The organism is Corynebacterium sp., from assembly GCF_022712275.1.
Taxonomy (GTDB): Bacteria; Actinomycetota; Actinomycetes; order Mycobacteriales; family Mycobacteriaceae; genus Corynebacterium.
Map to the genome: position 1 here is coordinate 1 of NZ_JALAGU010000045.1, position 53,599 is coordinate 53,599.

47 protein-coding genes, 3 tRNA genes and 1 pseudogene are annotated in these 53,599 nt (G+C 65.7%); 16 read left to right on the forward strand and 35 right to left on the reverse strand.

Translation table 11 applies throughout. The features are described from left to right. Positions 1–48: 48 nt before the first annotated feature. The gene (locus tag Q0A27_RS10280; protein ID WP_291475167.1) at positions 49–252 is read right to left on the reverse strand and encodes a DNA-binding protein; all 204 of its coding nucleotides are present in this window, start codon (positions 250–252) and stop codon (positions 49–51) included. Between the two features lie 120 nt (positions 253–372). On the opposite strand from Q0A27_RS10280, the gene Q0A27_RS10285 reads away from it, so the two are divergent. Together Q0A27_RS10285 and Q0A27_RS10290 are read left to right on the forward strand one after the other, a co-directional pair. Next, positions 373–957: a helix-turn-helix transcriptional regulator gene (locus tag Q0A27_RS10285; protein WP_291475170.1), complete on the forward strand. Its 585-nt coding sequence runs from the start codon at positions 373–375 to the stop codon at positions 955–957. Beyond that, positions 950–2,074, forward strand: coding sequence for a site-specific integrase (locus Q0A27_RS10290; protein WP_291475172.1), 1,125 nt, complete (start codon positions 950–952; stop codon positions 2,072–2,074). Before Q0A27_RS10285 ends, Q0A27_RS10290 begins: the two co-directional genes overlap by 8 nt. 24 nt (positions 2,075–2,098) lie before the next feature. On the opposite strand, the gene Q0A27_RS10295 is transcribed toward Q0A27_RS10290, so the two are convergent. Together Q0A27_RS10295 and Q0A27_RS10300 are read right to left on the reverse strand one after the other, a co-directional pair. Then, positions 2,099–2,174 (reverse strand) — tRNA-Val (locus Q0A27_RS10295). Between the two features lie 36 nt (positions 2,175–2,210). Continuing rightward, on the reverse strand, positions 2,211–2,639 hold the full coding sequence (locus Q0A27_RS10300) for a DUF3052 domain-containing protein (RefSeq protein WP_291475258.1): 429 nt from the start codon (positions 2,637–2,639) through the stop codon (positions 2,211–2,213). Between the two features lie 251 nt (positions 2,640–2,890). On the opposite strand from Q0A27_RS10300, the gene aceE reads away from it, so the two are divergent. The 3 genes from aceE to Q0A27_RS10315 all read left to right on the forward strand — a co-directional run bounded on the left by aceE (position 2,891) and on the right by Q0A27_RS10315 (position 7,000). Continuing rightward, positions 2,891–5,674, forward strand: a complete 2,784-nt coding sequence (gene aceE, locus Q0A27_RS10305) for a pyruvate dehydrogenase (acetyl-transferring), homodimeric type (protein ID WP_291475175.1) — start codon at positions 2,891–2,893, stop codon at positions 5,672–5,674. 100 nt (positions 5,675–5,774) lie between these two features. Then, positions 5,775–6,119, forward strand: a complete 345-nt coding sequence (locus tag Q0A27_RS10310) for an acyl carrier protein (protein WP_291475177.1) — start codon at positions 5,775–5,777, stop codon at positions 6,117–6,119. Next, positions 6,116–7,000, forward strand: a complete 885-nt coding sequence (locus Q0A27_RS10315; RefSeq protein ID WP_291475180.1) for a serine hydrolase — start codon at positions 6,116–6,118, stop codon at positions 6,998–7,000. Before Q0A27_RS10310 ends, Q0A27_RS10315 begins: the two co-directional genes overlap by 4 nt. Here Q0A27_RS10315 and Q0A27_RS10320 read toward each other — a convergent pair. Next, entirely contained in the window at positions 6,997–8,265 is a 1,269-nt protein-coding gene (locus tag Q0A27_RS10320) for an alpha-hydroxy acid oxidase (protein ID WP_291475182.1), read from the reverse strand. The two genes, Q0A27_RS10315 and Q0A27_RS10320, sit on opposite strands and share 4 nt — an antisense overlap. Positions 8,266–9,691: 1,426 nt before the next feature. Beyond that, a tRNA-Asn gene (locus Q0A27_RS10325) sits at positions 9,692–9,763 on the reverse strand. Between the two features lie 198 nt (positions 9,764–9,961). Between Q0A27_RS10325 and Q0A27_RS10330 the strand changes: the two genes are divergently transcribed. Next, positions 9,962–10,038, forward strand: a tRNA-Ile gene (locus Q0A27_RS10330). Between the two features lie 29 nt (positions 10,039–10,067). On the opposite strand, the gene Q0A27_RS10335 is transcribed toward Q0A27_RS10330, so the two are convergent. From Q0A27_RS10335 to Q0A27_RS10360, 6 genes are all read right to left on the reverse strand, one after another. Next, a complete protein-coding gene (locus Q0A27_RS10335) occupies positions 10,068–11,375 on the reverse strand; it encodes a site-specific integrase (RefSeq protein ID WP_291475183.1) in 1,308 nt (435 codons plus the stop codon). A 490-nt stretch (positions 11,376–11,865) separates the two neighbouring features. Further along, complete coding sequence (locus Q0A27_RS10340) at positions 11,866–12,984, reverse strand: FtsK/SpoIIIE domain-containing protein (RefSeq protein ID WP_291475185.1); 1,119 nt, start codon at positions 12,982–12,984, stop codon at positions 11,866–11,868. 467 nt (positions 12,985–13,451) lie between these two features. Continuing rightward, positions 13,452–14,183: a hypothetical protein gene (locus Q0A27_RS10345; RefSeq protein ID WP_291475187.1), complete on the reverse strand. Its 732-nt coding sequence runs from the start codon at positions 14,181–14,183 to the stop codon at positions 13,452–13,454. Between the two features lie 276 nt (positions 14,184–14,459). After that, positions 14,460–14,888 carry a hypothetical protein gene (locus tag Q0A27_RS10350; RefSeq protein WP_291475189.1) on the reverse strand — a complete coding sequence of 143 codons (429 nt, stop codon included), beginning with the start codon at positions 14,886–14,888 and terminating at the stop codon, positions 14,460–14,462. Between the two features lie 104 nt (positions 14,889–14,992). Next, positions 14,993–15,367, reverse strand: coding sequence for a hypothetical protein (locus Q0A27_RS10355; RefSeq protein WP_291475191.1), 375 nt, complete (start codon positions 15,365–15,367; stop codon positions 14,993–14,995). A gap of 434 nt (positions 15,368–15,801) precedes the next feature. Next, a complete protein-coding gene (locus Q0A27_RS10360; RefSeq protein ID WP_291475193.1) occupies positions 15,802–16,926 on the reverse strand; it encodes a hypothetical protein in 1,125 nt (374 codons plus the stop codon). 928 nt (positions 16,927–17,854) lie between these two features. On the opposite strand from Q0A27_RS10360, the gene Q0A27_RS15055 reads away from it, so the two are divergent. From Q0A27_RS15055 to Q0A27_RS10380, 4 genes are all read left to right on the forward strand, one after another. Further along, a complete protein-coding gene (locus Q0A27_RS15055; protein WP_367273319.1) occupies positions 17,855–18,166 on the forward strand; it encodes a hypothetical protein in 312 nt (103 codons plus the stop codon). 60 nt (positions 18,167–18,226) lie between these two features. Continuing rightward, on the forward strand, positions 18,227–18,442 hold the full coding sequence (locus Q0A27_RS10370) for a hypothetical protein (RefSeq protein WP_291475200.1): 216 nt from the start codon (positions 18,227–18,229) through the stop codon (positions 18,440–18,442). A 129-nt stretch (positions 18,443–18,571) separates the two neighbouring features. After that, the gene (locus tag Q0A27_RS10375; RefSeq protein WP_291475202.1) at positions 18,572–20,620 is read left to right on the forward strand and encodes a neutral/alkaline non-lysosomal ceramidase N-terminal domain-containing protein; all 2,049 of its coding nucleotides are present in this window, start codon (positions 18,572–18,574) and stop codon (positions 20,618–20,620) included. A gap of 112 nt (positions 20,621–20,732) precedes the next feature. Beyond that, a complete protein-coding gene (locus Q0A27_RS10380) occupies positions 20,733–21,608 on the forward strand; it encodes a hypothetical protein (RefSeq protein ID WP_291475204.1) in 876 nt (291 codons plus the stop codon). Positions 21,609–21,617: 9 nt separating this feature from the next. Here the strand turns inward: Q0A27_RS10380 and Q0A27_RS10385 are convergent, their stop codons facing one another. The 3 genes from Q0A27_RS10385 to Q0A27_RS10395 are packed head-to-tail and all read right to left on the reverse strand — an operon-like array spanning position 21,618 to position 23,806. Continuing rightward, a complete protein-coding gene (locus Q0A27_RS10385) occupies positions 21,618–22,001 on the reverse strand; it encodes a metal-sensitive transcriptional regulator (protein WP_291475207.1) in 384 nt (127 codons plus the stop codon). Between the two features lie 45 nt (positions 22,002–22,046). Continuing rightward, positions 22,047–22,691 (reverse strand): MBL fold metallo-hydrolase, encoded by a 645-nt coding sequence (locus Q0A27_RS10390; protein WP_291475209.1) that lies wholly within the window; start codon positions 22,689–22,691, stop codon positions 22,047–22,049. Further along, positions 22,688–23,806, reverse strand: coding sequence for an S-(hydroxymethyl)mycothiol dehydrogenase (locus Q0A27_RS10395; protein WP_291475211.1), 1,119 nt, complete (start codon positions 23,804–23,806; stop codon positions 22,688–22,690). The genes Q0A27_RS10390 and Q0A27_RS10395 overlap by 4 nt, the downstream gene beginning before the upstream one ends. 151 nt (positions 23,807–23,957) lie before the next feature. On the opposite strand from Q0A27_RS10395, the pseudogene Q0A27_RS10400 reads away from it, so the two are divergent. After that, positions 23,958–24,158 (forward strand): annotated as a pseudogene (locus Q0A27_RS10400) (hypothetical protein); the annotation flags it as partial. 169 nt (positions 24,159–24,327) lie between these two features. Here Q0A27_RS10400 and dnaG read toward each other — a convergent pair. Next, a complete protein-coding gene (gene dnaG, locus Q0A27_RS10405; RefSeq protein ID WP_291475212.1) occupies positions 24,328–26,295 on the reverse strand; it encodes a DNA primase in 1,968 nt (655 codons plus the stop codon). Between the two features lie 183 nt (positions 26,296–26,478). Here dnaG and Q0A27_RS10410 point away from each other — a divergent pair, with 183 nt between their 5' ends. Beyond that, on the forward strand, positions 26,479–28,236 hold the full coding sequence (locus tag Q0A27_RS10410) for a GMC oxidoreductase (RefSeq protein WP_291475214.1): 1,758 nt from the start codon (positions 26,479–26,481) through the stop codon (positions 28,234–28,236). A gap of 13 nt (positions 28,237–28,249) precedes the next feature. Next, the gene (locus Q0A27_RS10415) at positions 28,250–28,702 is read left to right on the forward strand and encodes a ribonuclease domain-containing protein (protein WP_291475216.1); all 453 of its coding nucleotides are present in this window, start codon (positions 28,250–28,252) and stop codon (positions 28,700–28,702) included. Between the two features lie 6 nt (positions 28,703–28,708). Here Q0A27_RS10415 and Q0A27_RS10420 read toward each other — a convergent pair whose 3' ends face one another. After that, positions 28,709–29,992, reverse strand: coding sequence for a deoxyguanosinetriphosphate triphosphohydrolase (locus Q0A27_RS10420; protein WP_291475219.1), 1,284 nt, complete (start codon positions 29,990–29,992; stop codon positions 28,709–28,711). An 11-nt stretch (positions 29,993–30,003) separates the two neighbouring features. Beyond that, a complete protein-coding gene (locus Q0A27_RS10425) occupies positions 30,004–30,660 on the reverse strand; it encodes a YdcF family protein (protein WP_291475220.1) in 657 nt (218 codons plus the stop codon). Positions 30,661–30,770: 110 nt separating this feature from the next. Between Q0A27_RS10425 and Q0A27_RS10430 the strand changes: the two genes are divergently transcribed. Then, positions 30,771–32,741, forward strand: coding sequence for a TPM domain-containing protein (locus Q0A27_RS10430; protein WP_291475222.1), 1,971 nt, complete (start codon positions 30,771–30,773; stop codon positions 32,739–32,741). 116 nt (positions 32,742–32,857) lie between these two features. On the opposite strand, the gene Q0A27_RS10435 is transcribed toward Q0A27_RS10430, so the two are convergent. Together Q0A27_RS10435 and Q0A27_RS10440 are read right to left on the reverse strand one after the other, a co-directional pair. Next, on the reverse strand, positions 32,858–33,460 hold the full coding sequence (locus Q0A27_RS10435; protein ID WP_291475224.1) for a hypothetical protein: 603 nt from the start codon (positions 33,458–33,460) through the stop codon (positions 32,858–32,860). Positions 33,461–33,472: 12 nt separating this feature from the next. After that, entirely contained in the window at positions 33,473–34,855 is a 1,383-nt protein-coding gene (locus Q0A27_RS10440) for a glycine--tRNA ligase (RefSeq protein WP_291475226.1), read from the reverse strand. A 304-nt stretch (positions 34,856–35,159) separates the two neighbouring features. Between Q0A27_RS10440 and Q0A27_RS10445 the strand changes: the two genes are divergently transcribed. After that, entirely contained in the window at positions 35,160–35,588 is a 429-nt protein-coding gene (locus tag Q0A27_RS10445) for a Fur family transcriptional regulator (protein ID WP_291475230.1), read from the forward strand. Here the strand turns inward: Q0A27_RS10445 and Q0A27_RS10450 are convergent. From Q0A27_RS10450 to Q0A27_RS10525, 16 genes are all read right to left on the reverse strand, one after another. Continuing rightward, positions 35,578–36,693 (reverse strand): VIT1/CCC1 transporter family protein, encoded by a 1,116-nt coding sequence (locus Q0A27_RS10450; protein WP_291475232.1) that lies wholly within the window; start codon positions 36,691–36,693, stop codon positions 35,578–35,580. The genes Q0A27_RS10445 and Q0A27_RS10450 overlap by 11 nt on opposite strands. Next, positions 36,690–37,427: an isoprenyl transferase gene (locus Q0A27_RS10455; RefSeq protein WP_291475234.1), complete on the reverse strand. Its 738-nt coding sequence runs from the start codon at positions 37,425–37,427 to the stop codon at positions 36,690–36,692. The genes Q0A27_RS10450 and Q0A27_RS10455 overlap by 4 nt, the downstream gene beginning before the upstream one ends. A gap of 11 nt (positions 37,428–37,438) precedes the next feature. After that, positions 37,439–38,221 carry a DNA repair protein RecO gene (gene recO / locus Q0A27_RS10460; protein ID WP_291475236.1) on the reverse strand — a complete coding sequence of 261 codons (783 nt, stop codon included), beginning with the start codon at positions 38,219–38,221 and terminating at the stop codon, positions 37,439–37,441. Positions 38,222–38,231: 10 nt separating this feature from the next. Then, positions 38,232–38,729 carry a DUF4282 domain-containing protein gene (locus Q0A27_RS10465; protein WP_291475237.1) on the reverse strand — a complete coding sequence of 166 codons (498 nt, stop codon included), beginning with the start codon at positions 38,727–38,729 and terminating at the stop codon, positions 38,232–38,234. 99 nt (positions 38,730–38,828) lie between these two features. Then, positions 38,829–39,806: a GTPase Era gene (gene era / locus Q0A27_RS10470; protein ID WP_291475238.1), complete on the reverse strand. Its 978-nt coding sequence runs from the start codon at positions 39,804–39,806 to the stop codon at positions 38,829–38,831. Next, positions 39,796–41,163 carry a hemolysin family protein gene (locus Q0A27_RS10475; protein WP_291475240.1) on the reverse strand — a complete coding sequence of 456 codons (1,368 nt, stop codon included), beginning with the start codon at positions 41,161–41,163 and terminating at the stop codon, positions 39,796–39,798. The genes era and Q0A27_RS10475 overlap by 11 nt, the downstream gene beginning before the upstream one ends. Further along, positions 41,160–41,711: an rRNA maturation RNase YbeY gene (gene ybeY / locus Q0A27_RS10480; RefSeq protein ID WP_291475242.1), complete on the reverse strand. Its 552-nt coding sequence runs from the start codon at positions 41,709–41,711 to the stop codon at positions 41,160–41,162. The genes Q0A27_RS10475 and ybeY overlap by 4 nt, the downstream gene beginning before the upstream one ends. Next, the gene (locus Q0A27_RS10485) at positions 41,708–42,718 is read right to left on the reverse strand and encodes a PhoH family protein (protein WP_291475244.1); all 1,011 of its coding nucleotides are present in this window, start codon (positions 42,716–42,718) and stop codon (positions 41,708–41,710) included. Before Q0A27_RS10485 ends, ybeY begins: the two co-directional genes overlap by 4 nt. Positions 42,719–42,752: 34 nt before the next feature. After that, a complete protein-coding gene (locus Q0A27_RS10490) occupies positions 42,753–43,508 on the reverse strand; it encodes a 16S rRNA (uracil(1498)-N(3))-methyltransferase (protein ID WP_291475246.1) in 756 nt (251 codons plus the stop codon). A gap of 2 nt (positions 43,509–43,510) precedes the next feature. After that, positions 43,511–44,650, reverse strand: coding sequence for a molecular chaperone DnaJ (dnaJ, locus tag Q0A27_RS10495; protein ID WP_291475248.1), 1,140 nt, complete (start codon positions 44,648–44,650; stop codon positions 43,511–43,513). A gap of 49 nt (positions 44,651–44,699) precedes the next feature. Continuing rightward, positions 44,700–45,737 (reverse strand): heat-inducible transcriptional repressor HrcA, encoded by a 1,038-nt coding sequence (gene hrcA / locus Q0A27_RS10500; protein WP_291475249.1) that lies wholly within the window; start codon positions 45,735–45,737, stop codon positions 44,700–44,702. Between the two features lie 19 nt (positions 45,738–45,756). Beyond that, positions 45,757–46,905 carry a radical SAM family heme chaperone HemW gene (gene hemW, locus Q0A27_RS10505; protein WP_291475251.1) on the reverse strand — a complete coding sequence of 383 codons (1,149 nt, stop codon included), beginning with the start codon at positions 46,903–46,905 and terminating at the stop codon, positions 45,757–45,759. A 15-nt stretch (positions 46,906–46,920) separates the two neighbouring features. Beyond that, positions 46,921–47,613 carry a hypothetical protein gene (locus tag Q0A27_RS10510; protein WP_291475252.1) on the reverse strand — a complete coding sequence of 231 codons (693 nt, stop codon included), beginning with the start codon at positions 47,611–47,613 and terminating at the stop codon, positions 46,921–46,923. Between the two features lie 112 nt (positions 47,614–47,725). Further along, positions 47,726–49,549 carry a long-chain fatty acid--CoA ligase gene (locus Q0A27_RS10515; protein WP_291475253.1) on the reverse strand — a complete coding sequence of 608 codons (1,824 nt, stop codon included), beginning with the start codon at positions 49,547–49,549 and terminating at the stop codon, positions 47,726–47,728. Between the two features lie 194 nt (positions 49,550–49,743). Beyond that, positions 49,744–49,938 (reverse strand): hypothetical protein, encoded by a 195-nt coding sequence (locus Q0A27_RS10520; protein ID WP_291475254.1) that lies wholly within the window; start codon positions 49,936–49,938, stop codon positions 49,744–49,746. A gap of 18 nt (positions 49,939–49,956) precedes the next feature. Beyond that, on the reverse strand, positions 49,957–52,011 hold the full coding sequence (locus Q0A27_RS10525) for a M3 family metallopeptidase (RefSeq protein WP_291475256.1): 2,055 nt from the start codon (positions 52,009–52,011) through the stop codon (positions 49,957–49,959). A gap of 37 nt (positions 52,012–52,048) precedes the next feature. On the opposite strand from Q0A27_RS10525, the gene Q0A27_RS10530 reads away from it, so the two are divergent. After that, a complete protein-coding gene (locus Q0A27_RS10530; protein WP_291475257.1) occupies positions 52,049–53,428 on the forward strand; it encodes a carboxylesterase family protein in 1,380 nt (459 codons plus the stop codon). Positions 53,429–53,599: the final 171 nt, after the last annotated feature.

Consider the following 53,599-nt stretch of genomic DNA (forward strand, 5'->3'; position numbering starts at 1 on the left):
GGCTTGGGGCGGGGCAGTAGAAGGTCTCGTCGAGCGGGAAACCCATCATCAGGCGACCTCCTGGGGGTGGTCGTCGGTACGAGTGCGGATCTGGGACTCCTCGTAAGCCGTGACGTCCTCGATGCGGTAGAAGACAGATTTGCCGATCTTCAGGTACTTCGGCCCGTCGCCGCGGAATCGCATGCTGGCGAGGGACTGGCGGGACTTTCCCCACCGCTCCCCCAACTGGTCGGGATTAAGCAGGTCCGACAAAGCTACCTCCTGGTGCTCTAATGACGCTTGCGCGGTCGTGTTTTCAAACCATGTGGTTTGATGACGGCGAGTTTAGATCACACCTCTTTGGTTGGCAAGTGACCCTGGTACGGTTCGGTTATGGCACCAGAGAGCAGCAAGACGAAGAACCAGGCCCCCTTACCCACCGCCCGGATGGTCGGTCAGAACATCGCCTTCTACCGCAAGAAGGCTGGACACACACTGCGAAGCCTCGCGGAAGACATGACCCGAAACGGCCACCCCATGTCCCACAGCGTCATCTCACAGATGGAAAAAGGGGCCCGGAGGATTGATGTCGACGAGCTGGTCGTACTCGCAACCTTCACCGACACATCGGCGGCAGCGCTCCTAACTCCTCGGATCTTCGACGAAGATGGCACCTTCCGTGACGTCGCACCGCAAGACATCATCGGCGACTCTTTCCACCCGAATGCGACTGCAATCGAGGTCATCGCACGGAACTTCCGACTCCCCCCGAACCTTCCGGAGTGGATCGAGGATGCCATCGGTACCCACTCCGGCCTCCGGTGGCGGTACCAGTATCGGGCTCTGCAGACGGTCGACAAGCTGAGGACCCCAATGGGCACGGAAGACATTGACATGTTGCTGACCATTGCAAACGGGCTAATCACCCGAGAGCAGCAGCAACACGAGACCGAGGACCCAGAAGACAACGATGGCTGAGCCGATCCCCTATGAGACGAAGGCCGGCACCCGCTTCAAGATCAAGTACCGGGACCCTGCCCGCGAGTCGAGGACAAAGGGAGGGTTCAAGACGAAGCGGGACGCCCGCGACTGGGAGGCGCACAACCGCGTCGCCATGGGCCGCGGCGAGTACCGGCCCGTCGACGCCGGCCGCGTCACCGTCAATGACGCCGGCAAGGCGTGGCTGAAGACGAAGCTGAACATCGCCCCGAAGACCCACCGCGCCTATGACCAAGCGCTGGCGAGGATCGAGAAGACCGGGAAGATCGGTAAGACCTACGTCCGGGACGTGACGAAGGCGACGGTCCGCGCCTGGGTCGCTTCGGCGATCGAGGAGTACGCGCCGAAGACCGTCACCAACGACCACGCGGTGCTCCACGCGGTTTTCGTCCGGGCAGTCGATGACGGGTGGATCGTGAAGAACCCCGCGGCCGGGGTGGATCTCCCCCGGGTGGAGGTCGAGGACATCACGCCGATGATGCCGAAGCAGCTGCAGGCGATGGCGGATGCAGCAGGGCACTACCGGCCGGCGGTCATGGCGATGGGTCTCGCGGGCCTCCGGTGGGGCGAGGTCGTCGGTCTCCAGGTCCGGGACGTCGTCAGTGAGAAGAAACACATCTACGTGTGTCGGCAGAAGCAGGAGACGGAGCGGGGATGGTACGACTCCCTGCCGAAGTATGGGAAGAAGCGGTTTGTCCCCCTCGCTGACGAGCTCGCGGACGAGCTGAGGGACTCTCTCGTCGGTAAGTCACCGGACGCCCTGGTCTTCACTACCCCGTCAGGCACTCTCCTGCGCTACAGGAACGCCCGAAGGGACTGGTTTGATACTGCGGCTACCTCGGCGGGTTTCGAGGGCTACACGCCCCACCAGATGCGGCACACGTTCGCTTCGCTGGCGATCCGGTCAGGGGCGAACCCGAAAACGCTGCAGCAGGCGATGGGGCATAGCAGCGCGAAGATGACGTTGGACACATACGGCGAGTGGTTCCCCGATGATGTGCAGTCGTTGGGTGTCGCCATGACCCGTCTACTCACGGAGGAATGGGGCACAGATGGGGCATCAAACGAGAAAGACCAGCCGCCACAGACTCAGTGAGGGCCTGTATTGGCTGGTCAATCCTGGTGCGCACTGACGGGTTCGAACCGCCGACCTGCTGGGTGTAAACCAGCTGCTCTTCCAGCTGAGCTAAGTGCGCGAACCGGTATTCCCCGGGAACCGGACCCCCGAGACTCTAGCGCTTCGCGCCGCGGGCCACCAGACAGGCCCCCTGCCAGGAGCCGAGACGGGTGGAGGTCGTCTGCACCAGGCCGGCGACCTGCGCGGACTCGGCGATCTCGCCGGGCTCGACCGTACCGTCGGTGCCGGCGGCGGGGGTCAGCAGCCAGATCCGCCCGGTGTCCCCCAGACTGCGGGTGGCGTCCACCAGGCCGTCGACCAGGTCGCCGTCCTCACTACGCCACCACAGCAGAACCACGTCGACCATCTCGTCGGTCTCTTCGTCAAGCAGCTGACCGCCGATGACGTCCTCGAGCGATTCACTGATTCCGCTGTCGGCGTCCTCGTCCCAACCGAGTTCCTGGATGATCTGACCTGCGGTGACATCCATGAGCTCAGCCCAGTCGTTGTCACTGCCCACCGTCGCCCCTGCGGCGTCTCCCACTGCTATGTCCCTGACCTTTCCTCGTTTCCCGGCGTCACCGGGGGTGTAATGCAACATGCTCTGGCACTGAATAGTAGGGGATCAGACGGTGCCGCACCAGAGCAGCACGAATACAGACCGCACCACCCCCGAGTTTTCTCCCCCGAACCGAACGTCCCCGGCGGGGTTAGTATCGGGAGGAGTGCATCCCCACGGCCACCACCGCTGTGCCCCGGGGACGCCCACAGATTCCGCAAACCAGGAGGAACGCCATGAGTCCCGCCCACGACAGCCACTTCGGCAATATCCGCGACGGTGTCGCGTCCTACCTCAAGGACGCCGACCCCGATGAGACCCAGGAGTGGATGGACTCCCTCGACGGTCTGCTCTCCGAGGCAGGCCCCGACCGCGCCCGCTACCTGATGCTGAGGATGCTGGAGCGGGCGTCTGCCCAGCGCGTGTCGCTGCCGCCGCTGCTGTCAACCGACTACGTCAACACCATCCCCACCTCGATGGAGCCGGAGTTCCCCGGTGATGAGGCGATGGAGAAGCGCTACCGGCGCTGGATGCGGTGGAACTCCGCGATCATGGTGCACCGCGCCCAGCGACCCGGCATCGGTGTCGGTGGCCACATCTCCACCTATGCCTCCGCCGCCGCGCTCTACGAGGTCGGCTTCAACCACTTCTTCCGCGGCAAGGACCACCCGGGCGGCGGCGACCACATCTTCTTCCAGGGCCACGCCTCCCCCGGCATGTACGCCCGCGCTTTCCTCGAGGGACGTCTCTCCGAGGAGGACATGGACGGCTTCCGCCAGGAGAAGTCCAACCCGGAGCACGGGATGCCCTCCTACCCGCACCCGCACGACATGCCGGAGTTCTGGGAGTTCCCGACCGTGTCGATGGGCCTGGGCCCGATGGACGCGATCTACCAGGCACGGTTCAACAAATACCTCAACGACCGGGGCATCAAGGACACCTCCGACCAGCATGTCTGGGCGTTCCTCGGCGACGGTGAGATGGATGAGCCGGAGGCCCGTGGCCTCATCCAGCAGGCTGCGGTGAACAACCTGGACAACCTGACCTTCGTGGTGAACTGCAACCTGCAGCGCCTCGACGGCCCGGTCCGCGGCAACACGAAGATCATCCAGGAGCTGGAGAGCTTCTTCCGCGGTGCCGGCTGGAACGTCATCAAGGTCGTCTGGGCCCGAGAGTGGGACCGACTGCTGGAGAAGGACCAGGACGGTCACCTGGTCAACGTCATGAACACCACCACTGACGGTGACTACCAGACCTTCAAGGGCAAGGACGGCGCCTACGTCCGCGAGTTCTTCTTCAACAAGGACCCCGAGACCGCCAAGCTCGTCGAGGACATGACCGACGAGGAGATCTTCGCCCTGCGCCGCGGCGGTCACGACTACCGCAAGATCTACGCCGCCTACCAGCGCGCCATGGAGACGAAGGATCAGCCGACCGTCATCCTGGCCCACACCATCAAGGGCTACGGCCTGGGCCACAACTTCGAGGGACGCAATGCGACCCACCAGATGAAGAAGCTGACCCTCGACGACCTCAAGCTTTTCCGCGACAAGCAGGAGATCCCGATCTCCGACGAGGAACTCGAGGCGAACCCGAAGCTCCCGCCGTACTACAACCCGGGTCCGGATTCCCCCGAGATCCAGTACATGCTGGAGCGCCGGAAGGCCCTCGGCGGATTCCTCCCTGAGCGCCGCACGACCTACACCCCGCTGACTGTCCCGGACGTCTCCGTGATGCAGCCGGTCCTCAAGGGTTCCGGTAAGCAGAAGGTCGCCACGACCATGGCCCTGGTGCGCACGCTCAAGGAGCTCATGGAGGACCCGGAGATCCAGAAGCGGCTCGTGCCGATCATCCCGGACGAGGCCCGTACCTTCGGCATGGACTCCTGGTTCCCGACGCTGAAGATCTACAACCCGCACGGCCAGAACTACACGCCGGTGGATGCCGACCTCATGCTCTCCTACAAGGAGGCCACGGACGGCCACATCATGCACGAGGGCATCAACGAGGCGGGTTCGGTCGCCGAGTTCATCGCCGCCGGCACCTCCTACGCCACCCACGGCGAGGTCATGATCCCGCTGTACATCTTCTACGCGATGTTCGGCTTCCAGCGCACGGGTGACTCGATCTGGGCCGCCGCCGACCAGATGGCCCGCGGTTTCCTCATCGGCGCGACCTCGGGTGCCACCACCCTGTCGGGTGAGGGTCTGCAGCACATGGACGGCCACTCTCCTGTGCTCTCCTCCACCAACCCCTCGGTGGTCTCCTGGGACCCGGCGTTCGGCTACGAGGTCGCCCACATCGTCCGCGACGGTATCCGCCGCATGTACGGCGAGGGGTCCGGCCCGGACGGCAAGGGTGAGAACGTCATCTACTACCTCACCGTCTACAACGAGCCGGTCGAGCAGCCTGCCGCACCGGCGGACCTCGATGTCGAGGGACTGCTCAAGGGCATCTACCTCTACTCCCCTGCCGACAAGCTGGTCGGTACCGGTGCGAACTCCACCGGAGACGCCGGCGACGCCCCCACGTCCGACCTGCAGGCCACGATCCTCGCCTCGGGTGTGGGGATGACCGAGGCGATCCGGGCGAAGACGATCCTGCGCGAGCAGTTCGACGTCAACGCCGCCCTGTACTCCGTGCCGGCGTGGGCCGAACTCGCCCGCGAGGGCCGCGACCTGGACCTCGACGAGCTGCGGCACCCGGACGGTGTGATCCCGAAGCCCTATGTCACCCAGGTCCTGGAGGACGCGAAGGGGCCGTTCATCGGTGTCACCGACTTCACCCGGTCAGTGCCGGAGATGATCCGCCCCTACGTCCCGGGTGAGTACACCACTCTGGGCTGCGACGGTTTCGGGTTCTCCGACACCCGTGCCGCCGCCCGCCGCTTCTTCAACTCGGACGCCGAGTCCGTGGTCGTCGCGGTGCTGTCCGCGCTGGCCCGTGACCACCAGCTCTCCTGGGAGACGGTGAAGAAGGCCGCGGAGGATTTCAACCTCAACGATCCGACGAAGGCCTGACCCCCGCCGTCGCCGTACGACGGTGTTGCTAGTATCGGCGGGTATGTTCCCCGCCGGTGGCGGGGCAGTTCCCCACCCCCGACAGGAAGGTCCGTGACCCGTGGAGATCTCGCGTGAGGCCCAGGAGAAACTCGCCAGGGCGCTCGGCGGTGGCAGTTCCGACGATCAGTCGGAGCGTGCCGCAGACGCCGTCGAGGACGTGACCACGCTGGGCCGGATCGCCCGGATCATCGAGGATGTCTCGGGGGTCGACAAGGAGGTCGTGACCGCGGAGTCCGATCTCACTGCGGATCTCGACCTGAGTTCGGTCTCGCTCATAGAGATCTCGGTGAAGATGGAGGACGCCCTGCGGGTGCGCATCGAGGATGAGGACATATGGTCCGCAAAGACCGTCAGTGACCTGGTCGACCTTGCCGAGAATCCGAAGGGCCCCTCCCCGGCATGACACAGCCGAGCGACGTCCTCGCGGAGACCGGCGACTGGCCGGTCGGGACCGTCGCCGCAGCGGTGCTGCGTTCCGGGGGCAGCGCAGTAGACCCTGTCGCGACGACCGGTGACCAGCACCATGTGTTCGATCTCGCCAGTGTGAGCAAGCTGATCAGTGCCTATGCGGTCCTGGTCGCTGTCTCGGAGGGCTGCTTCAGTCTCGAGGACATGGTCGGCGATGTCGCGGTCACCACCGGCCATGACGTCGACGGCCCGCAGGACGCCACAGTCCGCGAGCTGCTGTCCCACGCCTCCGGGGTGGGTTTCCATGGCCGTGACCGGGAAAAGGACGCCCGGACGCGGCGGATCTACTCCTCGGCCGGTTTCGAGATTCTCGCCGACCTGGTGACGGCGTCCGTCACGGAGGTCGGGATGGACTTCGCATCCTATGTCCGTGACGCGGTGTGTGAGCCGTTGGGGATCGCTGAGGCGGAGTTGGTCATCGAGGGTTCGGCGGGCCACGGGTTCCGTGGGTCGGTGGACGCCCTGTCGCGGTTGGCCTCGGAGTTCCTCTTTCCCACCCTGGTGCCGGAGGCACTGTGGGCGGAGGCCCTGACCAGTCAGTTCCCGGAATTGGACGGCGTGGTGCCGGGCTACGGCCGGCAGCGTCCGTGCCCCTGGGGGCTGGGATTCGAGCTGCACGGGCAGAAGTCACCCCACTGGTTGCCCGCGGAGATGCCGGCGGATGTCGCCGGGCACTTCGGCCAGGCCGGCACGTTTCTCTGGTTCCACCGGCCGTCCGGCACGGCGGCGGTGGTGCTCACCGACCGCGACTTCGGTGACTGGGCGAAGCAGCGGTGGGACGGGTTCAATGCCCGTCTGTGGGAGTCGCTGACCTAGACCCAGTATCCGGAGGCTGCCTGGCTGGTCGTCTGCGTGACGTGCTCGGGGGTGAGGTCGCCGATGCTGTTCACGCCGCACAGTCGCATAGTGCGTCGGGCCTGGTCTTCGAGGATGTCGAGCATGCGGGCCACGCCGCGCTGACCGCCGGCCATGAGGCCGTACATGTAGGCCCGGCCGACGAGGGTGAAGTCCGCGCCGAGGGCGACGGCGGCGATGATGTCGGCGCCGTCCATGATGCCGGTGTCCACGCCGATGGTGACGTCGTCGCCGAGGGCCTTGCGGACCTTGGGCAGCAGGTGGAGCGGGACGGGGGCGCGGTCGAGCTGGCGTCCGCCGTGATTGGACAGGATAATGCCGTCTGCGCCGTGGTCGAGGACGCGACGGGAGTCGTCGACGGTCTGCAGACCCTTGGCGATGAGGTTGCCGGGCCACATGTCGCGGATCCAGTCGATGTCCTCGAAGGTGAGGGAGGGGTCGAACATGCGGTTCACGAGTTCGGCGACGGTTCCTGAGCTGCGGGACAGCGACGCAAAGGACAGCTGTTCGGTCGTGAGGAAGTTGAACCACCAGGCGGGACGGTAGGAGGCGTCGAGGACGGTCTTCCAGGTGAGCTGGGGTGGGATGGAGAAGCCGTTGCGGGTGTCCCGGAGTCGTGCACCGGCAATGGCGGTGTCCACGGTGACGATGAGGTTCCGGTAGCCGGCGGCCCAGGCGCGCTGTACCAGGTCCTTGGAAGCCTCGCGGTCCTTCCAGAGGTAGAGTTGGAACCAGTTGTCGCCGTCGGGGGTGTGGGTGGCGACATCTTCGAGGGATGCTGTGCCCATGGTCGACAGGCAGAAGGGGATACCCTTGTCCGCGGCAGCGGCCGAGCCGGCGTACTCGCCCTCGGTCTGCATCATACGGGTGAAGCCGGTGGGTGCCAGGCCCACAGGCATGGTGATCTTCTTCCCGAACACCTCGGTGGAGAGGTCGGCGGCGGTGACGTCGCGCAGGACACCGGGATTGAATTCGAGGTCCCGGTAGGCCATGCGGGCCCGGTGGAGGGAGATCTCGTTCTCTGCGGCACCGTCGACGTAGTCGAAGGGGGCTTTCGGGGTGCGACGCTTGGCGATCTGGCGGAGTTCCCAGACGCTGGTGGCTTTGGAGATCTTCCGTCCGGTGATGTCGAGAGTGGGCTTCTCGAACTGCATGAGTTCCATGAGGTCCTTGACCGGTGGGAACCTGCGCTTGAGTGCGGACGGGGTGGGGCGTTGGGACGCCATGAGCTGACTCCTGCGTGACGGGTGTGTGTTGACGCGTTCCACGCTACGCCGGTGGTCAGGCCACAAGAGTCACGAGGGTCAGACATGGAAACACCCCCTTCTGCCGCTGCAGAAGGGGGTCGATCTCGCGCTGGTCAGCGAGAGCTGTGGGGCTCTGCAGACTAGAGAATGGAGCCGAGAGCAGTCAGGAAGACCGTGCTGATGGTGTTGGCAACGACGGAGATGATGGTAATGAGAGCGGAAAGCATGTTGTACTCCTCATGAGTGAGTGTGGGTGAAAGTCGTGCATAAGACCGGAAATGGTCTTCGAAGCTGCTCGGTGTGGCTCTGGAAATGAATACAGGTCAGGACTTTCCGACCCCACAAGTCCCGAACAGCCGATCTTTCGCGCCCGGGACCAGCGGAAATAACGTAATACCAGTCAGCAAACATCCCGTAAGTAGTGTCACAATATGGCAGCACTCCAGCGTTTCCGCATTCTACCTGCATTCACCATTCATTAATTCCCGGGCCGTGATTACAGCGTGTTTGACACTACCGGAATAGCCACTACAGTAAAGATGGTTTTCTGACACCCCATACACGGGGGCAACTTCACCCGCCCCGGATCACCCCACGCCAATAGCACTTCTGAAGCTGATCCGGGCCGCCAACTGCAACTTCGTAGCGACCACGACATTTACTGTCGCCGGCAGCAGACATAGAAGAATCCCCCACCGCCGAAGCGGAAGGGGACTGCCATCGAGAGAGGCTCAACCTCTCCCCCCGAGGCTCTTAACCCAGGGAACCGACGACGGTCTCGAAGACCGAAACGATGGCGGCGGCGACGGTGGAAAGGATTTCCTGAAGGGCGGTAAGCATGTTGAGCTCCTCTTGATTCGTGGTATTAAGTCGTGCACAGGACCGCTTTTCGGACCCGCAAACGAAACTACCGGTTACTAATCCCCTTGTCCAGAATCCCGCAGTGCCCCAGCATGAGATAATTATCCCAACTGCATTATATGTTCACAACAGTCTTGCGATAGTTACCCTACACTAACCATCCACTTACAAACCACATGCTCTGCGACCTGCGTATTTGTAAATAGGTGAAACTATCACTGTTGTGGAATTATCTGTTTCTCCCAGTCGCAGATCTGATACTTTCAAGTACCTCACTACCCCCGATCATGGGGAGGCAAATCCGCTGCAAGACACCTGTCGGGCTTCCCGTCCCGGCCGCCATGAGACACCGAAAGCCAGTCGCCCGTCGTCCCCGAAAGGATCCGCGAGTCACAGAGACTCATATAGGCCCCATGCACCTCACCCGTCACTGGGGTTCTATGGCCGGACGGTCGTCCCCCTCACCAGTACAGAGTCCGTCCGACAATGCCCCACGCACGACAAAACCCCGTCGCCTGAAGTGCAGGTGACGGGGATCAATATGCTCCCCCTACTGGACTCGAACCAGTAACCCTTCGATTAACAGTCGAATGCTCTGCCATTGAGCTAAGGGGGAAGGCGTTTTGCGGGGCCCGGCTTGGCCCGTTCAACGAGAATGTACTCTACACAGACCCCTCGTAGCCCCACAAGTCAGCACGTCACAGCACATTTCCAGCCACGTCCACCATCGCCGCGTCCTTCCCGCACCGTCCCCGCGCCCACCTTGTCCCACCACAGTGCCCCCCCGCCCGGACAGCCCGCTACACTGTGCCGCGGGGCTATAGCTCAGTCGGTTAGAGCCGCGGACTCATAATCCGTTGGTCCCGGGTTCGAGCCCCGGTGGCCCCACCAAACTTGCCATACCTGATCAGCATCGGTTTTCAGTTGGAATCTTGCTGGTGTTCTGCGGTCAACTTGCTACTTCCGCCCGAGTCCTCGGGTAGTGGTAGGGAAGCAGGGCCCCGCAGCGCCGCATCCGCGGCCAATGCATTCAAGGATACCGCCACCTGTTCCCTCTCGGCAGGAAGAGCGTCCACGTAGTGCCTCAGCGTGGTCGTCGGGGTACTGTGCCCCAGGTTGGCGGACAGTGCCGCAATGGACACACCGGACGCGACAGACAGGGAAGCGTAGGAGTCCCGGAGTTGGTGCGGGGTGACCGGCGGGATGATGCCTGCCCGCTTGCAGGCCGGGGTGAGCACTCTGTTGCGGAAGTTCTGGTTGCTCAGTCCGGTACCGGTCGAGGTCACGAATACCTTGCGCTGACCGTGCTTGCCGACTGCCGGCCATTCGGTGACCGGTGATCCGCTCTCGAACCGAGTGGACCAGAGGTCCAGGAGCCGTTGACGCACGAACGCAGGGACGGGGACCAGACGATGCTGGTGGGTCTTCGTCGGCCCTAGTTCCACCGAGGTCTGCTCCCCCAGGCGGAACGCCTTGTCGATCCTGACAACGAACCCGTCCTTGCCGAAGTCGGACCAGACCACTGCGGTGGCCTCACCCCAGCGCAAACCCAAGTACGCGAGAACGAGGACCAGTGCCTCGTCCTGGGCGGTTCCCACCTCCGAGACCAGCGAGGCGATCTGCTGAGGAGTCAAAACCCTGGGCTTGCCCGGCCTCACACCGTGAACAATGATGTTCTCGACAGGGTTCACCGCGAGCGCATGGTCATTGACCGCGACATTCAGGACACTGCGCAGAACACCGAGAGCCAACCGAGCGGTACTCGGTGAGCGTCTGGTCGACAGATCGTTGACCCACCCCTGAACCTTGGACCGAACGATCATCCGGACCGGGAGGTTCCCGAACTCGGGTAGGACATGAGTCCGCAGCAGAGAGTCCTCACGCTTCGACGTGGACGGTGCTACATCACCCCGCAAGTCGGTGAAGCGGTCAGCCCACCACGCGACCGTCTTCTTCGACCCCGCAAGATCAAGAAGACCCTCTCCACGTTCCAATCGGCGCTTCTGGTCCCGCTCGAACTCCTGTGCATCCTTGTACCGATGGAAGGTCTGCGACAGTGCCGGCTTCCCGCCGACCCAGATGATGACACGCCACGACACCTTGCTGGTCAGTTCCGACACGCGCTTCTCGATACTCACCGAATCACCAGGTCTGATCTGCATAACGGGTTCGAGAAGGGCGTGGCGAATGCTTCGACGTAGCCTCATCCAGCCTGTGCTCAGGAGCAACCTGCTCCTCCACCCAGCGAACGATGTCCTCCATGCGCCAGCGCAGGCGTGCCCTCGTCCCCGTCGAGAGCTTCACCGGACGGGGCGCATCGTCGAACTGTCGATCGGTATCGAACATGCGCCTCACTGTCTCAGGACTGCACCCCATGTACTCCGCCACTGTGCTGGTCGACACCAACGGGCCACTGACATTCATCCGATCACTCATCATCCATCAGTCCTCTCCTTGCCCCCGAAGGGGCTGCCGCCCGGACTTCGTCCGGTTGCCTTCAAATACATCGATCCCTAGCCCTGTCACTCTGTGCGCCACTGACGGCCAGCCGGGAGGTACAGACCCTGCCCCATCGGGTGAAAACACCTTGGAGGGGAGAGCCGGGACTCCTCCCACTCACGTCCGCCTCCCACTACGCTCCCGGCGGCCGCTCGCAGTCGTCGCCCCGGCGGCACCCTCGCAAGCTCGGGAGCCGAGCGGCACACCAGTCAACCGGGGTTACAAACCAGGTCCACCCTCAAACTCCCCAGGCACGTCCTCATCTGCACCGACCTCCGGGAGAGACTGCTTCCTCGTGCCATGAGCTGCCAAATACGCCTCCAGCGATCGCTCCGGGAAGTACAACGTCCTAGCCTGAACCAGTTGGCCTGAGTCCGAACCGATCACGCAGCCGCCGATCCGGTCCGCCGGGATCATCGTCGGCGACGCGGCATCCTCCGGCACCGCCCCCAGGATCATCGTTTGCATCTCCGGCGTAGTCACCCTGAAGCAGACTCGACGGCCACACAAGTCTCGAATTCCCGTATTGATTGTCGAAGCATCTGGCTTCTGCGTGGACAACATCACGTGCATGCCAGCGGAGCGCCCGCGCTTGACCAGGTCACGGATCAGCGCTTCGATACGCTCCATCTTCTCCTTCTCCGCCTTCGGACGCCCCGTCTTCTCTGTCCAGGTCTGGACCTCGTCGATAACGATCAGTTCGACAGGACGTTGCGGGGTGATCGGCGAGTTCCAGAAGTTCGACTCACCGGTCAGCGCCTTGTTCGTCTTGATCCGCTCACGCATGACCGCCTGCTTCGACTCCAACAGGCTGATCATCCCGTCGAAGTCCTCGTCATCAGCCCAGTAACAGTCCAGGTAGTCCCGCACACTGTCGAAGTCTGCGCCGGCCTTCCCGTCTGCGACGGTGACCCTCACACGGTTATCGACCAGCAGTGGTGCCAGGAACTCAGTGATGAACGCGGTTTTACCCCCACCGGGGAGACCGCCAACAAGCGTTCCCGATGTCCCTGACAAAGACAGGAACTGCGCCTTGCCACACTCGTCATAAAAGGCAGCAACGGACATCCTCTCCCAGTCCACCTCCGGAGGAACAGTGATCGTCCGAGGCTCATCCAGAGCGGTCTTGCGGACCTTCGGGAAGAAGTCCACCTCCCAGGCAGAATTCGTGATGCGGCGCAGTTCAAAGTCCGCTGCGCCCACGATGGGCAGACCCGCCAGGATCTTCGCCTCCACCGCCTCCTCCGTCGCACCGGCCACTGGAACATCAAAGAACCAGATACCAGTCACCTCGTCGACATAGGAGTCGTAAATGGTCTCGTCGGTCGGACCGATCATCTTGAACGCCCGGAGAAGGTCGTTCCCTTCGGCGACGGTACGTCTACGGCGTAGCGTCAACCACAGTCGACGAGCATCCCCCACCACCGGGGAAACACGAAGGAATGCACGGTACAGGGCACTCGATCGAGATCGCTGGCGATCAATGACGAGAACCACAGGCCACGCCAGGACGGTGAGCACCGCGAGAGCCAGGACCGGAGACCCGAGAAGGGTGATCGCTACGATCCACAGCAACGTCACCCACGCATTCCGGAGGACGAACCAGGACGCCCGCGCACCGTTGTACAGAACCCAGGGGACAGAACCGGGCCGGAACGGGGACGGGAGACGCCCGTCCTCCCGCATCTGACGGTGCGACTGTCTATCGACCTCAGATACCCACGCGTCATACTCGGATGGCCGATCCACTGAGGACGAGCCCCCGAGCTGCCTATACCGGTCGTAGGGGTTACCGGTGGCGGACATCAGGCAGCCTGCCCAAGGGGACGAATGCCGGTGCGAACCATGTACTCACGTGCGCATCGCTTCAGCGCTTCCCGGCCCGAGTACTGCTCATCACGGATCGCACGGGCAAGGTCTCCGTAGGGGCCCGCCGCTTCCAGCGCCAGGACGAAGGTCTGGGCGTCCAGACGAATCTCCTGCCCTTTGACGCTCAGCCGTCGATCATCGCGCTCAAAATTGAGTGTCGTCCAGCCCGCCATCAGACGCTCCGCAGTGCGACGCGAGGAGGACGTGGGGTTCTCGATTGCCTCTTCGAGAGCCAAGCCGAGCATGACATCCCCGGTGTCGCCCTCACCCAGGTCCGTGGAACCGAACCGGACCACGACAGGACGGCCAGACCGGTCCCTCACGACGACCAGGAACTGGAATGCCGCGTCTTCCCCCAACAGCCACTCCCGCCGAGCCGCCCCCTGGGTGATGTCACCGGCAGCCTCGTTGATCGACATGATTTCTTCCCTGAGATACTCGCCCTGCCAGGCGTACAGAGCAGACCACCCCGAGTACTCCCCGTCAATGCAGGGACAGACCAGCTCAGCGCGGTGAGGAACGCTGACAAACGCGCCGTTTTTGGACATGGCGAGGTACTCATCGAGGCTCATTCGGCACACTTCATCAGACGAATCCGCCCTCTCGATGTAGAAGTGACTCGCAACGTCGTCACTCACAGAATAGCGATTCCTGATATCAGAACTCATTTTCTTTATTCTCCTTCTTCACTGTAGAAATACTGGTAGACACGGTCATAGTCGGCCGACTCTGCCGAGAACCGTAGGTACACCGGCAGTGGTCGACCTTCCTCATAGCCGAGGATTCGGCGAGCCTCCCGTCGTACGACGACGACAACTCGGTCGTAACTGGACGCAGCTGCACGAATTCCCATACCAGGAACAACAGCAACGTAGTGCTCAGAGTCAGGAATGAACGCAGCATCCGCGACAACGCCCCAGCAGGTCGTGCGTCGGTCGATCGCATCACGCACGGCAATAGGCGTGTCCAGCCAAGCCGTCGTGGGGACTTCCTGGATCGATGATCCGAATCTGAGGTGCGCCATTAAGCGGCCTCCACACCGTCGATCTCGAACCACAGTCCGGACCGGACCCGATTGCCGGACTGCATGCCCCAGGAGTGGACAACTGCCCGGTCGCCGACAAACCGAACCATCTCACCTGCGGTGAAGCTCGGCTCTTGCACCCCCAGACCTTGACGTCAAGCTGCTCAAGGGTGGTCGACCCTGGGCGCTGAACCATCAGGGTGATCGTCCATCGACCCTCACCGGCGTCGTTGTTCTGCTGGTAGAATTTCCCGTCATCGCCGCGCTTCATGGTGGGCGCGACTCCTGCGGTGCTCATGGTCCAGTCATCGGTAGATGCAATAACCGAAGTGATCTTCTCGATTGCCATTTCATTCTCCTTCTTTTGTGATTTGTGTGTAAGTGCGATCTTGGCAGCGCGGGCAACCACGCTGCCCTAAGTAATATTTCCGTTAGATTCTGTTTTCTCCTCGGCTACGCCCCGCCGGTCAGTCCGTAGATGATCTCGCGCTCCCGATCACCCGATTCGCTGAATCGCTGTCCGAAAAGGTCACCGATACGGCTCATCAGCTCCTCCTCTGCGGCCTCCATGCTGGGCGCGGTGAAGCGCAGCTCGGGAACACTGTCGAATGTGCCAGGCTCATAGCCGGAATAATCCTCGTCGCCCGCCTGGCAAGTTACCGAGCCACCCTCGTGGATGACACCGCAAATCTGCATGATGATCACCATGGAGAGTCTCGCGTCCTCGGGATAGAGGGTCACTGAGTGGGCAGAGGTGAGGGTGGGAAAAACGTCCATCTGCAAAGTGTCGCTCAGTCCCGCTCGAGGACTCTTGAAAAGCTCTTTCATACTCTCTCTCCTACATACATGAACGATGAACGGGTCAGTTTCAGGTGCTTTATCATTTCCAGTATCATTACCCTGATGACATCACCGTAGCATGAGAAGAGAGCGATTCAAGCGGCTCACTCGGCCACCCTGACCTGCGCAAAGTTGACATAAAAAGGCGTTCTCTGTAGAGCTGTCATTATCAGATGATCCGCAATCTGCACTTTCGCATACACCGATCAGACCCCCGTGTAGGTAAATGTGCTGGTGGGTCAGCATTTCTCTTTCCCACCTCTCGCCAACGCAAATATTGACACTATTTCTGACTTTCTGTAGAGTTCCAACTAACCGACAAGGCACAGATCGATGCCTTTCGCCACATAATGTGATTAATATCACACTTGTGAGGTTGCGTTTCGACCCTCTTGGCGTCCGTCCGTCACGCCCGTGCCCCCTCAGAAGAGCGTCAGCGGCGCTTCGTGCTTTCGCGTCTGAGAGCGTCGCGCCTCGGTACCCCGAAGCAGTTTTCTGCGCAGTCCTTCACGCCACATCCGCTCCCGCTCCATCCGAGACCACACACGACCAGCCGAGGTGACCTCACGGTCTTCCAGCCTCTCCTCGACCTCCGTATCCGACACCATCACGACGGTGTGCTCGATACCCAACCGGCTCAGAACCTCATGGCTGACCCGCATTGCTTCGTTGGGGGTAGAGGCCTTCGCGAGTGCCTCTACCACTTCCAGGCGCACCTCGACGTTGCTCTGCACCTTCCTCCACTGCTCAGGAGCCACTTCAGCCACGGTCCAGGACTCCACCTGGTCCTCACCAGCCTCCACGAGTTCTTCATCGGTCAGGTCCGCAATGCCGAGCGTGTCTTTCGCGCCCTGGGACCAGGTCATCTGACGTCGACCGCGCGACCCCTTCTCCCACTCATGCCAGAGCGCCACGTCCTCCTTTGCGGGGGTCTGACCTGCATGCCGAGCCTCCCCGATGTCCACGAGAATCTGGAACGGGGTTCGACTAGACCTCCTTCGACCAATCTTGCCGAGACCACCGGACATCTCCGCACCGAGGCTCTCCGCTGTAACCCCCTTTGCCACGTAGGAGGCGATATTCTCCGCGTCCTGGGTTGTCGCAGCCTGGCGAAGATCGACCCCATGCTTGTCTGAGGGGGCAGCCAGCCCTTTACGCTCAGCAGCCGCTGACCAGCGACCGAAGAGCCTCTGGCGGAGCTGCACAAGTTCGAGGCCTCCGAGCCGACGAGTAGTCAGTAGTAGAGCGTGGATATGGACGTGCCACCCGTGTATACCGTGCGTAACCTCGACAGACCGCACCCAGTGCTCAATGCCGAAGTTGACCTTGTCCCCCTGGGACCGGGCACCACCACGCCACGCCGCCGTACCCGTTACACCACGCCAGCAGTACGAGAGGGCATCCCACAGAGTCTTGAGTGCCTGCCCCTTCCGATGCCGGAGTGTGAGTGTCAGGAAAATAACGCTGTGACCGGGCGTTTTCGTCCAGTTCTGGATCGCCGTCGTCGTCTCCGCTGTGCGTAGTCCCTGGATGCTCGCCGCTGACACCGGAGAGCCCCACACCGAGTGACTGTCCTGAAGAGACGCCCAGCGGGCCGACCCCTCACCACGCCACTGCACAATCGCGTTCGCAGCACCCGGAGCACGCCAACGGTGACAGCCGGCAAGCGTCTTATTCTTGGTGACCGACCACATTGCCTCCTGAGCTAGCCACAGACCTCGGCGGTACTCACCGTCGGTGACCTGCTGCTGCTCTTCTATTTCAGTGGTACCAAGGCGGCGCTTCGCGCCGCGTCCGGTTGTCGCCGGGGACCCGGAGGACTCTCGGGTAGAGCGGTGTCCTGTCGGACCGCTAGAGTGGGGGCGTGCGGGCATCGGCCGCATATCGCATCTCGTTTCAGTTCGAGATGCTGCTCGGGTGGTCTGTGGTAGGTCCGCCCTGGAGCCAAGTGGCCCCGATTACGCCTAGTTCGCGTAGTCGGGGCACTTTTACGTCCTACTGGACGTGCCCCAGGAGACTCAGAATGGACTCATAATCCGTTGGTCGCGGGTTCGAGCCCCGCTGGCCCCACCAGCCGAGGGGGCGTCCTCCGCCACAGTGCGGAGGACGCCCCCCTCTTCGCGTCCCGACCCGGTGAAGGCCACCCCCCACAATCCCATGCACATTTCTTCCCGAAACACCACAACTGAACCCGGCCTCACCGTAGACCCCCGGGAAACAACGGATAGACGTTGCTCACTACAGCAGGGAGACCAGCACGCAAGTCGGCATCTCCGCACAGTTGTCACCACTCGGACTCGCCGTGATCATGGTGGGCATCGGCCTCAGCCCTCACATCCACGCAGTTCAGAGGCAGCGTCAGCTCGACCGCCACCGTCACCTGGGGAATCGCCGGTCAGGTGGTGGTCGTCCCTCTGATCGCCCTGGCACCCGCCCCTCATCCTCAATCTCTCGCCCGTCCTCGCGGTCGGACTCATGCTCTTGGCCGCGGCCCCCGGTGGAGTCACCACCAACCTCTTCACCTATCTGGCCAAGAGCAACGTCCCGCTGTCGATCGTGCTCACCGTCATCGCCCCGATCCTCGTGATGGCCACCATGCCCCTGTGGGTATGGATCACCGTGCGACTCTTCGAGGACACACCGGGGACGTCGGCGTCATCACCGTTTCGCCGGGTGGGGCCATCGGCACGGTCATCAAGGCGAAGGCGCCGGACGTCGCCGCCCGGCTCGAGAAGATCATCGCCGTCATCGGTGTCGTCGTGCTGGTGGGCGTGTTCACCTTCCTGATCATCGACCTCGGCGACAAACTCGGACCGCTGCTGAAGGTCATCGCTGAAGGACATCGGATTGGCCGTCCTCATCTTCAACGCTCTGGTCATGACCACCGGATGGATCGTCGGCGCACTGCTGAAGCGGCCCGTGGAGGACAAGATCGCCCTGTCCGTGATCAGCTCCACGGAGATCGCCGCCCCGGCCAGACTCTTCAGCGTCACGATGTACATCTTCGGAGTCGGCCTGGTCATCTGGCGTCATCTGGCGTCATCTGGCGTCGGCGCACACTGAAGAACACAACCCCGCCGGTGACCCGGGACCTGGATGACCCGGACGACACAGCTCCGGCGGTTGCCCGGCCTGACCAGGCATCTCGCAGTTTCTCCTGCGGAACTTCGAACCCGGGTTTAATCTCTTTTCATGCCTGAAAACGTCTCGCGTCGAAGCGTCCTCGCCGGCATGGCCTTGGCCGGTGGCACCGTCCTGTGGAGTTCCCGCTTCCCGGGCTTCTCCCCCACCGCTGCCGCCGAATCTCCCGGGAGTTCAGGCGATGCAGGGATCGATGTCGGCCTTGGTATCGCAGACACCACCGGTGAGCCCCTGGGCGCCGGTATGGACGGCTACGCGGTCGCCGAACAGACCACCGCAGGCATCCGCCAACGGCTGTTCTCCCGGGCCGTCATCTACGTCGACGGGTCCACCGGGGACCGGGTCTGCATGGTCACCGTCGATACGCCGCTGATGTTCCAGTCTGTCTTCCTCGAGGTCGTCCGGCGCCTGCAGCAGACCTACGGTGACACCTACCGGGCGGACAATGTCGTCCTGCAGGCCACCCACACCCACGTCGGTCCGGGCGGACGCTCCGGGCACGCCATGGTCGACCTGGTCTCCATGGGCTTCCGTCCGGTGACTTTCGAGGCCCAGGTCACCGGCATCGTCCGCTCGATCATCCGCGCTCACGACACCGTCGGCCCGGCCGAGCTCACGCTCACCAGCACCGAGCTGGACGAGGTCGGCGCGAACCGCTCGCACCTCGCCTTCGAGCGCAATCCGCAGGAGGACAAGGACGCCAACCCCGGCGGTATCGACCGCACCTCCGTGACCCTCCACATCACGCGCAACGGTTCCGCGGTCGGGCTGGTGAACTGGTACTCCGTCCACGGCACCGCGTTCGGCCCTGAGATCCACCATATCTCCGGCGACAACAAGGGCTACGCCGCCTGGTCGGTGGAGACCGATGCCGGGGTGGACCACCGCAGCCTCGATAACGCCCCGTTCATCGCCGTCTTCGCCCAGGGCACGCCCGGCGATATCACCCCGAACATGGGCCTGGTCCCCCACTCCGGTCCCGGTGGCGCCGACGAGAAGGCCAGCGCACGGATCCTCGGCGAACGTCAGGCGTCCGCCACGACGTCCACCGGCGGCACCCGCGTGGAGGGCTCCGGAGTCGCCGGACGGGCGCAGTGGGTCGACATGGACCGCGTCCAGGTCGACGGGAAGTGGACGCCGGACGGTAAGCCCGGCGCGACGGGCCCGGCGGTCCTGGGGTCCGCCTTCGCCGCGTCGAGCCAGGAGGACGGCGGCGGCCTGGATTTCGACATCGGGTTCAACGAGGGCGAGCGCGGCGGGTCGCCGTGGGTGCACCAGCTCAACCAGATCGCGCCGATCCCCGAGGACGTCCGCAAGGTCCACGAACCCAAGGACATGCTCCTGCCGATGGGCTACGTCGACGGGATGATCCAGCAGCGCCACATCTTCAGCGTGTGGCGCATCGGTGGACTGGTCGTGGTCTCCCTGGGCTTCGAGCCGACAATCACCGCAGGACGCCGCATCCGGCAGACCGTGGGGTCCGCGATGGGTGTGCCGGAGAACGGCGTGGTCGTGCAGGGCTACAGCTGCGGGTACGGCCACTACATGACTACCCCGGAGGAGTACCTGCAGCAGGACTACGAGGGTGGTGCGACCGCCTTCGGCCGCTACACCCTGCCCGCGGCACTGCAGACCGTCGACCGGCTGGCCCGGGCCCTGTCCTCTGACGAGAAAGTCGATACCGGGCAGCCGGCCGGGGATCTCACCGGCGTCATCCCGGACTCCCCCGCAGCGCTGGCGCCGCCGGACATCGAGTGGCCGGGACGACGCTTCGGCGACGTACTTTCCGGTGGGGGTGACGTGTCGCGAGGTGAGACAGCATCCGTGGTCTTCGCCGGAGCGAACCCGAACAACAATGTCCGCCTGGAGGACGGCTACCTTCTGGTCACCAAGGCCGACGGGACAGTCGTGGCCGACGACTCGTCCTGGTCGACCCTGCTCACTTTCGCCCGCGATGTCAGCGGGGTGCGCACCACGGTCGACTGGGACACCTCAGGGGCCGAGCCCGGCGACTATCTGGTCAAGCTTCGCGGGGACGCCAGAGGCGTCACCGGTCAGGTGACACCTTTCGAAGGCACTGCCGCGGTGCGGGTGGTGTAGCGGTCGAACGTCCGTTCACCCCTGGAACCACCCCTGTCCTGCCCGCGCACTAGATTCTTCTCCGGTTGACCCCCGATGGCGAGGTCGACACCCACACGACTGAGGAGAACCTATGACATCCCGCCTGTCCGCGCTCATCGGCGCGGTGATCCTGACCGGCGCACTTGCCGCCGGCTGTACCTCCGACGATTCCGGCGACGTTGGAGAATCCACCACGTCCACCACCGAATCGATTCCCGGCATGGGCACTCCGGTCAAGGGCGACGGCGCCACCGTGACTGTCAACGCGGCCTACGAGACGGACACCATCCGGCAGTACACGGACGGTTCCTGGACCACCGGGCAGGAGCGTCCGTCTGAGGAAGTGACAGCCAGGGACAAAGGCAAGTTCGTCGTCGTCGAGACCACCGTCACCAATGACACGAACCGCGACATGGACCTGACCTGCCGCAGTACCGGTGGATATGTGGATGCGGTACTCCAGACCGACCGCGAAGCCCTCTACCAGCCCATAAAGAGTCTCTACGAGATCCCGGGAAACCCCGCATGCAACGCTGACCTCGGATCCGGGTTCGACAGTGAGATGACCTGGATCTTCGAGATCCCGGAAGACCGTGAGGCGCTCTCCTTCAACTTCCTCTCGAACACCTCTGACGGGGAAGACACCGCCTTCATCCGCCTCGACAAGCTCGGCGAGAAGCCCTCCACGACCGCCAAGGAACCGGAGCCCACTGATGCGCCGGATGCAGCCGCCGTCGAGCCGGAGGCCGACGCCTACACCCCGGAGGCCCAGCCGACGCCGGAGGTCGAGCAGTATGACCCGGACCCCGTGATCGGCTTCACCGGTGCCCCGAGCGTGGATTCCCCGCACGTGCTCGACAAGGAGATCTCCAGCTGTGGCGACCCGTCGATCCATGAAACGGGCACCACGTTCTTCACCGACGGCACCTCAGGTTGGACCTCCACCTGCGCCGCGCAGATGGGTTAGGGTTCTGCCCTACTTCACCAGCCGCGCGACGGCTGCGGAGACCTCGTCGAGTTTCTCCACGGCCTCGTCCCCACCCTGCTGCGCGGCGTGGAGCACGCAGTGCTGCATGTGGTCGTCGAGCAGCGCCAGGGCCACGCCCTTGAGCGCGGACTGCACCGCGGAGATCTGGGTGAGGACGTCGATGCAGTACTCGTCCTCGTCGACCATGCGGTGTACCCCACGCACCTGGCCCTCGATCCGCTTGAGCCGGGCGAGGTAGCGTTTCTTCTCCGGCGTGTACCCGTTCTCCGCGGGCTCACTGGAGCATCCGCACCCGCAGCCGCCCACGGGATTCCCCGTGGCCGATGCTGCGAGGAGGTCAATGTCCTGAAGGTTCATGTCGCCGGTAGCCATGTACCGATATATACCCCCATGGGGTATCAGTGACAACCGGCGTTCCTAGTGACCCCGGGCAATCCATTCCTCGAGGTGCGGTGCTTCAGCGCCGATCGAGGTGACGTCCCCGTGGCCCGTGTAGACCTCGGTGTCGCCCGGCAGGGTCAGCAGCGACCCCTTGATCGAGTCGATGATGGTGCCGAAGTCACTGAACGACCGGCCCGTCGCACCGGGTCCACCGGCGAAGAGGGTGTCGCCGCTGAGCAGCACCTTAGCCTCCGGCAGATACAGGCAGCAGGATCCCGGCGAGTGCCCGGGTGTGTTGATGACCCGCAGTGTAGTGCCCGCGACGGAGAACTTCTCCCCGTCAGCCAGGTCAGCGTGGCCGACCCCCGGATGGGTCTCGTCCCACAGCATCTGGTCGCCGGGGTGGACGTAGATCTGCGTGTCCAGCCGCTCGGCCAGTTCCGGGGCCACGGTGATGTGGTCGTTGTGTGCGTGAGTGCAGATCACCCCACGGACCTTCCGACCGTCGACGGCGTTGACGATGGCGTCGGCGTCATGGGCGGCGTCCACGACAATCACCTCGTCGTCGTCACCGACGATCCAGATATTGTTGTCGACTTCCCACTGACCGCCGTCGAGAGCGAAGACGCCGTGGGTGACGACGCGGTCGATGCGCAGGCCGGACTCTGACGCGGTACTCACAGTTCCACCACCGACCGCAGGACCTTGCCGGCCTTCATCGTCTCGAAGGCCTCCTCAACGGCGTCGATGCTGATCCGCTCATCGACGAAGTCACCCAGTGGGAAGCGTCCCTGCAGGTAGAGGTCGGTGTAGAGCGGGAAGTCCCGCTCTGGCAGGCAGTCGCCGTACCAGGCGGACTTCAGCGAGCCGCCACGTCCGAAGACATCGGGCAGCGGGAGGTTGAGCTCCATGCCCGGCGTCGGCACACCGACGAGAACCACGCGTCCTGCCAGATCGCGCAGGTAGAAAGCCTGATTGTAGGTGGCGGGCACGCCCACGGCGTCCACCACGACATCGGTGCCGATACCACCGCAGATCTCGTAGACGGCCTGTACGACCGGCTGGTCCTCGCCCTCGGCGGAGGCATCGCCCGGCAGGGACGCGGAGTTGATGACATGTGTGGCGCCGAACTCCTTCGCCCGCTCGAGCTTCTCGTCGGAGACGTCGATGGCGATGATGGTTGTCGCCCCGGCCAGCTTCGCGCCGGCGACGGCGGCCATGCCCACGCCACCACAGCCGATGACGGCGACGGACTCGCCGCGCCTGATCTCGCCGGTGTTCACCGCGGCACCGAGGCCGGCCATGACGCCACAGCCCAGCAGCCCGACGGCGGAGGGGTCAGCCTCCGGGTTGACCTTGGTGCACTGCCCCTCGTGGACGATGGTCTTCTCGATGAAGGCGCCGATACCGAGCGCGGCCTCCAGCTCGGTGCCGTCAGCCAGGGTCATCGGCTGCGAGGCGTTGAACGTGGCGAAGCAGTACTTCGGCTCGCCCTTCTTGCAGGCGCGACACTCGCCGCAGACCGCGCGCCAGTTGAGCACGACGAAGTCCCCCACCTCCACGTGGGAGACCCCGGAACCGACGGTCTCGACGATGCCGGCAGCCTCATGTCCGAGCAGGTAGGGGTAGTTGTCGCCGATGCCGCCGTTGCGGTACGCGAGGTCGGTGTGGCAGACGCCGCAGCTCTGGATCCTCACGATGACGTCGTGTGCGCCGGGGTCGGGGACGACGACGTCCACAAGTTCGACGGCAGCGTTCTTCTCACGGGCGATAACGCCCTTGACGGTGGTGCTCACGGGTGATCGGGTCCTCTCTCAGGGGTGGTGCGGGATCGTTTTCAGCAACGTTCACTGACAGTAAACCGTGATTCACGGTCTGCCGCCACTCAAGGAACCAGATTACCGGCGAAGCCCGTGACGTGTCCGCCACTGCGATAGGGTGGACGCCATGATCCAACTCGTCATCGGAGCAGCAGCCGGCTACGTCTTCGGAACCAAGGCAGGACGCCGCCGCTTCGAACAGATCCGCGGCGGCTACGAGGCCGTGATCAACTCCCCCGTCACCCGCAAGGCCGTCACTGCCGGCCGCAAGGCCCTGGCCGACCGCCTCGATCCGGAACCGCGGATGCGCGAGGTCCGCGACCTCAAGGGCAGCTCCCGGTCCTCCCTCACCGCGAACGACGCCCTCCTCGAGGACGATCTCGTCGACCACGAGGAGGACCGCGTCATCACTTCCGACAGCCGACGAATGAAGGACACCAAGGGCCGACGTGTCCAGGACCAGGACGGCCACGGCAACCGCCGCTAGAACCTACCGCTCACTCCCCCAGTTCGCCGTAACTCTGGGCCTGCTCCTGCAGTGTACGGCGATATTTCTCCAGCGCCATGAGATCGGCGAAGGTGGCGTTGTACTCCTTCTTCTCCGCCGCACCCAGGTCCGGACGCATACGCTGCATCCGTGACTTCAACTCGGCGATCTCGGCACCGACCCACCGTTCCTCCATCCGCGCCACCACGGCCCGGGCGTAGAACGGCAGCCGCTCGGCACGGCACCGCGGTTCCTCCACCGCCAGCTCACTGATCACGGCCCGACACATCGGGTCCTTCGTCGCCGCGCTCACCGCGTCCAGCCATCCGGCACCGCCGGCGGTCACCGACCCGACACCCCCGGCGTCCTGGATCGCAGCGGCCACGGCCATGTAGGTGGGATGCTCGAAACTGTCGGTGAGCAGTCCGTCGGCGTCCTTGCCGACCAGCCCCGGCTCCTGGAGCATCAACTTGAGCACCTCCCGGACCGGGCGCAGGTACACGTCCTCCGGGTCGGGTCGCTGCAGCAGTGAGACCGGGGCATCCGTCGCCTGGGTCTGCTCGGCCGCGGCCCGACGGTTCGCCCGGGCCAGCCCCTCCCGCAGTTCGGGCACCGCATCACGGTGGCCGGAGTTCCGGGCTGCCTTGCGCACCTGGTTGACGACCTCGGAGGGGTCAGACCAGGACAGCCATCCGGACGCCTGGCGCGCGTACTCGTCGCGCAGGGCGTCATCCCGGATGCCGGCGAGCACCGGCACCACCCGGCGCAGGGCATCCACCCGACCGTCGACGTGGTGGGTGTCATAGCCGCGGATGATGGTGCGGATGACGAACTCGAACATGGGGATCCGGGAGGCGACCATCTCGCGCACCGCGGCGTCCCCGCGCTCCATGCGCAGGTCACAGGGGTCCATGCCGTCGGGCGCGACCGCGACGTAGCTGCGTCCGGTGAACTTCTGGTCGCCCTCGAAGGCACGCATCGCGGCCTTCTGACCGGCCTCGTCACCGTCGAAGGTGTAGATGATCTCGCCGCGGAAGAACTGGTCGTCGAGCATGAACCGGCGCAACATCTGCAGGTGCTCCTCACCGAAGGCGGTACCGCAGGCGGCCACGGCCGTGGTCACCCCGGCGGCATGCAGCGCCATGACGTCGGTGTAGCCCTCCACCACCACCGCCTGGTGGTCGGCACTGATCGACTTCTTCGCACGGTCCAGACCGAAGAGCACCTTCGACTTCTTGTACAGCAGCGTCTCGGGCGTGTTCATGTACTTGCCGAGCTTGTCGTCCTCGAAGAGCTTGCGGGCACCGAAACCGATGACGTCCCCGGCGGAGTTCCGGATCGGCCACAGCAGCCGGCGGTGGAAGCGGTCGATGGGGCCACGGTTGCCCATCCGCGACAGGCCGGCGTCCTCCAGCTCCTTGAAGCTGAACCCGCGGCGCAGCAGAACCTTCGTCAGTGTGTCCCAGCCGTCGGGGGCGTAGCCGCAGCCGAACTGTTCGACGAGCTCGTCGCTGAAGCCACGGTCGCGCAGCATCGCGCGGGCCTTCTCCGCGCCCGGGTCCTTGCTGTCCGTGTCGAGGAACCGGGCGCGGTAGAACTCCTGGGCCGCCCGGTTCGCGGCGATGAGCCGCTGCCGGGTGCCCGGTTCGACCCGGTTCACCGGGCCGCCGCCCTCGTAGTTGATGTGGTAGCCGATCCGCTCGGCACACTGCTCGACAGCCTCGGGGAAGGTGACGTGCTCCATCTTCATGAGGAAGCTGAAGACGTCCCCGCCCTCGCCGGTCGCGAAGCAGTGGAAGTAGCCCTTGTTCGGACGCACGTGGAATGACGGTGTCTTCTCGTCCTTGAACGGGCTGAGCCCCTTCATCGAATCCACACCGCCCGGGGTGAGCTGGACGTACTCGCCGACGACCTCCTCGATCGGGGTCTGCTCCCGGATCGCGGCGATGTCGGTGTCCGGAATGCGTCCTCGTGCCATGCGGACCATCGTAGGCCACTGGATCTTCCCGTATCTTCCCGTATCTTCCCGTATCGCCACGACGGCATCTCCGAAACCCTAAGCTTTTGTGAACATCCACGACTTGACCACAACTGCAGAAACACTGCCGACCGTGCCCGGAGTGACTCCCGGGCACATCGGCACCGAAAGGGATGACCACCCATGGCTTCATCAGCCACGCACTATGACGTCCTCATCGTCGGCTCCGGCTTCGGCGGATCCGTCTCCGCCCTGCGGCTGACGGAGAAGGGCTACTCCGTCGGCGTCATCGAGGCAGGACGCCGCTTCGAGGACAAGGACTTCGCGAAGAACTCCTGGCACCTCAAGGACTTCCTCTGGGCCCCGAAGCTCGGCTTCTACGGCATCCAACGCGTCCACCTGCTCAAGGACGCCATGATCCTCGCCGGTGCCGGTGTCGGCGGAGGTTCCCTGAACTACGCCAACACCCTCTACAAGCCGGGCGAGAACTACTTCCACTCCCCTGCCTGGGACCACATCACCGACTGGGAGGACGAACTCACCCCCTACTACGAGCAGGCCCGCAGGATGCTCGGCGTGGTGACCAACCCGACCGTCACCCCGGCGGACAAGCTGTCCAAGCAGGTCGCCGAGGAGATGGGTGCCGGCGACACCTTCCGGATGACCCCGGTCGGCGTCTTCTTCGGTAAGAAGGTCGGTCTGGAGGGTGAGGAGGGCGAGACCGTCGCCGACCCCTACTTCGGTGGTGTGGGCCCGGAGCGCACCGCCTGCACCGAGTGCGGCGAGTGCATGACCGGCTGCCGGCACGGTGCGAAGAACACCCTGCTGAAGAACTACCTCTACCTCGCGGAGAAGGCCGGTACCGAGGTTCACGACCGTTCCACGGTGACCTCGGTGCGCAAACTCGGCGCCGATGACGAACCCGGCTGGGAGATCACCGTCACCCGTACCGGTCCGGTGTTCGGACGGACGAAGACCCGCACCTTCACCAGCGACTACCTCATCATGGCCGCCGGCACCTGGGGCACCCAGAACCTGCTGCACCGCCAGAAGGAGGACGGCAACCTGCCGCATCTCTCCGACCACCTCGGTGAACTCACCCGCACCAACTCCGAGGCCCTGCTGGGTGTCGGTCTGTGGAAGAAGGAGCCGGAATACGACTTCCACAAGGGTGTCGCCATCACCTCGAGCTACTGGCCCGCCCCGGACACCCACATCGAACCGGTCCGCTACGGCATCGGTTCCAATGCCATGGGCATGTTGCAGACCCTGAACACCGACGGCGACACGAAGTGGCCCCGCTGGGTCGAGTTCCTCCGCCAGCTCGCGAAGAACCCGAAGGCCGTGAAGCTGGTGCTCGACCTGCGCGGTTGGTCGGAGCGCACCATGATCAACCTGGTCATGCAGGCCCGCGACAACTCCCTGACCACCAGCCTGAAGAAACTCGGGCCGCTGCGCCTGCTCACCAGCCGGCAGGGTGAAGGAGAGCCGAACCCGTCCTGGATCCCCGAGGGCAACGAGGCCACCCGGCGCGGTGCCGCCCACTTCGACAAGGCCGTCGCCGGTGGCGTGTGGCCGGAGGTCTTCAACATCCCGCTCACCGCCCACTTCCTCGGTGGCTGCACCATCTCCGACACCCCGCACACCGGCGTGGTCGACCCCTATCACCGGGTGTGGAACTACCCGTCGATGTTCGTCACCGACGGCTCCTCCATCACCGCGAACCCGGGCGTGAACCCGTCACTGTCGATCTCAGCGAACGCGGAACGCGCCGCAGCCTTGTGGCCCAACAAAGGCGAAGCGGACCCGCGTCCGACCCAGGACGGGATCATCGGCAACTACCGGCGCGTGGATGCGGTCGAACCGCACAGCCCGGTCGTCCCCGCGTCCGCCCCGGGCGCTCTGCGCCTGCCGCTGACAGTGGTGAAGTCCGCGGTGTGATTCACTGTTCACCGTGAGCACAGGAGAATCCGGGAAGAAAAAGACCGTCCTCGGCAGCATCGTCGGCGCGGTCGTCGTCCTCGCCGCCAGCTACTTCGGGGTGGACGCCGCCACCGGTGGCGACGACTCAGACGACAATCAGGCGTCCTCGGCGGCATCTTCCGGCGACTCCTGCGCCGTGGACACCCTGCCGGAGCAGGCCGACGAAGTCATCGACCTGATCCTCGACGGCGGCCCGTTCGACCATGCCGAGCACGATGGCAAGCACTTCGGCAACTACGAATCTGTGCTGCCGGCCCAGAACTCCAGCTACTACCGCGAGTACACGGTGGACACCCCCGGCATCAACCACCGTGGCGCCCGGCGCATCGTCGTCGGCGGCGGCTCGGACACCGATCCGGACGTCTGGTACTACACCGATGACCACTACGAGTCCTTCTGCTCCATCCCGGACGCAGAGGACTGACGAGGCCTAACCCCAGGCCGCGCTCTCGGCGCACGCCAACCGGTCGACCCGCTCCAACCGCGATTCCGTGTAGGACGCCACCTGGTCGACAATCACGCGCTGCCGGTCAGAATCACTGTCCGCCTCAGTCCACCAGGCGCGGAACACCGGGTCGAGCGTCCCCGGGGCGCCGGCCGCCAGGTACCCGGCGACCCGGTAGATCCGGTCACGCTGCCGGTCCTGGTTGGCCAGGTGCCGCTTCTCGTCCATGACGTAGAGCACCGCCACCGACTTCAGCAGCGTCACCTCCGCCACCACCGGGGCGGGGATGACCAGCTCCGCGGAGTAGCGTCCCAGCCCGCCGGTACCCGGGTACGCCGCCCGGGTCGCGGTGACCACGGCGGTGACGTACCGGCTCACCAGTTCACTGGTCAGAGCCTTGAGCGACACGAGATCCTGCAACCCGCCACGGAAATCCGCGGCCCGGGCGACGAGGTCCATCTCCCGGAGCCGGTCAGCGGCCTCCAGCAGTTCGGCGGGGTCGCCACCGAAGGCGGCGGCACCCTTCTCCGCCAGGGCGGCGAGTTCCACGAGATCCCAGAGGACGCCGAGGGTGATACGTCCTGACAGGATACCGTCCTCCACGTCGTGGACGGAATAGGCGACGTCATCCGCCCAGTCCATGACCTGGGCCTCCATGGCGCGGCGGCCGTCCGGGGCGCCCTCGCGCACCCAGGTGAAGACCTCCAGGTCCTCGGCGTAGCAGGAGTACTTGCGGCGACGGTTCCCCGCGGCGTCCACCGGACCCCAGGGGTACTTTGCGGCGGCGTCGAGGCTGGCGCGGGTGAGATTGAGGCCGTGACTGGCCCCGTCGACCCCGAGGACCTTCGGCTCCAGGCGAACGAGGATGCGCAGGGTCTGTGCATTGCCCTCGAACCCGCCGCAGCCTGCGGCGACGACGTCCAGTGCCGTCTCCCCGTTGTGCCCGTAGGGCGGGTGGCCGATGTCGTGGGTCAGCCCGGCGAGTTCACACAGGTCCGGGTCCATGCCGAGGGCGGTGCCGATGCCGCGGGAGATCTGCCCGACCTCCAGGGAGTGGGTCAGCCGGGTGCGGGGGGTGTCCCCCTCCCCCGGTCCGACGACCTGGGTCTTGTCCGCCAGCCGACGCAGTGCGGCGCTGTGCAGGACACGGGCCCGGTCACGGTCGAAGTCCTCCCGGCCGTCGGGCAGTGAGCCGGCGACCCCGAGGTGCTTGGCTGGGGTCGGCAGGTAGCGGGCCAGATCGCGGGCGGTGTATCCGTAGCGTTCCATGAAACTCCCCGTCACTCCTTCACCGTGTAGTCACCGCCACCGTTACGGGTGACGCGGTAGTACAGCAGTCCGCCGGTCTCGTGGAGGATGCTGTCGAGCTGGGACTCGCGCCCGGAGACCGCCGGGCCGGTCCGGGTCGGCGAGGCGTGCGCGCTGACCCCCTGGTCGCGGACCATGTCCGTGGCACGCAGTGAGTGCGCCGGGTCGGTGACGACGACGGCACTCTCCCAGTCCTGGTCCTCAGCCTCGTCGCCGAAGAGCTCAGCGGACTCGAGGGTGTCGGAGCCGTGGTCGATGGTGGAGATGTCGGACGCCGGGACGCCCTTGTCCTCCAGGTACATCGCCCCCGCCTCGGCCTCGGTGTAGTTGTCGCCGTCGAGCTTGCCACCGACGGTGACGATCCGCGGGGCGACACCGTCGTTGTAGAGATCGGCGGCATGGTCGAGCCGGGCGGCGAACCAGTTCGACGGGGTGCCGTTGTACTGGGCAGCGCCGAGGACGAGGATCGTGTCCGCCTCACTCCGGTCGTCCTGTCGAGCGTAGGCCCAGACGTGACCTGCGGTGACCAGGGTGATGACCAGCGCCACCACGATGGTGCCGACGATCATGTACAGGAGTCCGCGGATTCCGGCACCCACGGCACTTCCCAGGTTCTTCCACACAGTCATGCAGACAACTCTACGCACCGGCAGGTCCGAATCCGGTTATTGTTGTACGTATGTGCGCTGTGAATTCTCCTTTCCCTTCCGCGTCGGGTGACCGACGTTCACGACGCTTCGTGGCGTCCCTCGCGATCGCCGGTCTCGCCGGCCTGGGGGCGGCCGGATTCAGCGCCGCCCTCGCCCCGGCCGCCGGCGCGGAGACGACGGTGCTCGCCCAGACCGCGACGGACACAGGCATCACCCTGGACTCACAGGTCGTCGATGAGGCCGGTGTGCTCTCCGACGACGAGGCGTCCGAGATCTCGGAACTGCTCGCCAAGGGACCTGCCGAGACCGGGGTGAAGGGGTACCTGGTGTACACGGCCGACGAGGACCCGGAGACCCTTGCCCCGCAACTCCAGTCCGAGCTCGGCATCTCCAACGGCCTTGTCATTGTCATCAACACCATTGACAGGACTTACGGTACTGCGCCTGGTGCGAACGTCCCGGACTCTGTGACCGAAGACGTCAACTCCGCCATCAAGAGCAATATGGGCGACGGATGGTTCGACGGCGGCAAAGCAGTCGCCAAGGTCATCGCCGATGAGTCCGACAGCAGTTCCTCCGCCTGGCTGTGGGGCGGAGTGGGTGTCCTCGCCGTCGGTGGCGGTGGCGCCCTGGTCTGGTCGAAGAAGAAGCGGCGCAAGGACGAAGCCGCCGAGGTCGAGACCACACGGTCCATCACTCCGGGTGACTCCTCCGACCTGGCCCAGCAGCCCACCCACGCACTGCGCATTGTCGCTGCCGAAGAGCTGCAGTCCACCGACGAGTCCATCCGCAAGGGAGCCCAGGAACTCACCACCGCCGAGTCCGAGTTCGGTGCCGAGCGCACCCGGGAGTTGCGGAAGGCGCTTGATTCTTCCCAGCGCACCCTCTCCCAGGCCTACGGCGACCACCAGCGTCTCGCCAACGGCCTGGTCCGCGACGAGGCCGAGGAGCGTGACATTCTCATCGGCATCATCGCCAACTGCGGCACCGCCGACAAGAACCTCAACGAGCAGGCGGAGCGCTTCGCCACCCTGCGTGAGAAGCTCATCAACGCCCCCGAGATCGTCGACAAGCTCTTCCGGGAGACCGTCGACCTGCGCACCCGTGTCCCCCGTGCCCGCGCCACGCTGGAGTCCCTGACCTCCCGCGTCGATCCGGCTCTTCTGTCGTCGGTCATCGACAACCCGGACATCGCGGACGCCGAGATCACCCAGGCGGAGGAAGCACTCAGCCGTGCCCGTGAACTGCTGAACCTCCCTCCCGGCCAGCAGGGCGAACTGGTGGACGCCGCCCGCGCCGCACGAATGGCCATGAACCAGGCAGCCAGCCAGCTCGACAGTGTCGACCGCGCTGAGGTCCAGCTGCGTGAGGCCCAGTCCAACCTCGAGTCCCTCATCGACGAGGTCGACGGTGAGATCACCGAGGCCACCGAACACGCCGCCAGCAACGCGGAGATCGACCGCACCGCCCTTGCCGCCGCCGTGGAGAAAGCGAAGACCGCCCTGGCCGATGCCCGGTCCCGCGGCTCCCAGGACCCGCTGGGCACCTACTCGGCTCTCCTCGAGGCTGACGGTGAGCTCGACATCCAGATCGACGAGGCCCGCGGTGCCCGCAACTCCTTCGAGCGCACCGTTGCCATGGTCGACCGCACCGTCGCCGACGCCACCGCGCGGCTGCAGAGTGTGGAGGACACGATCCACACCCGTGGCTCCATGGTCGGCGTGACCGCCCGTTCCCTGGCCCAGTCAGCAGGGCAGGCCCTCGGCGACGCCCGACGGATGCGCGACACCCGCCCGAAGGACGCCTTCCGTGCCGCCCAGCAAGCCAACAACATCGCTTCCCAGGCTGCCCAGCACGCGCAGAAGGACATCGACGACTACACCCGTCGAAACAACAACTACCGTGGCGGCTCCGGTGCCGGGTCGATGGTCACCGGCATCGTCCTCGGTTCCCTGCTCAGCGGCCACGGTGGTTTCGGGGGCGGCTTCGGCGGCGGAGGATTCGGAGGCGGCGGTGGTGGCGGAGACTTCGGCGGCGGTGGCGACTTCGGCGGCTTCTGACCCCCTCCCCGCTGCCCGGCTCCTCCCCTTTCCGGGAGGAGCCGGAAGTCTTACCAGCGTTCGCCCGAGCAAACTGACAAAACCTCGTGTCGGCAGGTCAAGGGGACGGCCAGCCCCTACAGCACCCCGATGAAGTACAGCAGGATCAGCGGGATGAGGATGACCAGGAAGACCGTGATCGCCCAGGTCGAGGAGATCACCCGGGACTCCATCATGTGCCGCGCCACCCAGGAGACGAACACCTGCGCGTCCAGGGGAAGGGACTGACCCGCACCCTCGAACTGCACGTGGATGTTCTTCATCGCCCCGGACTCGGACTTGAACTGGCCGATCTTCGTTGCCGCGGCAAGGTCCAGTTCCTCCTGCCCCGGACCGCCCTTACCACTGGCGTCGAGGATGATGAACTCCTTGCGTGACTCCTGGTGCACCACGACCTGGTGACGGTCGACCGTGCAGAGCACGTTCTTCGACCGGCCGAAAGTCTCGGCGTCCCCGGTGGCGGTGAAGACCTGGGAACCGGTATCCGGCGAAGTCGTTGCACGCATCACCGGCTGCTTGCCGGCCTCCAGCTGCCAGGTGTCCCCGGCGAAACGGAGGGTGGCTGTGTCACGTTCGACACAGAACTCACCGACCCGCTCCATGTCAGCGACAGCACCGGCGTAGATCGGGAAGGTGTGACCGTCCGACGGCGCGGTCCAGCGGATGTCCGGATTCGGCATGTCTTGTCCGGACTAGCAGCCGGCGAGCTCGGCAGCGAGGTAGCTCTGCAGCTTGTCGAGGCTGACGCGCTCCTGGCTCATCGTGTCGCGCTCCCGCACGGTCACCGCATTGTCCTCGAGGGTGTCGAAGTCGACGGTGACGCAGAACGGGGTACCGATCTCGTCCTGGCGACGGTAGCGGCGACCGATGGCACCGGAGGTGTCGTAGTCGACGTTCCACAGCGCGCGGAGATCGTCGGCGATCTTCTCGGCTGTCGGGGTCAGCGTCTCCTTCTTGGACAACGGGAGCACGGCGACCTTCACCGGGGACAGCCGACGGTCCAGGCGCAGCACGACACGCTTGTCGACGCCGCCCTTGGTGTTCGGGGCCTCGTCCTCGGAGTAGGCGTCCACCAGGAAGGCCATCATGGCGCGGCCCAGGCCGGCGGCCGGCTCGATGACGTAGGGGATCCAGCGCTCGCCGGTGGCCTGGTCGAAGAACGACAGGTCCTCACCGGAGTGCTCCATGTGGGTCTTCAGGTCGTAGTCGGTGCGGTTGGCGATGCCCTCCAGCTCACCCCACCTGGAACCCTGGAAACCGAAGGCGTACTCCACGTCCACGGTGCGCTTGGAGTAGTGGGACAGCTTCTCGGTCGGGTGCTCGAAAAGACGCAGGTTCTCCGGGTCGATGCCCAGGTTGACATACCAGTTGTACCGGTCGTCGATCCACTGCTGGTGCCATTCCTCGTCCTCACCCGGCTTGACGAAGAACTCCATCTCCATCTGCTCGAACTCGCGGGTACGGAAGATGAAGTTGCCCGGGGTGATCTCGTTGCGGAAGGACTTACCCGTGTTCGCGATACCGAACGGCGGCTTCTGCCGGGACGCACCCATGACGTTCTTGAAGTTGATGAAGATGCCCTGGGCGGTCTCCGGACGCAGGTAGTGCAGACCCTCCTTGTCGTCCACCGGACCCAGGTAGGTCTTCAGCAGACCGGAGAAGGCCTTCGGCTCAGTCCACTTGCCGGGCTGGCCGGTCTCCGGGTCGTTGATGTCCGCCAGGCCGTTGGGGGCCTCGTGGCCGTGCTTCTCCTCGTAGGCCTCGAGGAGGTGGTCGGCGCGGTAGCGCTTGTGGGTGTAGAGGGACTCGACCAGCGGGTCGGTGAAGACCTCGACGTGACCGGAGGCTTCCCAGACCTGACGCGGCTGGATGACGGAGGTGTCCACACCGACGACATCCTTGCGGGAGGTCACCATGTGACGCCACCACTGACGCTTGATGTTCTCCTTGAGCTCCACACCCAGGGGGCCGTAGTCCCAGGCGGAGCGGGTACCGCCGTAGATCTCGCCGGCCGGGAAGACCAGGCCTCTGCGCTTACAGAGGTTGACGACGGTATCGATGCTGCTGGACGCCATGTGTTTCGGCACGCTCCTCGAGAGGCTCACGGTGGATAATCAGGACCATCCTACCGGGGTTCCACGCCGAAGCCACTTCCCGGGGTACCCACCGGAAGAAGGCATTAAAAAAGGGCCCGCGAAGTTGGGGGGGATTATCGCGGGCCCCGGCCACGCTGTCCTCGAAAGGATGGGGCCTTGTCCCCCGTAAAGTGGCCGCGGGCGTTGGGGGGGGTTAACGCCCGCGACCGGGGAACTGCCACTAATCTACGTTCCCCCGTGATGTCTGTCAAATACATCGTGCGGGGGTTAGGGTGGGGTCATCATGGACACCGCACGAGACACCACAGGCGCCCTCCCCCGCATCGGTCAACGCACCACGAAACAGCGCACCGCGGTGGTCGAGGCACTCGCTGAACTGACCAGTTTCACCAGCGCCCAGGACATCCACTCCGCCCTCACCACCGACGGCCGTAAAGTGGGCCTGACCACGGTGTACCGCACCCTCCAGCAGCTCACTGCGGCAGGCATGGTCGATACTCTCCAGGACGATTCCGGGGAGATGCTCTACCGCAGCTGCACCACCGACCACCACCATCACCACCTGGTCTGCACCTCCTGCCGCAAGACCGTCGAGATCGACGGCGGACCGGTCGAGTCCTGGGCCGCCACGGTCGCTGCGGAACACGGGTTCACCGTCACCGGCCACACCGCCGATGTCTTCGGTCTGTGCCCGGACTGCGCTAACCGGTAGCGACGTCGAAGACGCTGCCCAGCGCGAAGGTCACGGCCGCCGCCCCCAGACCGATCGCCAGCTGACGCAGCGCGCGCATCAGCGGGGGCTTCCCGGACAGCAGGCCCACCAGAGCACCGGTACACAGCAGCGCGATACCGACGAGCACCGCGGCCACCACCATCGAGCCCAGCCCGGTCATGCCGAAGATCAGCGGCAGCACCGGGATCACCGATCCTCCCGCGAAACACAGGAAGCTCGACAGGGCCGCAGACAGACCGGACCCGCCCTGCTCGATCTCGACCCGGGGCACCTCCGCCTCAGCCTCACCGTCGGTGTCCACGGCAAGGGCGTCGTTGACGTCACTCATCCGCTCGAAGACGAGGTGCGCCTTCTGCTGCGCCTCCTCCGGTTCCATGCCGCGGGCCCGGTAGACCAGTTCCAGCTCGTTGCGCTCCACGTCCAACTTCGGCAGCGCCTCCTTCGTCCCCGGGTCCGGGATGGACGCGTCCAGCAGCTCCTTCTGGGAGGTCACCGACACGTACTCCCCGGCCGCCATCGACAGCGCACCGGAGAGCAGGCCGGCGATACCGGCGGCGAGCATCGTCGACTGCCCCGCCCCTGCGCCGTACATGCCCAGCACAAGGGCGAAGTTGGAGACCAGGCCGTCATTCGCACCGAAGATCGCCGCCCGGAAGTCACCGGACATCCGCGAGCGGCCACGCGTCGCCAGTCCACGGACGATCTCGGCGTGGATCTTCTCGTCGGCGGCCATCGTCGCCAGTTCATCGCTGCGCTCGGAGTCCGTGAGGTAGTTGTTGCGGTCCTCGGCGGACTGCATGAGCGCCAGGACGAACACAGACCCGAACCGCCGGGCCATCCACGCGGTCATCCGGGTGCGCAGGCTGGCACGCAGCGGCAGCCCGACCTCGTCGCCCAGCCTGTCCCGCCAGTACTGCTCGTGGCGCGACTCCGCCTCCGCGATACCGAGCAGGATCTCGCGCTCCTCACCGGTCTTCTTCCGGGCGAGCTCGCGGTACACCGCCCCCTCGGCACGCTCATCGGCGAGGTAACGGCGCCACCGCCTGAGTTCCTGTTTCGTGGGCTGACTCTCCGGCTCCGTCATTTCACACCTCCGAAGCGTCGGTCACGCCGCGCGTACTCGTACACGGCGTCCTTCAGGTCCGCCCGCGTGTAGTCCGGGAACAGCACGTCCTGGTACACCATCTCGGCGTAGGCGGACTGCCACAGCAGGAAGTTCGAGATGCGCTGCTCTCCGGAGGGACGCAGGAACAGGTCGACGTCCGGCAGGCCCGGCTCATCGAGGTAGTTCTCGACGACCTTCTCGTTGACTTCACGGGGCTTCAGCTTCCCGGCGGCGACATCACCGGCGATCGCCCGGGCGGCGTCCGTCAGCTCGGCGCGTCCGCCGTAGTTCACACACATCACGAGGGTCATCTTCGTGTTGTCCTTCGTCTGTTCCTCGGCCTTCTCCAGCTCCGAGATCACCGACCGCCACAGGCGGGGACGCCGCCCTGCCCACCGCACGCGCACACCCTTGGCGTCCAGCTCGTCCCGGCGCCGCCGCAGCACGTCCCGGTTGAAGCCCATGAGGAAGCGCACCTCGTCGGCGCTGCGCCGCCAGTTCTCCGTGGAGAAGGCGTAGGCACTGAGCACGTCCACCCCCAGCTCCAGGCACTCGTCGACCATGTCCATGAGCACGGCCTCGCCCCGCTTGTGCCCCTCGGTGCGCGGCAGCCCCTGCTGCGTTGCCCACCTGCCGTTACCGTCCATCACCAGGGCGATGTGGCGGGGAATCAGTTCGGCGGGGATCTCGGGGCGCGACTCGGAGGCATTCACGGCACCTGAGTCTACAGGGCCGCGTAGGCCGGACAGCCGCTCTCCGTCTGGTACCTGGTGTGTGCCAGCAGCAGCCGGTGGGAGGACGCCAGGATCTGCGTTCCCCCTGGCGATGCCGCCAGTTCGGCCACCGACGTGACCCGCCCGTGCGCCAGCCACCACAGCGCACGCACCGCCGCGGGATCGGGCTCCACGGCCCCCGGCGGCCGGCAGCGCACGCACACCGCTCCTCCGGCGTGCGGGTGGAACGCCCGGTGCGGTCCGACCGCCCCGCACTGGGCGCAGTCCACCAGGGAGGGAGCCCAACCGGCGACCTCCAGCACCTGCAGCACCAGCCGGTCCGCCTGGGTCCGGGGTGGCATTGGCGAGACCGCGAGGTCCGACAGTGCAGCGTCCAGCAGGTCGAAGGTCCGGGTGGCGTCCTCCCCCTCCCCGTAGTCCCCACGGACCGTCAGTTCGGCGATCTCCAGCATCGCCACCGCGGCGTAGTACCGGTCGACGTCCGCGACGATCGCCGGCGCGTAGGTTCGCACTGCGGCAGTGTCGGACAGGGTCGCCAGACCACCGTCGGTCTTCGCCCGGTTGCGGCCCGGATAGATCAGCACGTCCACCCGGCAGAACCGGTCGAGCCGGGCACCGAACCGCGACTTCGTCCGGCGCACCCCCTTGGCCACCCCACGTACGATGCCGTGGTGACGGGTGAGCAGGACGATGATCTGGTCGGCCTCACCCAGGTCATGGGTACGGACGACGAAGGCCTCGTCCCGGTAGTTGGGACGAGGCGCACGTGACATGAATCCCAGTCTAGTTCCCTGCCTCGCGGCGCGCGGTGCGCTGGTCGATATTCTGCGCCGCCTGAGCAATTCGGATATTCGACAGGTAGAATTCGAGCATCATTCGCATGGTCATCAGGGTGAACAATGCTCCCAGAGTGAGGACAGCGGCGATGACGAGACCGAGGAACGCGCCCCCTGCACCGATCTCGTTCGCCAAGCCGACTATGACGACCAGCGCATAGATCGCCCACACCAGGGCAATGAAAGCAAAACCCAGGACGTAGGCGAACTTGATGATCGACGGAGTTGCGTATTTGGTGAAGCTGAAATCGAACAGAGCACCCCAGAATCTGTCCTGGCCGCCCCCCGACTGCACTCCGGGGTAACCACCGTACCCTGGCTGATACTGGGCGTACTGCTGGTATTCGGGATACTGCGGGTACTGACCGGTCCGAGGATCCAGCCCCCACTGCCCGTTGCCCTCGGAGCCCTCTGAATTGCCTGACTGATTTTCGGGGTTTGTCATAGCCCGTCCCTTCTTTTCTGACGAGGAAATACTGTCAGAATAGAATCTAGCTGATACCCAGCCAATCGCAACAAGGAACCCCGTCTTACAGCATCGTGGTCAGAACCCGAGCTTGCCGAGCTGCTTCGGGTCGGACTGCCAGTTCTTCGCGACCTTCATCCGCAGGTCGAGGAAGACATTCTGACCCAGCAGATCGATGAGCGACTTCCGCGAGTTGTGGATGATCCGGCCCCACCGACGGTTGTCCTTGCCACGGAGGATCCGCTTCTGGCCCTCCCGCTCGAGGAAGATCACGGCGTGGACCTCGAGGACGCCCTCGCGCTCCTCGGAGGGGAAGACCTCGTCGATCTGCACGGCCACCGAGTGCGGCAGCTCGTCGTGCAGGCCGGACAGGGCGGCCTCGCGGATCAGCTCGGACATGCGGGTGTCGCGGTCATCGTCGGTGATGTGGTCGTCGGGGTAGAACTTCGGGCCCTCCGGCAGCTGCCCGGTGATGACGTCGAGCAGGACGTCCAGCTGCACCTGCTCCTTGGCGGAGACCGGGATGACCTCACCTCCGTCCAGCAGATCGTGCAGCTCCATGAGCTGTGCGCCGACCTGGTCCTTGGACGCCTTGTCGAGCTTGGTGACGATGCCGATGACCGGGGTCTTCGGTGCCGAGGCCCGCACCGCGTCGAGGATCCAGCGGTCACCGGGTCCGATCTTCTCGTCGGCGGGGATACACAGGCCGATGACGTCGACGTCGGCGTAGGTCTCCTTGACAACCTCGTTGAGTCGCTCACCGAGCAGGGTGCGCGGCCGGTGCAGACCCGGGGTGTCGACGACGATGACCTGGGAGTCCGGCCGGTGGACGATGCCGCGGATCGGGTGCCGGGTCGTCTCCGGCTGATCGGCGGTGATGGCGATCTTCTCACCGACCAGGGCATTGGTCAGCGTGGACTTGCCGGTGTTCGGCCGGCCCACGAAGCTCACGAAGCCGCTGCGGAAACCCTCCGGCGCACTGAAGTCGACCGGTGCCGCGGCAGCGTCCGGCAGGTCCTCCGGGATCTCGGGGAAGTCGAAACTGTCACTGCTCATCGGTTGCTCCGTTGTCTGTGCCTGTCGCGCTGTTCACGCTGATGTCGTCACTCTCCTCGGACCGTACCGGCCCGGTCACCACAATGGTGCGTACCTTGATCCTGCCACGTCGGTCCCGACCACCCTCACACACGAGGTGCAGTCCGGCGACATCGACCTCCGCGCCCGGCAGCGGGACGCGGTCGAGTTCGAAGGCCACGAGACCGGCAACGGTCTCGACATCCTCGTACTCCTCCTCGTCGAACTCCACACCGGTGTCCTCGTAGAGCTTCCGCAGGTCGTCGAGACTGAGCCACGGGACCACTCGGAACTCGCCGGGGCCGAGGTCCTCGACATCGCCGACATCGTCGCTGTCGTACTCGTCGCTGATCTCACCGACGATCTCCTCGAGGATGTCCTCGATGCTCACCAGCCCCGAGGTTCCGCCGTACTCGTCGACCAGCACGGCGATGTGGATCTGGTCGCGCTGCATGTCCTCCAGCAGGTCGGCCAGCATCCGGGAGTCCGGAACGAAGAACGGCGCACGCATGAGCTCGCTGACCGGAGCCGAACGCTGCTCGGCCGGGGCATCGAAGGTCGCGGTGACGAGGTCCTTGAGGTACACCACGCCGACGACGTCGTCGACGCTCTCCCCGACCACCGGCACACGCGACAGTCCGGACCGGATGCACAGCCGCGTCGCCTGGTCGGCGGACTTGTGCTGCTCGATCCACACCATCTCCGGCCGCGGCACCATCACCGCACGCGCGGTCGTGGTCCCCAGGTCGAAGACGGACTGGATCATCTTCTGCTCGTCGACCTCCACGACACCGCGCTCCGAGGCGATGTCCACGGCTTCGCGCAGCTCGATCTCCGAGGCGAACGGGCCTGCCTTCAGTGCACCACCACCTGCGAACAGGCCACCGACACGGATGAGCAGCCGGGAGAACGGTGACAGGATCTTCGCCGACACCAGCAGCACCGGCGCCGCCTTCAGCGACAGGGAGTAGGGGTTGCGGCGTCCCGCAGTCCGCGAGATGACGCCGACAATGACGTAGATCAGCAGGGACGCCACGACCACCGCCACGGCGACGGCCCATCCCGTGGGCTCGATGAGGTCCTCGGCGACGATGGTCACCAGGACCGCGGCACCGGCCTCCAGCACGGTGCGGATGAGCACCAGGAGGTTGATGTGGTCGGGTCGGTTGTCGATGACCCGCTGCAGCCGGGCCGCCCCGGGGCGTTCATCCTTGACGAGCGACTCGACGCGGGCGACCGAGAGCTGCGCGAGCGCGGTCTCCACCGAGGAGACCACGCCGGCCACCGGCACCACCACGGCGGCGACGGCGAGCAGGACGACAAGGGTGAGACCGGTCATGAGTCGGCGGAATCGTCTCTCTCCGCGGCGGTCGGGAACGCCCCGGCTCCGGTGGGCTTCGGTGCGAAGCTCACGCCCCGTTCCTCCTGGGAGTCGTACCAGTTGGCGAGGATCTCGTTCTGCAGCGCGAACATGCGCTGCTCCTCCTCCGGCACGACATGGTCGAAACCGAGAAGATGGAGGACGCCGTGCACGGTGAGCAGGTCGAGCTCATGGGCCAGCGGGTGGCCGGCCTTGTTCGCCTGCCCCTGGGCGAACTCGGGGCACAGCATGATGTCGCCGAGCACTCCGGGTCCCGGCGGCGGACCGTCCTTGCGTCCCCAGCCCGGGGTGAGCTCATCCATCGGGAAGCTCATCACGTCGGTCGGGCCGGGCAGGTCGAGCCAGCGCAGGTGCAGGTCAGCGATGGTCTCCAGGTCCACGATGTGGATCGAGAGTTCCGCGCTGGAGTGGACGTCCAGGCTCCACAGGGCGAAGCGGGCGACATCGATGAGCTCCTCCTCGTTCACCTCGCCCATGCCGGACTCGTTGTAGACCTCGATGCTCATACCTCGTCTCCTTCCTGCTCCGCCTCGAACAGGTCGTAGGCCTCGATGATGCGTCCGACCAGGTGGTGGCGGACCACGTCGGAACTGTCGAACTGGGTGACGGTGACCCCGTCGATACCCGACAGCACCTGCCTCGCCACAGTCAGGCCGCTGACCTGGTGACGGGGCAGGTCGACCTGGGACAGGTCACCGGTGACAACGATCTTCGAGCCGAAACCGAGCCGGGTGAGGAACATCTTCATCTGCGCCGGGGTGGTGTTCTGCGCCTCGTCGAGGATGACGAAGGCACCGTTGAGGGTTCGGCCGCGCATGTACGCCAGCGGAGCGATCTCGATGACGCCGGACTCGATGAGCTTCGGCACGGCCTCCGGGTCAAGCATGTCGCCCAGGGCGTCGTACAGTGGACGCAGGTAGGGGTCGATCTTCTCGCCGAGGGTGCCCGGCAGGAAGCCCAGCTTCTCCCCCGCCTCCACCGCGGGGCGGGTGAGGATGATGCGGGTCACCTCGCGCTTCTGCAGGGCCTGGACGGCCTTGGCGACGGCGAGGTAGGTCTTACCGGTACCGGCAGGGCCGACACCGACGACGACGGTCGACCGGTCGACGGCATCGACGTAGTCGCGCTGGCCCTGGGACTTCGGGCGCACTGACCGACCCCGACGGGTGACGATGGCGTCCCCCGCAATGCTGGTCAGGGTCGTGGCCGTGGTCACCGGCATGGTCTCCGGCTCATCGTCGTCGACGAGGTCGACGGCGCGGCGGGTGAGATCGGGGGTGATGACGTGCCCACGGGAGGCCATGGACTCGAGTTCCCGCAGGACGCGGCGGGCGCGGGACACCTGGGCGGCCTCGCCGCGCAGGGTGACGTGGTTGCCGCGGCTCAGCAGGTCGGCGGCGACATGGTCCTCGATGATGCGCAGATTCTCGTCGGCGGTGCCGGCGACGGCCTGTGCGGTGTCCGGGTCGAGTTCGACCGTGGTGGAGGCGATACGCCTCGGTGGTTGCTTCACATTTCTCCTGTGTACTTTCTCTGACTGTTGCAGTCTATCGTGCCCACCGCGTGGTGAGCACTCCGATCGCGCCGAGGGCGACGGCGGCGGCACTGGCGGTCCGGTACACTTCCGGCCCCAGGACGACCGGCTGCCCGATCTCCGCCTCACGCGGCGAGACGCCGCCCTCGGGCCCGATGACGAGGACGATCTCGTCGACGTCGAGGTCCAGCTGCGCCAGCGGGGTGGCCGCCTCCTCGTGCAGGACCAGAGTCAGGATGCTCTCGACCGGCTCCGGCCACGGCCGGTCGGCCAGCACGTCCGCCAGATCGTCGATATCGGTGAGCAGGTCACCGACATGTGCCCCGTCGAGCCGACGGGACTGCTTCATCGCGGAGACGGCCACAGCCTCCCACTTCGCCCGGGCCTTCTCGGCTTTACCGGGTTTGCCGTCCCACTTCGCGATGCAACGGTCGGACTGCCACGGGATGATCCGGTCCGCCCCCGCCTGCACCGCCAGGTCGACGGCAAGTTCGGAACGCTCGGACTTCGGGATCGCCTGCACCACGGTTACCCGCGGCCGCGGCGACCGGGCCGGCAACACACCGACGCCTGCCACAGTGTCCGCGGTACCGAAGGCGGCGCTGACCCCCAGACCGTTCCCGTCTGTGAGCACCACCGGTTCCCCGGTGCGGATCCGCTTGACGGCGGCGTGCTTCGCCTCGGCGGCGGGCAGTGTGAACTGTCCTGCCTCCCCGACCCGTTCCAGCTGGTCGGCGAGGTCCGGGACGAGGAAGACGGGATCAGTCACGGTTACCTGCCGAACTTCCCGCGCAGCCGGGAGAACAGGCCACCGGCCCGCTCATTCTCGGTGGTACGCACCCCGGCGGTCTCGCCGGACCGGTTCTGCAGTTCCTCGAGGAGCTCACGGGAGCGCTTGTCGAGGTCGGTGGGCACCGTGACATCGACATGCGCGATGAGGTGCCCGTGTCCATCCCGGCGCAGATGCGGCATACCGGCACCCTTGACGCGGACCACGGCCTCCGGCTGGGTGCCGGGGTCGACGGCGACCGTGGAGGTCGACCCGTCCAGCATCTCCACGTCGACACTGGTGCCCAGGGCGGCGTCCACCATCGGGACGTGGACGGTGACGTGCAGGTCATCGTCCTCGCGCACGAAGCACGGGTGCTCGGCGACATGGACCTCGACGTAGAGGTCGCCGGCGGGTCCACCGCCGGGGCCGACCTCACCCTTGCCGGACATGCGGATGCGCATGCCGTCGCGGATACCGGCGGGGATGTTCACCGGGATGTCGCGGCGGGCCTTGACCCGGCCGTCGCCGGCGCACTCCTCACACGGGTCCGGGATGATCTCGCCGGTGCCCTGGCACCGTGGGCAGGCCCGCGCCACCTGGACGCGGCCGAGGATGGACTGTTGGACCTCCATGACCTGACCCTGCCCCTGACAGGTCGGGCAGGTGTCCGGGTCGGCCTTCGTCTTCGAGCCGGTACCGTCGCAGACGTCGCAGAGCACGGCGGTGTCCACCGTAACCTCACGCTGGACGCCGCTGAAGCACTCCTCCAGCGTGAGCTCCATGCGCAGCAGCGCGTCATTGCCGGGACGCACGCGGGAGGCCCGGGGTCCGCCGCCGGTCGCTCCGCCGCCGAAGAAGGCGTCGAAGATGTCACCGAAGCCACCACCGCCGAAGCCACCGGGGGCGCCGCGGCCGTAGCCGGGGTCCTGGGGGTCTCCGCCGGCGTCGACGATGCGTCGCTTCTCGGGGTCGGTCAGGACTTCCTGCGCGACGGACGCCTCGCGGAACTTCTCCGCGGCTTCCTCGGAGGGGTTCACGTCCGGGTGGTACTTGCGGGCGAGTCGACGGTAGGCCTTCTTGATCTCGGCGTCCGTCGCGTCATGCTCGACACCGAGGACGGCGTAGTAGTCACGAGCCAAGGGAATACTGCTTCCTTTACGTTCTCAGTTGTGGTTCTCGGCAGGCATTCTACTCCCCCGCCAGAATCCTGCTCACATAGTGGGCGACCGCATGCACCGAACTGATTGTCCCAGGGTAGTCCAGGTACGTCGGCCCCAACACACCCATGGCGCCGAGCACCGCCTCGCGCGACCCGTACCCGGTCGAGACCACCGTCGCAGACTGCAGTTCGGCGGTCGCGTTCTCCTCACCGATGGTGACGTTGACGCTGAGGTCACCGAGGTCGCGGACGCCGGACAGCAGCCGCAGCACCACGACCTGCTCTTCCAGTGCATCGAGGACGCCCTCGAGCTCCCCGACCCGCACGATATTCGGCGTTCCGGCGATGACCAGCCGGTCATTCGGCCGGTTGAGCAGGGTGTCCACCAGGACAGCGGCACAGGTCAGGGCGGCGTCCTGCAGTCCGGCGGGAACGCGCGGGTCATCGCCGGCGGCCATCGCGGCGATCTCCGCGGAGGCGTCGTCGAGGGTGTGACCTACGAGTGTGCTGTTGATGAGATCCCGCAGCCGCGGCAGGTCCTCGGCCGACAGGGCGGTCGCCAGGTCTACGTTGCGCTGGTCGACCTGCCCGGTGTCCGTGATGAGCACGAGCAGCAGACGGGTGTCCGCGAGCTGCACGACCTCGCAGTGCTTGACCCTGCCACGCCGCAGGTCGGGCAGCTGGGCGACAGCGACCTGGCGGGTGAGTTGGGCGAGCAGCTGCACACTGCGGCGCAGCACGTCCTCCATGTCCACCCCGTCCTCGAGGAAACTGAGGACGGCCCGGCGCTCCGGCGGGCTCAGCGGCTTGATCCGGTGGATGCCGTCGACGAAGACCCGGTAGGCCTTCTCGGTGGGGATCCGTCCCGAGCTGGTGTGCTGCTGGGTGATGAACCCCTCGGACTCCAGCACCGCCATGTCATTGCGTACCGTCGCCGAGGAGACCCCGAGGCTGTGCCTGTCCACCAGCGCCTTCGACCCCACCGGTTCCTGGGTGGAGATGAAGTCGGCGACGATGGCCCGCAGGACCTCGCTGCGCCGTTGATCCGCCGTGCTCACTTTCGCCATGCCCGACAGTCTAGTCGTCTCAGTCGTCCTCTTCGACGAGGATGTCGGTGATGATGCCGTCGGCCAGCAGGCGCCCCGCACCGGTCAACCGCGTCCGTCCGTCGACCTGCTCCAGCAGACCGAACCCGACGTGCCGGGCGACGGCCTGGGGCGCGTGGGCGACCATCTCGTCCGGCAGTCCCTCAGCCAACCGGAGGCCGGTCATGATGCGTTCGGTGTGCACGTCGGCCTCACTGAGCGGTTCTGTCTTGACCACCGGGGAGTTGCCGGACGCCAGGGCCTCGGCGTAACGGCGCGGCAGTTTCGCATTGACCAGGCGGGTGATGCCGTTCCGGCCGTGCAGCCGGACGCAACCGTGGGCGCCGGGGCCGGCTCCCCACCACTGCCCGCCACGCCAGTAGACGAGGTTGTGCCGGCACTCCCCGCCCGGCCTCGACCAGTTGGAGACCTCGTACCAGCCCAGGCCCGCGTCCTGCAGGGCGGCGTCGATCATCTCGTAGCGGTCGGCGTAGACGTCCTCGTCCGGGGCGGGGAGCTGTCCCTTGCGTACCTTGCGTGCCATCGCGGTCCCGTCCTCGACGATGAGCGAGTAGGCGGAGATGTGGTCCACTCCGGTCGACAGGGCGGCGTCGATACTGCGTCGCAGGTCATCGTCGGTCTCGGTCGGGGTGCCGTAGATGAGGTCGAGGTTGACGTGGTCGAATCCGGCGGTCAGGGCCTCGGTCGCCGCGGCGGTCGCCCGGCCCGGGGTGTGGTTGCGTTCCAGCACCTTGAGGACATGGGCGGACGCCGACTGCATGCCCAGCGAGATCCGGGTGTACCCCGCGTCAAGCAGGGCGGTGAAGAACTCCGGGGAGGTCGATTCCGGATTCGATTCGGTGGTGACCTCCGCACCGGGCGCCAGGCCGAGGCTGCGTCGTACCGCACCCAGGACGCGGGTCAGACCGTCCGCCCCCAGCAGCGACGGTGTTCCACCGCCGAGGAAGACAGTGGACGGCGGTCCCGGCCGGTCCCACTCCGCGGCGGCCCGGTCAAGCTCGGCCTCCAGGGCGTCGAGGTACGTCCCGACTGACGAGGTGCCGTCCTCGCCGGGGGTGTAGGTGTTGAAGTCACAGTATCCGCAGCGGGTGGTGCAGAACGGGACGTGAATGTACAGGCCGGTGTCCACGGGGGTCGAGGGTACTCACCCGGCCGCGGAGCGCCGACGCCGGGCCCGGACCCTGGCCAGGACCCGCTCGACCCGGGCACGCTCAGCGAGGAACTCCGGCGGGGCCTCGCCGCGCATCTCGGCGACGAGGACGGGGTGGTCGCCGACCACCTCACGCTTCCAGGCTGCGACGGTCTCGCGGGTCTGCGTCCACGACCGGGCGAAGGACTGCGGCAGCAGCACGCTCTGGTACTCGACCGCCTCCCTGGTCTGCGCGACGACCCACTCCGCCAGCTCGGCGAGATCCGCGGCAAGCTCGGTGTTTCTCCGACGCAGCGCCATCCGCAGCGTGGCGGTGCTGACGACCGGGCTGGTCGGCGCGACCGACGGTGCCGGCGGCGGGTCCTGGTGCGGGTGGAGGAAGGAGAGGGTTCGCCCCGGGTGGAAGTAGTTGCCCTCCGGGGCCGACAGAGACGCCGAGAGGGTCCCGGAGTTCACGCCGGAGACGAACGCCTGGCGCAGTCCGTTGATCTCCGCGAGGTACTGGCGGACCTCGCCGCGACCCTGCTCGACGGCATCGGACAGCTCGTGAATGCAGTCGTCGACGAGTTCTGTGTCCCAGTCCGTCATGGCTGCCGCGACGTTGTCGATGCCTTCCGCGATCTCGTCGCCGATGTCGTACACCCCCTGGGTGAGGTCGCGGAGACGCAGGCGCGCGGCATCATGCACGTCGGTCTCCTCTCGTCGGGGTCCTGCCGGTGATCGAACGTGACAACCATAGGACAGCGGACACCCCGGCACCGGGAGGCGGGGCCGGGGTGGGACGCGTGTGAAAGGTGTGTCAGTGGGAGTTGTAGATCCAGGCGATGTCGTCGGCGAAGTGCTGGGAGACCACGAAGCGCTTGACCTTCATCGACGGGGTCATCTCACCGTCTTCCTCGGTGAAGTCACGGGCGCAGATGCGGAACTTCTTGATCCCCTCGGCATGGGACACGGTCTCGTTCGCCTCGTTGATGGCGTCCTGGATCTCGGCACGCAGCACCGGGTTCTTCGCCAGTTCGGGGACGCCGGTGTTCTCCGGGACGTTGTTACGCTTCTTCCAGGCGGGGAGGGCCTCCTCGTCGAGGGTGATGAGGCAGCCGACGAACTTCTGGTCGTCGCCGACGCCCATGGCCTGGGAGATCAGCGGGGCGGACCGGAGGATGTCCTCGAGTGGCCCCGGGGAGATGTTCTTGCCGCCGGCGGTGACGATGATCTCCTTCTTACGGCCGGTGATCTTCAGGTGGCCGGTGGGCAGCAGCGCGCCGAGGTCACCGGACCTGAGGAAGCCTTCCTCGTCGAAGCTGTCCTTCGTCGCCTCCTCGTTGTTCCAGTAGCCGTCGAAGACGACGGTGCCCTTCATGAGGATCTCGCCGTCCTCGGCGATGCGGACGGTGTTCCCGCCGACAGGCCTGCCGACGGTGCCGATGATGTTGTCCGGCTCGAAGTTCACCGCGATGGCCGCGGTGGTCTCGGTCATGCCGTAGCCCTCGTAGATCCGCACGCCGATGCCCCGGAAGAAGTGCATGAGCTCCGGGTTCAGCGCGGAACCGCCGGAAATGCAGTACTGCAGGGAGCCTCCCAGGGCGGCGCGGACCTTGCCGTAGACGAGCTTGTCGAACAGTGCGCGCCTGGCCTTGAGCAGCACACCGGGGCCCTGTCCGCCGTCCAGGGCCTTGGAGTACTCCACGGCGGTCTTCTCGGCGAGCGGGAAGATCTTCGCTCCGATGCCGCCGCCGTCGACGGCTTTGGACTTCACACCGGCGTGCACCTTCTCGAAGACGCGGGGGACACCGAGGATAACGTGCGGCTCGGCGCGGGAGAACTCCGGGACGAGGGTGGACATCTCGGACCAGTGGGACTGGGACGCGCCGCCGAGGGTGACGGCGAGGGACACGGCGCGGGCAAGGACGTGGGCCAGCGGCAGGAAGGTCAGTGCACGGTTGCCTTCGACGGCGATGCCGCCGATGGGGTTGGTGAGAATGGCACGTGCCTCGCCGAGCCAGTTCGAGTGCAGCAGACGGCAGCCCTTGGGCCGGCCGGTGGTACCGGAGGTGTAGACGAGCGAGGCGACGTCGGAGGACTTCGTCGCGGCGATACGGGCCTCGATCTCGTCGTCGGAGATGTCCTTGCCTTCGGCGATGAGGGTCTCGACGGCGCCGTCGGTGATCGAAAGCACCCGGTCCAGGTGCGCGCCCTCGGCCGGTGCGGACGCATGGACGAAGGTGTTCAGCCGGGTGGCGTGGCCGGACTTCTCGGCGATGCCGATCGTCGCTCCGGAGTCCTCGACGATCCACTCGCACTGCGACGTGGACGACGAGGGGTAGACCGGCACGGACACGGCGCCGGCGGCCATGATCGCGAAGTCGAAGAGGTTCCACTCGTAGCGGGTGTCCGACATGAGGACGACGCGGTCCCCCTGCCCGACGCCGTTGGCGATGAGGCCCTTGGCCACGCCGTACACCTCGCGGAGGAATTCGTCGGCGCGCACGTCGACCCACTCGAACTTCCGGGGCCGGCTGTAGAGGACCGTCTGCGGACGGCGGCGGGTGTTCTCCCGCAGCACGGTCAGACAGGTCTCGTTCTCACCGATCGTGTACAAGGCCTCCGAGGAGTACTCCTGCATGTCTCTCCTTACATTCAGTGTCTGAGTGTGGCTCGTGACACATTAATTATCCAACGGTATGTGAACATACCGGTCGAAAGGCGGCCGTGGGGGAAAATCACGGAACTGATATCAGAAAATTACAGTTGCCAACCAAACTATTACAAGGAAAATAATAAGGAGTACAAGAGCTTGTCGCACCCGTGAATGCTGCTTCACTCCGCGTCACCTCCTCCCCCGTGTTCCCCGAACACCCGGTGCTCGGAGTCATCCCGTGGCAGGACGCGGAACAGGACCCACAGCAGAGCTGCGGCGACCGCCAGCGCCACCAGGGCCAACGCCACCAGGACCAGCGGCGTCTGGAACCACACCGGCAGGCTGACCACCCACTGTTCGAATCCGTCCGTCACCCGGCTGATCCTACCCGGTCAGCCCCGCGAACCCGACAGTCCCCGACGACGCAGCAACGGCTCCACACTGCGTTGCTGACCACGGAACATCCAGAAGGCGTCGTCGTAGTCGATTGTCGCGCCGCGGGACAGGATCATCCGACGGAACCGGTCACCGGCGAAACGGACGTCATCGGCATCCGGGTGTTCAGTTCCCGCCGCATCGGTGTCGACGAAACCCTGGAATCCGTCGGCGTCAAGGACCTCGGCCCACAGGTAGCTCCAGTAGTCCGCGGAGTAACCGCCGGCGAATATGTGGTTGAAGTACGTCGACGAATAGCGCGGTGCCAGTCCCGGTACCGCGAGCCCGGCATCCTCCAGCGCCTGTCGCTCGAACTCCGCCACATCGGTCACCTGCCCGGCCTGCGCGGTGGTCAGCCGGTGCCAGGCCAGGTCGACCCGGCAGGCTGCGAGGTACTCCGTCGTCGCGAAGCCCTGCCCCCACCGGGCCTCGGCGGTCACCGCGGCGACGAGCTCCGGCGACAGCTGCTCACCGGTGTCGACATGGCGGGCGTAGTTCGCCAGCACCTCCGGCTCCAGCGCCCAGTTCTCGTTGATCTGGCTGGGGAACTCCACGAAGTCACGCGGCACATTCGTGCCGGACAGGCTCGGGTACCGGACATCGGAGAGCAGCCCGTGCAGGCCGTGGCCGAACTCGTGGAAGAGGGTGGTGACCTCGTCGAGGCTGAGCAGCGCCTCCTCCCCCTCGGCAGGCTTCGCGATGTTGAGCACATTGACGACGACCGGGTTCTGCCCGATGAGGTTGTTCTGGTCGACGAAGCTGCTCATCCACGCCCCACCACGCTTCGTGGACCGGGCGAAAAGGTCGGTGAGCAGCAGGCCGATCGCGGTACCGTCCGCTTCAGCCACCTCCCAGACCTGCACATCGGGGTGGTAGCCGACAAGATCCGTGCGCGGAGTCACCCGGATCCCGTAGAGCCGTTCCGCGGCGAAGAACACACCGTCGCGGAGCACCTGCGACAGTGGAAAGTACTTCTTCAGTTCGGCGGTGTCCACCGCGAGATCCTCGGCCCGCAGCTTCCCCGCCCAGTACGGCCAGTCAGACTCGCCCAGGTCACAGACGTCCTCACCGTTGACGTGTGCAAGGTCCAGGGCACGCTTGTACTCGCCGTGGGCGTTGTCCACTGCAGCGGGCGTCACCGTGTCCAGCAGGTCGTCTACCGCCTCAACGGTCCGGGCGGTCTCCTCGGCGATGACGAAGTCCGCATGGCTCGCGAACCCGAGCAACTCCGCCCGGCGGGCCCGCAGCCGCGCGGTCTCGAGAACGATGTCACTGTTGTTGCCGGTGCCGCGCGCCCGCGACGCCGCGGCGACCTCGCGGCGCAGGTCGGCATCCGCCAGATCCTCGAGGATCGGCTGCACGCTGGGCAGACCCAGGCGGATCAGCCACCCTTCCTTCCCTTCGGAGGCGGCGTCCTCCCGGAGCTGGGCCTTCTTCGCCGCGCTGAGCCCGGTGAGCCGCTGCTCGTCGGTGACCAGCACCGCACGGTCGGCGGTGGAGGTCATGAGGTTGCGGCCGAACCGGGTGGACAGTTCGGCGAGCCGGGTGTCGATGGTGGACAGTTCCTCGCGTCCGGCGTCGTCCAGGTCCGCACCGCCGCGACGCAAAGTCCGCAGCCAGTGCGCCAGCAGCGCCTCATTCTCACTGCCCTCCGGCTGCGCGGGCATGGCCTGCACGCGCTCGTAGAGATCCCGGTTGAGCAGGATGCGGGTCCAGTGGGCGGAGAGCTCCGGGGCGACTGTCTCCTCGACAGCGATGACCTCGTCAGTGGCGTCGGTGCCGGCGTAGTTGAAGATGATCGCCAGGACGCGCTGCAGCATCTGGCCGGACACCTCGAGCGCATCCATCGTGTTCTCCCAGGTGGGGGCGTCAGAGAGGGCGGTGATCGCGGCAATCTCGGCGTCATGGTCGTCGAGGGCGGTCCGGAAGGTGGGGACCAGGTCGGCGACGTCGATCGCGGCGAAGTCAGGGAGTTCATGGTCAAGCACGGAGGGTTCGAGCAGCGGATTCATACGCCCCAGCGTAACCGGGGCCCCTAGAGTGGTCGCCATGACACAGCCCCTCCCTCCTCAGTTCACCACCCCGTACGGCCGTGTGTCCGGATCCTCGCGTGACGGGGTGTCCGTGTTCCGCGCGGTGCCGGTGGCTCACACGCACCATTTCGGCGAGCCGGAGCCGCCGGAACCATGGGACGGGGTGCTGTCCTGCGCGGACGCCCGGGAGCGCCGCGACCTGCGCCTTCCCACCACCGTCTCGGTCTTCGCCCCGCAGGACGCCTCGCCGGAAGGGGATCTGCCGGTGATCGCGTGGATCCACGGCGGACGCTACGAGGAGGGACACGGCGACGACGGCTGGTACGACGGTTCGACGTTGGCCGCAGCGGGGTGCGTGGTCGTGACATTGAACTACCGGATGTGCCTGGAGGGCTTTCTGCCCCTCTGTGAGGACGAGCCCGGGTCCTTCCGCGGCGTCGATGACCTGGTCCATCAGCTGCGGTGGATTCAGGACGCCGTGTCGCAGGTCGGCGGGGACGCCTCGAATGTCACCCTCGTCGGGCAGTCCGCCGGTGGTGGACTGGTGATGAAACTGCTCACCGACCGGCGGGCAGATGACCTGTTCCACCGCGCAATGGTCCTCTCCCCTGGTCTGCCGCGGATCCTGCCACGAGTCGGATGGTCGGTGCGCCGCGCGGTCGCGTGTCTCTGTCTGGGGTCGCGGCTGACACGGGAGAGGGTGAGCCGGCTGAGTACGGCACGGTGCACGCGGGCGTACCGGCGGATGTCGCTGATCTACTCAACAGACTGCGCACTGGGACCGGGGCCCGTCGACCTCGACGAGCTGAGGGAGGTGCCGCTCATGGTTTCGACGATGGAGGACGAGTTCATCCGCTTCCCCGGGGTGATGCAACTCGACCGGATGGTCGCGCGACTGGGCCTGCCGTCGTGGGTGATGGTGCCGGGAATGCGGCTGCTCGGGGTGCCACGACGGAAGCTGGCGGGGTGGTGTCGGTATGTCGATGTTGACCGTCCGATGGGTCGGACGGTCGGCGACACGATGATCCGCCGGTGGGCCTCGGCGCTGCTGGAGGCGATGCCGGGTGACCGGGTGTGGTCGTGCGAGTTCCGCGGTGGACAGTGGCAGGGCGAACGGATCGACGCGCAGCACTGCGGCGAGCTGCCGATGCTCTTCGGGACGCTGGATGTCGGTCGCAAGCTCGTGGAATCCACCTGTGGCCCAGGCACACAGGAGAGACTCACCGACCTCGGCGCGCGCTACCGCTCCTCGGTGCTGTCTTTCGCCCGTGGTGAGGAGCCCGGGTGGGAACCGTTCGGTGATCAGCGGTCGTCGCGGGTGTTCAGTCTCCTCGGTGAGTCTGATACTGAGGCCAAAGATCCCTACCGGTCGATCAGGACGTTGATCACGGTCTAGCCGGCTCAGAACGGAACCTTCTCGAGTGCCGTGCGGGTGGTCGCTCTCCACTGTTCGCGGGCTTCGTTATGTTCGGCCCGGGCGGCGACTTTGCGGGCCAGGGACTGGTCGAAGGTCGTGATCGCCGTGGCCATCGGCCCGGTCGGCACGGTGGTGACGGTGTGCCCGTCA

Excerpts from the sequence above, each read along its gene's own strand:
- Q0A27_RS10475 (WP_291475240.1), bottom strand. The coding sequence starts at position 41,163 with ATGACCGGTCTCACCCTTGTCGTCCTGCTCGCCGTCGCCGCCGTGGTG.
- Q0A27_RS10340 (WP_291475185.1), bottom strand. The coding sequence starts at position 12,984 with ATGATCGGTCCGACCGACGAGACCATTTACGACTCCTATGTCGACGAG.
- Q0A27_RS10375 (WP_291475202.1), top strand. The coding sequence starts at position 18,572 with ATGCCTGAAAACGTCTCGCGTCGAAGCGTCCTCGCCGGCATGGCCTTG.
- Q0A27_RS10350 (WP_291475189.1), bottom strand. The coding sequence starts at position 14,888 with ATGGCAATCGAGAAGATCACTTCGGTTATTGCATCTACCGATGACTGG.
- Q0A27_RS10285 (WP_291475170.1), top strand. The coding sequence starts at position 373 with ATGGCACCAGAGAGCAGCAAGACGAAGAACCAGGCCCCCTTACCCACC.
- Q0A27_RS15055 (WP_367273319.1), top strand. The coding sequence starts at position 17,855 with ATGCTCTTGGCCGCGGCCCCCGGTGGAGTCACCACCAACCTCTTCACC.
- Q0A27_RS10410 (WP_291475214.1), top strand. The coding sequence starts at position 26,479 with ATGGCTTCATCAGCCACGCACTATGACGTCCTCATCGTCGGCTCCGGC.
- Q0A27_RS10425 (WP_291475220.1), bottom strand. The coding sequence starts at position 30,660 with ATGACTGTGTGGAAGAACCTGGGAAGTGCCGTGGGTGCCGGAATCCGC.
- Q0A27_RS10435 (WP_291475224.1), bottom strand. The coding sequence starts at position 33,460 with ATGCCGAATCCGGACATCCGCTGGACCGCGCCGTCGGACGGTCACACC.
- Q0A27_RS10385 (WP_291475207.1), bottom strand. The coding sequence starts at position 22,001 with ATGGCTACCGGCGACATGAACCTTCAGGACATTGACCTCCTCGCAGCA.
- ybeY (WP_291475242.1), bottom strand. The coding sequence starts at position 41,711 with ATGAGCATCGAGGTCTACAACGAGTCCGGCATGGGCGAGGTGAACGAG.
- hrcA (WP_291475249.1), bottom strand. The coding sequence starts at position 45,737 with ATGGCGAAAGTGAGCACGGCGGATCAACGGCGCAGCGAGGTCCTGCGG.
- Q0A27_RS10450 (WP_291475232.1), bottom strand. The coding sequence starts at position 36,693 with ATGACGGAGCCGGAGAGTCAGCCCACGAAACAGGAACTCAGGCGGTGG.
- Q0A27_RS10515 (WP_291475253.1), bottom strand. The coding sequence starts at position 49,549 with ATGCAGGAGTACTCCTCGGAGGCCTTGTACACGATCGGTGAGAACGAG.
- recO (WP_291475236.1), bottom strand. The coding sequence starts at position 38,221 with ATGTCACGTGCGCCTCGTCCCAACTACCGGGACGAGGCCTTCGTCGTC.
- Q0A27_RS10345 (WP_291475187.1), bottom strand. The coding sequence starts at position 14,183 with ATGAGTTCTGATATCAGGAATCGCTATTCTGTGAGTGACGACGTTGCG.
- dnaG (WP_291475212.1), bottom strand. The coding sequence starts at position 26,295 with ATGGCACGAGGACGCATTCCGGACACCGACATCGCCGCGATCCGGGAG.
- Q0A27_RS10315 (WP_291475180.1), top strand. The coding sequence starts at position 6,116 with ATGACACAGCCGAGCGACGTCCTCGCGGAGACCGGCGACTGGCCGGTC.
- aceE (WP_291475175.1), top strand. The coding sequence starts at position 2,891 with ATGAGTCCCGCCCACGACAGCCACTTCGGCAATATCCGCGACGGTGTC.
- era (WP_291475238.1), bottom strand. The coding sequence starts at position 39,806 with ATGAGCAGTGACAGTTTCGACTTCCCCGAGATCCCGGAGGACCTGCCG.
- Q0A27_RS10440 (WP_291475226.1), bottom strand. The coding sequence starts at position 34,855 with ATGGCGTCCAGCAGCATCGATACCGTCGTCAACCTCTGTAAGCGCAGA.
- Q0A27_RS10530 (WP_291475257.1), top strand. The coding sequence starts at position 52,049 with ATGACACAGCCCCTCCCTCCTCAGTTCACCACCCCGTACGGCCGTGTG.
- Q0A27_RS10420 (WP_291475219.1), bottom strand. The coding sequence starts at position 29,992 with ATGGAACGCTACGGATACACCGCCCGCGATCTGGCCCGCTACCTGCCG.
- Q0A27_RS10290 (WP_291475172.1), top strand. The coding sequence starts at position 950 with ATGGCTGAGCCGATCCCCTATGAGACGAAGGCCGGCACCCGCTTCAAG.
- Q0A27_RS10380 (WP_291475204.1), top strand. The coding sequence starts at position 20,733 with ATGACATCCCGCCTGTCCGCGCTCATCGGCGCGGTGATCCTGACCGGC.
- Q0A27_RS10320 (WP_291475182.1), bottom strand. The coding sequence starts at position 8,265 with ATGGCGTCCCAACGCCCCACCCCGTCCGCACTCAAGCGCAGGTTCCCA.
- Q0A27_RS10355 (WP_291475191.1), bottom strand. The coding sequence starts at position 15,367 with ATGAAAGAGCTTTTCAAGAGTCCTCGAGCGGGACTGAGCGACACTTTG.
- Q0A27_RS10525 (WP_291475256.1), bottom strand. The coding sequence starts at position 52,011 with ATGAATCCGCTGCTCGAACCCTCCGTGCTTGACCATGAACTCCCTGAC.
- Q0A27_RS10465 (WP_291475237.1), bottom strand. The coding sequence starts at position 38,729 with ATGACAAACCCCGAAAATCAGTCAGGCAATTCAGAGGGCTCCGAGGGC.
- Q0A27_RS10445 (WP_291475230.1), top strand. The coding sequence starts at position 35,160 with ATGGACACCGCACGAGACACCACAGGCGCCCTCCCCCGCATCGGTCAA.